The organism is Actinoplanes sp. NPDC049265 (assembly GCF_043197135.1).
Taxonomy (GTDB): domain Bacteria; phylum Actinomycetota; class Actinomycetes; order Mycobacteriales; family Micromonosporaceae; genus Actinoplanes.
Genome location: NZ_JBICSP010000009.1, coordinates 285342 through 343012, shown reverse-complemented (window position 1 = coordinate 343012; position 57671 = coordinate 285342). Strand labels below are relative to the sequence as shown.

Sequence of the window (57671 nt, the reverse complement as noted above, 5' to 3'; positions counted from 1 at the left end):
GGAGGGGTTGCGGCGGAGCGACAGCGAGCGTCGCAGCGCGCCCTCGGCCCGGGGGTACAGCGAGGGGTCGGCGGTGATCCGGGCCCGTTCCACGTACGCGACGCCGAGCGCCGCCCACGTCTGGTCGTCCCGGGGCAGTTCGCGCAGCCGGTCCTGGGCCCGGGCGATGGCCTGGGCCTGCCGGTCGGCGGGTGCCGCCGCGAGGGCCGCACCCGCCGTCCGGGTGACCGGCGGCGTCTCGCGCAGGCCGAGGATCGCACCGGCCGCGAGCACGGCCAGGGCGGTCGCCGACACGATCGAAACGGTCCGCAGGTGACGCATGGTCACTCCTCAGGCGATGGCCCGGCGGCGCAGCCAGGCGAGGACGACGAGGAACAGGACCACGGCGCCGGCACCGACCGACGACGCGACGACCAGCCAGGTGTCACGGGCGGTGTTCTGATCGGCGGCGGCGGGTTCGAGCGCCATCCGGGACGCCGGGGCGGACGGGGGATCGGTGGCCACGGCGGGGGAGCGGTTGCTGTTGACGGCGCCGGTGTTCGGCAGTGCTACGTACGGGAACGCGGTCTCGAACCGCTGGTCGTTGGCGTCCACCCGGTCTCCGGCGGCCAGCGCGTCGACCAGCTTGCCGGTCTGTGCCGCTCCTTCGACGGCCTGGAGCGAGATGTCCACCGCGTCGTCGGTGAGCCGCCGCCCGTTCGGGAAGCCCTGCAGGTCGCCGCCGAGCACGCCGAGCCGGCTCGGGGTGGCCGCCACCGGCACCCCGAGGTTGAGCCGGAGCATCTCGGACGGCCGGAACTTGCCGGCCCGCACGTCGGCGTTGTCGAGTTGCGAGTTCAGGTCGGCCTTGATCGGCCCGCCGGCCTTGGTCGTGATGCCGGTCAGGAAGATCTCGACCAGGTCGTTGCGCGGGGTCGCGGGGGCCGGCAGCTGGTAGATGCCCTGGATGAGCTTGGGCAACTCGGGGTCGGTGACGCGTTTGACGACCGCCGGGATGCCGGCGTCCTTGTCCGGCGGGAGCGAGTTGAAGGCGTCCTTCAGGCCGGCCGGTACGACGACCTCGTTGACCAGCGGGTTGCCCAGCCGGGAGACCTGCACCCGGTCGCCGGTCAGCTTCGGGCTGGGGTCGCCGGTGATGCGTACCCGGTTGCGTTCGGTGGTGGTCCACACGCCGATCACCGGGTTCCGCTTGGCGTTGCCGCCCAGCGCCACGTCCTTGAACGGCACCTGGATGGCCAGGGTGTTGACGTTGTAGCCGGCCAGCGTGTCCTGGCCGGTCTTGCTGAGGTCTCCGCCGTACAGCAGGTCGAAGACCCGCAGGTCGAGGAAGAACGGGTCGTCGGCCTGGCCGGCGTAGAGCTTCCAGCCGCCGGGGAGTCGCACGGTGGCCTGGTCGCGCAGGGTCCGGTAGTCGGGCATGGAGGCGGTGCCGGTGGACGACGGCGCGACCGGTGCGTCGGTGATGCGCTTCTTGAAGGGCTGCCCGTGGAACGACGACTCGAGCGTGTAGGTCTGCCGGAACAGCAGGTTCTCGTCGTCGAGCGAGGTGACCGGCCCGTTGTTGTAGAGGAAGGTGTTGTTCTTCCGCTTGTCGACGTTCTTGAAGGTCCAGCGGAAGACGGCGTCGGGCTTGGCGTCACCGTCGCTGTCGACATTGATCTTGTACGCCGCGTCGGTCGCGAACGGGTAGAAGTTCGGCCCGCCGTTCGGCTCCTCGAACGGGATCCAGTTGGCGATGAAGGTCACGTAGCCCGGCCGGTCCGGGCTGACGAACGCGTACAGGTCGGTGTTGTCCGCGGCCGGGTCGCCGGAGATCAGTGGCGCCTCGCGGTGACTGGACGCGCTGCCCGCCGACGGCCCGAGCGCCCCGATCGACGCGGTCAGCATCAGTCCGGTGGCGGCGAGCGCGGCGGCGGTGCGCTGTCGTCTCGTGGTCATTGATCGTCCTCCCCCAAGGTGGTTCCTGTGGCAGGACTTCGCCGTGGGACGGGGCGGGGACGGCTCTGAGTCGGCTTCCTGTCACCAACCCATCCGCGGATACGTGCGCTCCGAACAACTTGCTGGTGACTCTACGTAGTCTTCTCAGAACTGAACGTCACCTGCCGAAGGAAGGCGTGTGACCAAGCATCTGTGGCGCGTCGCCGCGCTGGTCGCGCTCGGCCTGATCGCCGGGTGCGCCACCAGCACCGGCAGTGCGCGCCCGGAGGCCGCCACCCGCGCCGCCCTCGGCACGCCGGTGGCGGCGCCCGAGATCATCGCCGGCCAGGACGTACCCGCACCGGCCGGTGCCACCGTGCTCACCGTCACCGGCCGGATCACCCGCCCCAACCACGACGGGACCCTCCGGCTCGACCTACCCACCCTGGAGAAGCTCGGTCTCACCCAGGTCCACCTGTACGAGCCCTGGGTCAAGCAGAATCTCGACTTCCGCGGCGTCTGGCTGGCCGACCTGCTCGACGTGGCCGGCGCCGGGCCGGGCGCTGCCTCCGTGCATCTGGTGGCCCAGGACGACTATGTCGTCGACCTGACCACGGCCGAGGTGACGGCCGGCGGCGTCCTGGTCGCCACCCGCGCCGGCGACGGCTCGGCGATCCCCCCGGACAGGGGCGGCCCGACCCGTCTGGTGTTCGCCGACGGCGTGGCCACCGGAACGAACCCGGACCGGTGGATCTGGAGCCTCAAATCCATCGACGTGCGATGACCGAGGCCGCCCCGGACCTGCCCGGCGAACGCCGCTGGCGTCGCCTCGGCCTGCTGCTGGCCGTGGTGATGATCGGTGCCACCGCCGGGATCCTGGCCATCGTGGTGCGCAACTCGGTGTTGCTGGGCCGGATGACCACCGACGTCGCGGTCGCGCAGCAGCGCGCCACCACCCTGCACGGCATGCAGACCGCGCTGCTGCACCTGCGGGTCGAGCTCGCCGACGTCGAGCACGGCGCACCGGTGGCCGACGCGGAGATCCAGCGTGGCCTGTTCAACCGGATGGCCGCGACCGGACAGGGACTCTTCCCGGCCGGGTCGGCCCAGGCGGGCGAGATCGCCGGCATCCGCGCCGCGGTCGACCGCTTCCCGTGGGCGCGGCTGGAGCGGGGCGCGACCCCCGAGGCGTCGCTGCTGGCCGCGGCCGAGACCATGGTCAGCCAGGTCGAGGTCCGGGTGCAGGGGCTCTACAACGAGCAGGAACAGGTCTACTACACGGCCATCGAACGGTCGCTGAAGGCCAAGCGGGACAGCCAGTACGCGCTGGGCGTGCTGGTGTCGCTGGTCGGGATCCTGTCGGTGTGCTGGCTGCTGGTGCTCCGGCGGCGGCAGGGGCGGCGGCTGGCCTCGGCCTACGCCGCGCTGCTGACCGAGGTGGACGAGCGGCGTGCCCTGCAGGACCAGCTCAGCCATCAGGCGTACCACGACGTGCTGACCGGGCTGCCCAACCGCGCGCTGTTCGTGCAGCGGCTGGAGGAGCAGATGGCCGATCCGGGCGAGCCGCCCGCGGTCCTGCTGGTCGACCTGGACGGCTTCAAGACCGTCAATGACACCCTCGGCCACCCGGCCGGCGACGAACTGCTCGAACTGGTCGCCGAGCGGCTGCGCGGCTGCGTCCGGGGCGGCGACACGGTGGCCCGTCTCGGCGGGGACGAGTTCGCGGTGGTCGTACGCTCCAGCGCCCCGGGGGTGGCCGAAGCGATCAGCCGCCGGCTCATCGCCGCCCTGCGCGAACCGTTCCTGATCGCCGGGCAGGAGGTCGGCATCGGCGCCAGCGTCGGCATCGCCCACCGCGCCGACCAGGCCGGCGCGAACGACCTGCTGGCCGACGCCGACATCGCGATGTACGTGGCCAAGGGATCGGGCAAGGCCCGCTTCGAGGTGTTCCGCCGCGACATGCGCGACCGCGCCCGGCGCCGGGCCCAGCTCGAGCAGCAGCTGGCCCGGGCCGTCGACCTGGGCGAGATCGAGGTGTACTACCAGCCGATCGTCCGGGTCACCACCGGCCGGGTCGTCGCCGTCGAGGCGCTCGCCCGCTGGCGGCACCCGGTGCAGGGGCTCATCTCGCCGGCCGAGTTCATCCCCATCGCCGAGGAGTCCGGGCTGATCCGCGAGGTCGGCCGGGAGGTCCTGCGCCAGGCCACCCGGCAGGTGCAGCAATGGCGGGAGACGCTGCCCGGGCTGGAGCGGCTGGAGGTCAGCGTCAACGTGTCGGTGCGGCAGCTCGCGGCCGGGATCTACGCCGAACACGTACGCGAGGCGCTGGCCGACAGCGGCATGCCGGCCGAGGCGACGTGCGTCGAGATCACCGAGACCATGGCGCTGGAAGGCAACGAGACGGTCGCGGCCGAACTCGACCGGATCCGCGAGCAGGGCGTCGCGCTGGCCATGGACGATTTCGGGTCCGGCTACTCCTCGGTCTCCTCGCTGGTCAGCCTGCAGGTGCAGGTGGTCAAGATCGACAAGAGCTACCTCGACATGGACAGCGCCAACAACGGCACGCTGATCCGCGCGACCACCGAACTGGGACACGCGCTCGGGCTCCGGGTCTGCGTCGAGGGCGTGGAGACCCCGGAGCAGCTGGAACTGCTACGCGAGGCCGGTTGCGACTCGGCTCAGGGCTTCCTGCTCGGCCGCCCGATGCCCGCCGACGCCGCCCGCGAGCACCTACTGCAGGAAGCGCGGCAGATGGTGGGCTAGCTGGGCCCGCCACGACGGCCAGTCGTGCGGCACGTCGTGTCCCCACAGGTCGAGCTCGTGCCGGATGCCCTTGGCGGCCAGCAGCCCGGCCATGTGCCGGGTGGCGTCGAGCGAGCCGGTGGTGTCCTCCCAGCGCCCCTGGCCACAGACCAGCAGGATCGACAGCCGGGAGCGCAGCCAGTCCAGATGGTCGCCGTGCAGGTTGGGGATGTAGTCGGCCGGATTGTTGAAGTACAGCGCGTCGCCCCGCTCGCCCCAGCCCCGCCACGTCCGCGGGTCGTAGTTGCCGGAGAGGCACAGCGCCAGCGGGAACAGGTCGGCCCGCTTGAAGGCGAAGTTCAGCGCGTGGAAGGCGCCCAGCGAGCAGCCCAGCGCGACCAGCTCGGCGGCGCCACCGGAGTCCTCCCGCACATGCGGCACCACCGCGTCCAGGATCCACGACTCGTAGAAGCCGTGCGCCCGCGCCCGATCCTCCAGCGACAGGTGCGCGGCCGACCAGGTGCCGGCGTCGAACGACCCGGCACAGTAGAGCTTGACCCGGCCCGCCTCGATCAGGTCCCCGACCGCGCCGACCATGCCCCGCTCGGCGAACTCGGTGGCCCACCCGCCCTCACTGGGGAAGACCAGCACCGGCCGCCCGTAGTGGCCATAGACGGCGACGGTTCCGCCGACCCCGGCGGCCGTGGTCAACTCGGTCGTGTAATGGCGCATGAACCGGGTCTACCACCGTGGGCGGGCAAGAGCGAGTACGGTCACGGCACAAGTCGATCGAGACCGGCACGGGGGACGGGTTGGACACGGTGATCATGGGGGCGGTGCGGGCGCGCGCCGCCCAGTCGCTCATGGTGCTGGTCCTCGCCGGCCTGTCCACGGCCGCGGCGGTGGCCGCGCCGTGGTACGGCCTCGCCGTCGCCTCCCGGGTCGCCGCGGCCGACGTGGCCGCCGCCCCGCCCGCCCAGCGCGTCCTGTCCTTCCAGAAACAGAGCACGATCAGCGGCGGGAACGCCCAGGCCGGCCTGACTGACTTCGGCCGCTCGGTCACCGGCGAGCTGGCCATCGCCGGGGCCACACCCCTGCTCGGCGCCACCCGCCCGATGGTCTACACCACCGAGACCGCCAACGCCGCCTCCTCGGCCATCCCGGTGGCCTACCGCGACGACTTCTGCCGGCACGTCCGGCTGACCGGCGCCTGCCCGGCGGCCGGCGGCGACGCGGCGATCAGCGGCGACGCGGCCCGGCGGTTGAAGCTCCGGACCGGCGACCCCATCCCGGTGCGGCAGTCACCGGGCAGCCCGCCGCTGCGGCTGCGAGTCACCGGGATCTACCAGATCGACGACCCGTCCGGCGGGTACTGGGCCAACCCGGCCTACCGGGCCCAGGCCAGCCTCGACCCGGTCTTCACCACCGTCGCCAGCTTCGACGCACCGCAACTGGCCACCCCGGTGTTCGTCAGCGACATCGAGGTGCCCGAGCCGTTGCTGCGCGGCGACAACGGCTACGACCTGCGGACGGCCGTCAACGCCGCCCGGCCCGGCCTGCTCGGCGCCGGCGTCAAGATCCTCGACCCGACCCGGGACCTGCAGCGGCAGGTCCGTGACGACCGCACGGCGGTGCTGATCGGCGTGCTGATCGCGCTCGGCCAGGTGCTGCTGCTCGGCTGGGTCGCGCTCGGCCTGGCCGGCCGGGCCACGCTGCCGGTCCGGCGCGACGACGTCGGCCTGCTCAAACTGCGCGGCAACACCCGCGGCGGAACCCTGCGGATGACCTCCGGCCAGCACCTGCCGCCGCTGGCCGCGGGCGTGCTGGCCGGCCTGCCGGTGGGTTTCCTGGCCGGGTGGCTGCTCGGCGGCGACCTGCCGGTCCGCTCCGAGCTGTGGCTGGCCCTGCTCGGCACGCTGGCCGCAGTGCTGGTCGTGCTGCTGGTGGCGATGCTCGTGCTGGTGATGGTCGACGCGGCCACGCTGCGGCTGCCGATCGTGGCCCTGCTGCGCCGGGCCTCCCCGAAACGCCGCGGCCGGGCCGCCGACATCCTCGACCTGATCCTGATCGCGCTGGCCGCGGCGGCCGTCTACCAGGCCCGCAGCGGCGACCGGCCGACCGGGCTGGGCGTGGTCGCGCCCGCGCTGACCGCGCTGGCCATCGCGCTGGTGCTGGCCCGGGTGCTGCGCTCGATCACCGCGTGGGCCGGCGGCCTGGCCGTGCGGCGCGGCCGGTTGCGGGCCGGCCTGGCCGCCGTGCAGGTGTCCCGGCAGCCCGCCGCCGACCGGGTCTTCGTGCTGGTCGCGACCGCGGTGGCGATGCTCGGGCTGGGCGCCGGCGGGCTGGCCGCGGCCGACCGGGACCGGGTCGCCCGGGCCGGGGTGGAACTGGGCGCCGAGCGGGTCCTCACGGTCGGCGCGGGCAGCACGACCGAGTTCCTCAACGCCGTCCGCGCGGCCGATCCGGGTGGGCGTACCGCGATGGCCGTTCTGGCCGACCTCAACAGCAACCCGCCCATCCTGGCCGTGGACAGCTCCCGCCTCGCGGCTGTGGCCCGCTGGCGCCCCGACTTCGGGCCGGTCGGCGCGCTGCCCGCCGCGATCGCCGCCGCCCGCGTGCCCGCACCGCTGCCGCTGATCACCGGCGACCGGCTGGAACTGCGGCTGCGCAACGGCCGCTCGCTGCCCGCGCTGATGACCGCCACCCTGCAGCAGGAGAAGGACGGCTCCACCGTGGAGGCCAAGTTCGACGACATCCCGCGCGGCGAGGCCACGGTCACCGCCGCCGTGCCGGAATGCGCCATCGCGCCGGGCTGCCGGTTCGTCCGCTTCCAGCTGGCCACCCCGATCACCGAGACCGGCAAGCCGACGCCCGGCCCGATCGTCGTCGAGGGGCTGCGCCAGCGCGGCCCGGACGCCGAGATCATCGGAGCGGCGCAGCTCGGCGACGTCAACCGTTGGTTCACCGACATCGCCGGCGTCGCGCTGCAACTGAGCACCACCGGCGGCGCGCTGTCGATGACGGCCGGGGACACCCACGGACAGACCGCGGGCGACCGGGTCTACGCGGCCGAGATGCCCCGCCCGATGCCGGTCGTGCTGGCCGGCCCGCAGCCCAAGGAATGGCGCTACGACGACCCGGCCACGCCCCGGTTCGGCGCCGGCGACAACCCGGTCGCGGTGGCCGCCGAGGTGCCCGTGCTGCCGGTCGTCGGCAACGCCGGGATGATGGTCGACCTGGACGCCGCCCGGCGTACCGCGGCCGACGCCAACCTGGTCGGCACCCTCCAGGTGTGGCTGGCCCCGGGCGCACCGGCCGGCATCGTGGACCGGCTGCGCGCGGCCGGGCTGACCGTCACCGCCGACCGGACCACCGCCGAGCGCGAGGAGCAGCTGGCCGCCCAGGGCGGCGTCGCCGCGGCCCGGTTCGCGCTGCTCGCCGTGGTCATCGCGCTGCTGCTGGCGGCGGGCACGGTGGCCGTCACGGCGGCGGCCGAACGCGACCCGTACGCCGCCCAGCTTCGCGCCCTGCGCGTGCAGGGCCTGTCCGAGCGCAGCGCGGTCCAGGCCGGCTACCTCGGCACCGCCGCGCTGGTCGTGTCCGGTCTGCTCGCCGGCGTGCTCGCGGCCCGGCTGGCCGTGCCGATCACCGGCCTGACCGCGCCACCGTTCGGCGACGGCTGGCGGGTGGTCCCGGCGCCCGGCCCGCTCAGCGCGGCCGCCCTCGGCCTGGCCGCGCTGGCCGCCGCCGTGACCCTGGCCGTCGTCGGGGTGCTGGCCGCGCGTCCGCTGGCCCGCCGGGTCCGCGGAGGTGTCCGATGATCGGGCTGGTCCTGGCCATGCTGTGGAGCCGCCGCGGCCAGGCGCTCACCGTCGCCCTGCTCACCCTGCTCGGGGTGGCCGCCGCGGTGGCCGGGCCGGCCTGGCTGCGGGCCACCGACCGGGCCGTCGCGGCCGGGCAGGTCGAGGTGGCGGCCGGCCCCGAGAAGACCTTCACGCTCAGCCAGGACGAAGACGACCAGCGGGCCCTGGTCGGCCAGTCCCGGCCGCAGAACCTGGAGGACACCCGCGGCGCGCTGTTCGGGCTGCCCGGGTTCTCGTACGTGTCCGCGGCCGAGTTCCCGGCGATGGGCGTCGACCCGGACATCACCCGGCGCACCCAGTTCGTCTACCGCCAGAACGTGTGCGGTCACCTCACCATGATCGAGGGCCGCTGCCTGTCCGGCGAGGGCGACGTGGTCGTCGGCGAACGTACCGCCCAGCGGTTGAAGATCAAGGTCGGCCAGTCCATCTCGATGGCCTTCGCGGTGCTGGTCCACGCGGACGGCGACACCTTCTGGAAGAAGAACGGCGCGGACAAGCCGCTGCTGGTCTCCGGCATCTACCGGGTGCCCGACCCGGGCGAGTCCTACTGGGGCAGCAACGGATACTTCGCCGCCTACGTCGGTGCCCCCGACGAGCCGATGTTCGTGCTGGACAGCACGCTCAAGGGAACGGACCACGGCACCACCCGGCTCACCGTGGACGGCGTCGCCGGTCCGGGCGCGCTGGCCGTCGACCGGCTTCCCGCCCTGCAGACCGGCATCGCCACGCTGCAGGGCCAGGTCCAGGGCCTCGGCGGCGGCATCAAGATGGAGAGCGGCATTCCCGGCCTGCTGGCCCGCATCGACCAGGGCCGCCGGGCCGCGCACCTGATCGTGCCGGTCCCCGCGGTGGCGCTGGTGCTGCTCAGCCTGCTGACCATCTTCCTGGCCGTCGGCTACGGCACCGAGGGGCGCCGGCCCGAACTGGCCGTGGTCGCGCTGCGCGGCGCCCGCTGGGGCCAGCGCTGGTGGCTGGCCACCGGGGAAAACCTGGTCGCCGTCCTGATCGGAGCGATCGCCGGCTGCGTCGCGGGGCAGCTGCTGGTCAACGCGGTCGCCGCGATCCGGTTCCCGGGCGTGGGCGCCGACCCCGGCCTCGACTCGCTGCGCTGGGCCCCCGTCGCCGCCCTGGCCGCCCTGATCACCGCCCTGCTGGCCGAATGGCGCCAGCTGCTCAGCCCGGTCAGCGAGCTGCTGCGGCGCGCGCCGGTGGTGCGCCGCGCCGTCGGCGCGATCGCGGTGCAGGCCGCGGTGGCGGTGCTCGCGGTGATCGCGACGGTCCAGCTCTTCGTCACCGGCGGCACCCTGACCGGCGTCGGTACGTTCGCCAGCGCGCTGGTCGCGGTGGCCCTGTCCCAGCTCGCCGCCCGGGCCGTCCTGCCCACTGTCACCCGCTACGCCGCCCGGGCACTCGGCCGCGGCCGCCCCGGCCTGGCGCTGGCCGGATTCCAGCTGTCCCGCCGGCCCGGCGCCGCGCGCATCTTCACGCTGGTGGTGGCCGCGGTCGCGGTCTCCGCGTTCGCCGCGTGCGCGGTCGACGCCGCCGCCCGGGCCCGCAACGTGCAGGCCGACCTCGGCACCGGAGCCGACCGGGTGGTGACGGTGCAGGCGACCGGGCGGCAGTCGCTGCTCGCCGCGGTACGTACGGCGGATCCGGCCGGGGCGTACGCGATGGCCGCGATTCGCCTGACCACCGAACCGGGCCAACCGGCCGGCCTGGCCGTCGACTCCACCCGCCTGGCCCAGGTGGCCAACTGGCCGGCCGGCGACGCGAAGGCGGCCGCGACCGCGCTGCGACCGGCCGCGCCCGAGCCGCTGACCGTGCGCGGGCCGACCGTCGCCGTCGACCTGACCGCCACCGGCACCAACCCGGCCAAGCTGGTCACCGTCGGCATCGTGGTCGGCTCGCCGCTGGGCGACGAGGTGCTGCCGCTCGGCGACCTCCAGGAGGGCCGGCACACGTACGCCCGCAACGTCGACGTCTGCCGGGAGGTGTGCCGCGTCCACGCCATCCGGATCAGCGAGGGCGACGGCAACCGGGACATCACCGGCACCGTCACGCTCAACTCGCCCCGGGCCGGCGCGTGGCGGGCCAACTCGCCGGCCGCCCTGCGCCCCGACGGCACCATCGACCTGACCTCGGTCAACAGCATCCAAGACGCCCTGCTGCTGCAGCCGGTGTCCACCCCCGCGGTGCTGCCCGCGGTGGTCGCCGGCGCCGGCAACGACGACCCGGTCCCCGGGCTGGACGGCAAACCGGTCCGGATCGACCCGATCGCCGAGGAGTCCGCGCTGCCCGGCGTCGGCACGCCGGCCACGCTGATCGACCTCGATTACGCCGACCGGATCGCGACTGACGGCGGCGCGAGCGCCGGCACCCAGGTGTGGCTGAACGCCGAGGCGCCCGACGACGCCCTGAACCGGCTGTCCGCCGCCGGCCTGGTGATCACCGGGGACGTGCGGGCGTCGGTCGTGCGGGCGTCGCTCGACCGGCAGGGCCCGGCCCTGGCTCTGGTCTTCGCGGTCATCATCGCGGTGCTGGCGGCCGGGCTGGCGGCCGGGGCGCTGGTGCTGGCGGCCACGGTCGACCGCGCCCGCCGGGCCGAGGATCTGACCGCGCTGCGGGCCCAGGGCCTGTCCCGGCCGGCGCTGCGGCAGGCGACGTTGTGGACGTACCCGGCCCTGGTCGCCGCCGCGGTGATCGCCGGCCTGGCCATCGGCCTGCTCACCTGGGGGCTGACCGGCTGGGCGCTGCCGCTCTCCGGCCTGTCCAGGCCGCCGCTGCCGCTGCCGGGGTGGCCACGCCCCTGGGTCCTGGCCGTGGTCACCGTCGTGGCCGGGGCGGTGCTGGCCGCCGTGGCCTGGCTGACCGGCCGCCGCACCCTGGCCGCGATCCGCTAGGGCCCGAACCGCCCGAGGGATTGGGTTGCGCGACCCTGACCGCGTGCGATAGGAATGGGTTACTCAACCCAGAAAATGGAGTGGCCCATGCCTTTGACCGGCGAGTACGCGCCCAGCACCTTCGAGTTCGCGCGCGAGCAGGCCGAACTGATCGAGGCCAGCGGCGGAACCCGCGGCGTGGAGTTGCACGGCCGGCCGGTGGTCGTGCTGACCAGCGTGGGAGCCAAGTCGGGGGCGCTGCGCAAGAGCGTGCTGATGCGCGTCGAGCACGACGGCGAGTACGCGGTGGTGGGCTCGGCCGGCGGCCGCCCCCAGCACCCGCTGTGGGTGCACAACGTACGCAAGAACCCGCACGTCGAGCTGCAGGACGGCCCGGCCCGGCACGACTACCGGGCCCGCGAGCTGACCGGCCCGGAACGGGACCTGTGGTGGACCCGCTGCGTCGAAGCCCTTCCGACCTACGCCGACTACCAGACCCGGACCACCCGGGTGATCCCGGTCTTCCTGCTGACCCGGCTCGACGGGGCGGCCGCGGACGGCCACCCCGCCTGACCTGGCGCCGCCTCAGCCCCGCAGCGGTGCGGTCGAACGGCGGACGACCAGCTCGGTCGCCAGCTCGATGTGGAACGAGTCGGGCGACTCGTCGGCGGCCAGGCGCAACGCGGTCCGGGCGGCGACCCGGCCCATCTCGCGCAGCGGCTGGCGGATCGTGGTCATCGGCGGCGACGAGAACCGGGCCACCTGGGTGTCGTCGAAGCCGACCACGCTGAGATCCTCCGGCACCCGGCGGCCCAGCCCGCGGGCCGCCTCGATCACCCCGGACGCCGACTCGTCGCTGGCCGCGAAGATCGCGGTCGGTGGCTCGGGCAGCGTGAGCAACGCCGACCCGGCCACCAGGCCGTGCTCGTGGGTGAACGTGCCGGGCTTGACGTAGGACGGCGGCGGGGGACAGCCCGCGGCCTCCAGCGCCGCGCGCAGCCCGTGCAGCCGGGCCTGGTTGTGGGCGGCGCGGGGCGGGCCGCCCACGTACGCGATCCGCCGATGCCCCAGCCCGAGCAGATGGTGCGCCGCCGCCATGCCCCCGGCGAAGTTGGTCGCCCCGACGCTGGCCACCTCCGGCCGCGGCACCGTGCCCGGGTCGGCCGCCACCAGTGGCAGTTCGGCCCGGACGAGGGCCTGGTAGTACTCGTCGGTCAGGTCGGCGACGACGGCGATGACCGCCTCCCGCCCGGCCGCGACCAGGTCGCGGGCCCACAGCCCGGGCGGGATCGAGGCGTCCGGGAAGACGCCGGCCACCACCGGCACCCCGATGTCCCGTACCCCGTTCAGGATCTCTATCGAGTACGCGGTCAGCGGGTCGGGCAGCAGCAGTTCCAGGCGTGCGGTGGCGGGACTGCGGCGGACCGGGGCTCGTTTCCGTCCCCGGTACTCGTGCTGCCGCAACAGCCGTTCGACCCGTTCGCGGGTGGCCGCGCCGACGTCGGCCCGGCCGTTGAGGACCCGGGAGACAGTGGCCACGGACACCCCGGCCGACTCGGCGACCATGGCCAGCGTGGTGCTCCTGCGTTGCTGAGTGGGTGCGGCCATGCCTACTCGCCCACCTCGACCGGCGTGTCCAGCCGCCGGTCGTGGCCGACCGTGCGGACGGCGCCGGTGAGCCGGACCGTGCCCCGGCAGGGCAGGTTCCCGGCCGAGGTGCCGGCCAGCACGTCGATGTCGCCGGGCTCGACGATCCGGCGCAGGTCGCGCCCGGTGAACGCGGTCCGGTCGGCGTGCACCCGGAACGTCACCTCCCGGCTCTGCCCGGGGGCCAGCGCCACCCGCGCGAAGCCGATCAGCTGGCGTACCGGCCGGGCCACCGAGGCCACCGGATCCCGCAGGTAGAGCTGGACCACCTCGTGCCCGGCCCGGTCGCCGGTGTTGGTCACGGTGACCGTCGCGGCGAACTCGCCGTCGGTCGGCACGTCCTTGTCCGAGAGGCGGAGGTCGTCGACCGCGAAGGTGGTGTACGAGAGGCCATGCCCGAACGGGAACAGCGGCACCGCGCTCAGACTGGTCGTACCGTGGTCCTCCACGCCCAGCGGCGGCTGCAGGTACGTGCCCGGCTGCCCGCCGGCGTGCCGGGGGATCTGCACGGGCAACTTGCCGCTCGGCTGCACCCGGCCGCTGAGCACGCCGGCCAGCGCCGCCCCGCCCTCCTCGCCGGGCATGAACGCCTGCACCAGCCCGGCCGCGCGCCCCTGCACGTGGCCCAGCGCGTACGGCCGCCCGGACACCACCACCACGATCACCGGTGTACCGGTCTCCAGCAGCGCGTCCAGCAGCTCCTCCTGCACGCCGGGCAGCCGCAGGTCGGGGGCGTCGCAGCCCTCGCCCGAGGTGCCGTGGCCGAACAGGCCGGCCAGGTCGCCGACGAACGCCACGCACACGTCGGCGTCGCGGGCGCTGGCCACGGCCTCGGCGAAGCCGCCGCGGTCGTCCCCGCTGACCGGGCAGCCGAGCGCGTAGCTGACCTCGGCCTGGGGCAGCTCCTTGCGTACGGCGTCGAGCGCGGTGGGCACGTCGACGCCGAGCCCGTGACCGGGGTGGCGGGGCAGGACGTGGTTGGGGAACGCGTAGCAGCCCATGAACGTACGCGGATCGGCCGCGGCCGGACCGACCACCGCGATCCGCCCGGTGTCCGCCAGCGGCAGGTGGGTGCCCTGCTCCAGCAGCACGACCGACTTCTCGGCGAGCTCGCGGGCCAGGTCCCGGTTGGCCGGCGCGTCCAGGTCGACCTCGGCCGCCCGGGCCACGGAACGTTCCGGGGTCCAGTCGGCGTCGAGCAGCCCGAGCTCGGCCTTCTGGGTGAGCAGGCGGTGCGCGGCCCGGTCGATCAGCGCCTCGGGCACCTCGCCCCGGCGGACCCGCTCGATCAGGTCGGTGCCGTAACCGAGCGTGTCCGGAAGTTCCACGTCGATGCCGGCCTCCAGGGCCAGCGCCCCGGCGTCGCCGAAGTCCTCGGCGACCTGGTGGGCCATCGCCAGGAAGGGCACCGACCAGTAGTCCGAGACGACCGTGCCGGTGAAGCCCCATTCGCCCCGCAGCAGGTCGGTGAGCAGCCACGGGTCGCCGCTGGTGGGTACGTTGTCGATGTCGTTGTACGCGGCCATGACCGACCGCGCGCCGGCCTTGATCGCCGCCTCGAAGGTGGGCAGGATGACGTCCATCAGCTCGCGCCGGCCCATCGAGACCGGGCCGTGGTTGCGAGCACCTCGCGACGCGGAGTAACCGGCGAAGTGTTTGAGTGTGGCGATCACCCCGGCGCTCTGCAGGCCGCGCACGTACGCCGACCCGACCGTCGCCACCAGGTGGGGGTCCTCGCCGATGGTCTCCTCGACCCGTCCCCAGCGATAGTCCCGCACAACGTCCAGCACCGGAGACAATCCCTGGTGTACGCCCACCGCGGCCATGTCGCGCCCGATCGCCGCGGCCATCCGCTCGACCAGTTCGGGGTCGAACGTGGCGCCCCACGCGATCGCCGCCGGGTAGACCGTGGCGCCGAATGTGGTGAAACCAGTCAGGCACTCCTCGTGGACCATGGCCGGTACGCCCAGCCGCGACCGCTCCAGCACGACGTGGTGCTGGCGGATGGTCTCGGCCGCGCCCTCGGCGGCGGTCAGCGGCTTGCTCCCGTACACCCGGGTGAGGTGACCGAGGCCGTGCCGGGCCGCGTCGCCCAGCGGGACTCGCCCGGAGGCCTCGAAGTCCTCCCGCATCGGCGCGACGTTCGGTGCGGCTTCCGGGTCGTCGTCTCCGCTCAGGCCGCCCATGTCGTTGCCGATCCAGCGGGAGCCGAGTTGTGCCACCTTCTCCTCGAGCGTCATCGCGGCCAGCAGGGCATCGGCTCGCGCCGGTGGGGACAGCGAAGCGTCCTGCCAACCTCGGGTGGGGTCGAGCACGGTGTTTCTCCTTCGTGTACGCGGCGTTGGGGGCGCGCCGGCGCACCGAAAGTTTCGGAAACGTTCCGGCAAGCGACGCCGTACGTGTCACTGTCGCGCGTTAATAACCACTCCAGCAAGACCCTTGACAGCGGGAATTCGAAATCCTACGTTAACGAAATCTCACGTTAACTTACGCTCGCCGATCGAAAGTTGCAGAGCAAAATCAGCGGGTGAACGACCTTCTCGATGACCGGCCCGTCGCGTCCCTCGCGCGGCAGTGGAGTACGGAGATCACAGTGGAACTCAGCAATTTGTCACGCCGGAGCTTCCTCAGCCTGACCGCGGGCACCTCGGCCGCCGCAGCCCTCGCGGCCTGCGGCAGTTCGGGTCCCGGCACGGGCGGTGGTGGCGGCACAAGCAAGGACGCCGCGACCTTCTGGTTCCTCACGGGGCAACCGCAGGAGGGCATCCGGGCAAACGCGGTGGCCGAGTTCAACAAGGCCAACCCCGACAATAAGATCGTCGAGCAGCGCTTCCAGAACGACGCGTTCAAGACGAAGATCAAGGCGGCCATCGGCGCCGGCCAGGGCCCGACGCTGATCTGGGGCTGGGGCGGCGGCGGCCTGAAGAGCTACGTCGAGGCCGGCCAGGTCGAGGACCTGACCGACTGGATGAGCCAGAACCAGGCGATCAAGGACAAGCTCTTCCCGTCCTCGTTCCCGGCGGCCACGGTCAACGGCAAGCTCTACGCGCTGCCGATCGAGACCGTCCAGCCGATCATCCTGTACTGGAACAAGAAGGTCTTCGACTCGGCCGGTGTGCAGCCCCCGAAGTCGTGGGGCGACATCATGAACCTGGTCGGCGTGTTCAACTCGAAGGGAATCGCGCCGTTCTCGCTCGGCGGGCAGTCCCGCTGGACGAACATGATGTGGCTGGAGTTCCTCTACGACCGGATCGGTGGCCCCGAGGTGTTCGAGGCGATCTACAACGGTGAGAAGGACGCCTGGAACCACCCGGCGTCGATCGAGGCGCTGACCAAGGTCCAGGACCTGGTCAAGGCCAAGGGCTTCATCAAGGGCTTCTCGTCGATCACCGCCGACTCGAACGCCGACCAGGCGCTGCTGTACAAGGGCCGGGCCGCGATGATGCTGCACGGCGGCTGGACCTACGGCGGCATGAAGAAGGACGGCGGCGACTTCGTCAAGAAGGGCGAACTCGGCTGGATGAACTTCCCGCCGGTGGAGAACGGTAAGGGCGACCCGAGCGACACCGTCGGCAACCCCGGCCAGTACCTCTCGATCTCCTCCAAGGCCTCCGCCGCGCAGAAGGAGACGGCCAAGAAGTTCCTGGCCAGCGGCAAGTTCACCGACGGCGAGATCAAGGGCTGGATCGACTCGGGCGCGGTGCCGATCGTCAAGGGCACCGAGAGCCTGATTTCCGCGTCGCCGGACAAGGAGTTCCTCAGCTTCGTCTACGACACCTCCAGCAAGGCCAAGTTCTTCGGCCAGTCCTGGGACCAGGCGCTCAGCCCCCAGGCGGCCGAGGTGCTGCTGACCAACATCTCCAAGCTGTTCCAGCTGTCCGTCACGCCGCAGCAGTTCGCCACCAACATGAACGCGGTGCTCGGCAAGTGACTGTCGCTCCGTCCACCATCCGGACGCCCGCCGCCGTCGGCGGCGGGCGTACCGGCGCTGTCTCCTGGATGGTCCTGCCCGCGCTGGTCACGTTCCTCACCTTCGGCGTGGTGCCGCTGGTCGGCGTGCTGGCTCTCAGCTTCACCACGTGGGACCAGCTCGGCGCGATCACCCCGTCCGGCCTGACCAGCTGGCGCGCGGTGCTCGGCGACCCCGGCCTGGTACACGCGCTGTGGGTCACCTTCGAGATCATGGCGCTGTCGTGGCTGTTCCAGACGCCGATGAGCATCCTGCTGGGCACGTTCCTGGCCGGCCGGCAGCGCTACCGCGGTGTGCTGGCCGTCCTGTTCTTCGTACCGCTGCTGCTCAGCTCGGCCGCGCTGGCCATCACCTTCAAGGCGCTGCTCGACCCGAACTTCGGTCTGGGCGCCGGTCTGGGCGTCGACTTCCTGGTCCAGGACTGGCTGGGCGAGGGCAACCTGGCCCTCGGCGTGGTCGTCTTCGTGGTGTCCTGGCAGTTCATCCCGTTCCACTCGCTGATCTACCAGGGCGGCGTCCGGCAGATCCCGGTCACCCTGTACGAGGCGGCGCAGATCGACGGGGCGGGCCGGATCCGGCAGTTCTTCAACATCACGCTGCCGCAGCTCAAGTACACGATCATCACGTCGTCGACGCTGATGGTGGTCGGCTCCCTGACCTTCTTCGACCTGATCTTCGTACTGACCGCGGGTGGTCCCGGTGACGCCACCCGGGTGCTGGCGGTGAACATGTACGCGACCGGCTTCCAGGCCAACCTGATGGGCCCGGCCAGTGCCATCGCGGTGATCCTGGTCCTCGTCGGCCTCGGCCTGGCGCTGCTGCTGCGCCGGCTCGGTGGCCGCGACGCCAGTGCCAGCCAGCTGGAAGGAGTCTGACGTGGCGACAGCGGTTTCCACCCCGCCCGGCCAGGTGCGATCCGGCGGCGCGAGCGAGACCCCACCGGCCCGCCGGCGCGGCCTGCGCGGCCTGCGGGGGATCAACTGGCTGGGCGGCTCGATGTCCTGGGTCTGGCTGCTGGTCGTGATGATCCCGATCTACTGGATCGTCATCACCAGCTTCAAGTCGTCGGACAACTACTTCGACGCCAACCCGTTCATGCCGCCGACCGCGCCGACGCTGGACAACTACAAGCTCGTCGTCGAGTCGGACTTCATCCGGTACTTCGGCAACAGCGTCGCGGTGGCGGTCGGCACGGTGCTGCCGGCGTTGCTGTTCTCGTTCATGGCCGCGTACGCGATCATCCGCGGCCAGGCCAACAGCCGATTCCTGCGTCTGTCCAACGGCATGTTCCTGATGGGCCTGGCCATCCCGCTGCAGGCGGTGATCATCCCGGTCTATCTGATCATCATCAAGCTGCAGATGTACGACACCCTGGGCGCGATCATCCTGCCCTCGATCGGCTTCGCGATCCCGCTGTCGGTGCTGGTCCTGGCCAACTTCATCCGCGACGTACCGAAGGAACTCTTCGAGTCGATGCGGATGGACGGCGCGACCGAGTGGGGCACGCTGTGGCACCTGGCGTTCCCGCTGACCCGCCCCGCGCTGGTCACGGTGGCGATCTACCAGGGCCTGCAGTCGTGGAACAACTTCCTGCTGCCGCTGGTCCTGACCACCGCCCCCGAGCAGCGCACACTGCCGCTGGCACTGTGGACCTTCCAGGGTCAGTACGGCGTCAACGTGCCCGCGGTGCTGGCGTCGGTCGTGCTGACCACGCTGCCGATCCTGATCCTGTACGCCGTGGGCCGTCGCCAGTTGCTCAGCGGCCTGACCGCCGGATTCGGCAAGTAGGACTCGACTGATACTCAGATAATCTTTATATTCGTCCCGTGGATCACGGGACGCGACGGTACCGCCGTTACCGCCGGCTGGTCCGGGCCTACCCGCCCGGGCCCCGGCGGGACGAGCTGCTCGAGACCATGGTCGAGGCGGCCGCGGCCGCCGACCGGCCCGGTCCCACCGCGGGTGAGTGGCTGAACGTCCTCGGGTACGCCCTGCGCACCCGCCTGCGCCGCCCGCGAACCGTCGGCGTGCTGATCTTCGCGGTGCTGGTGATGGCCGCCGGCGCCTACCTCGGTGCGGCCGTCGGCAACCGGATCGGCCTCGGCCGGACTGCCGCGCCACCGACCGGGGAAGCCGCCGGCGAACTGACCGCGACCGTGTTCCCCGGGCTCGACGTGTGGGGCGGCAAGCCCGCCGACGTGATCGCACGCCAGCCCGACGGCGAGGGCATCGAGTACGGGTGGACCGACTTCTGGGTCCGGCACACCGACGCCACCCGGGACGTCGCGACCTACACCGCCGGCGCCCGCGACCGGCTGGCCGCCGCCGGCTGGGACGTGCACGACGCGCAGGAGGACGGCGAGTTCTGGGCCGGCCGCGGCGGCCTGGTGCTGCGCTTCGAAGACTTCGTCTACACCGACGCCCCGTACTACGACTCGGACGGCGGGGCGCACTTCGCCGTACGCCGCGACCAGACCCCGCCGCCGATCTTCGACGTCGCCGGGGCAGTCCTCGGGGCGCTCGCCGCACTGCTGCTCACCGTCTACGTCAGCCGTCGCATCGGACGGTCCGGCGAGGCGAGCGCGCTGCTCGGCACGGTCACCGGGATCATCCTCATGCTGCTCGTGCCCGGCATGCTGTTCAGTCAGCCGACCGATCCACCGGGCCGCGAGCCGTGGTGGAACGGCTTCGAGTCCGAACTGGGCGCCGGGCCGACCTGGTTCGCGGGTTTCATGGCGTCGCTCGTACTCGTCGTCGCGTTCTTCCACAAAGGCGGACGGGCCCGGCGGGCGATCGCCTTCCTGCTGCGCAACCCGAAACCGACCGGGGTCGCGCTACTCGTGCTGGTCGCCGGCCTCGCCGCGTACGGGGCGCTGTGGATGTTGGACGCGACCGACCCGCCGTGCCACCCGGCGGCCGGTGTGCCCGTGGCGGCGCCCGAGAATGAGGTCCGCGACAGCGACCGGGTGCACGTCTACGTCGACCCGGCTGCCACCGCCGACCAGCGCAACCTGATCGTCGCGGCGATGCGGCGCAGCTGGGCGCTGGGGGAAGAGGGTGAACTGATCTGGCGGCCCGACTCCCGCGAGTTCCGCGACCAGTATTGCGGCGGCGGCAAGGTGCCGGCCGAGGCGGTGGCCGGCCTGCCGTACTTCTTCTCGGTCAAACTCGACTACGCCCGCGATTTCCCCGCGTTCCTTGAAGAGGTCCAGAACCAGGCTGGTGTCCTCTCCATCCAGCGGGTCCCATCCTGAACCCGCCTGCCCGCCTGCCCGCCTGCCCGCCTGCCCGCCTGCCCGCCTGCCCGCCTGCCCGCCTGCCCGCCTGCCCGCCTGCCCGCCTGCCCGCCGTGCCCGCCGTGCCCGCCGTGCCCGCCTGGCCGCCGTGCCTGCCTGCCTGCCTGCCGTGCCTGCCTGCCCGCTCCCGTTGCGCTCTGCTGTACGAAACTGTTTCGTTTCGCAGGCCGCCGGTGGTGTCGCTGACGCGGTCTTGCTGCGCTCTGCTGTACGAAACTGTTTCGTTTCACGCAGAGCCGCAGAGCCGCAGAGCCGCAGAGCCGCAGAGCCGCAGAGCCGCAGAGCCGCAGAGCCGCAGAGCCGCACGTGCCGTCTGCCCGCCCTCACTGCTCTCTGCTGAACGAAACAGTTTCGTTCAGCAGAGGGCTGCCCCTTCGCCACCAGCGGCGTGACGCGAGCGCGGCCAGTCCCGCACCGGCCGCGTTGAGCAGCACGTCGTCGATCGAGGACACCCGGTTCAGCCGCAGCACGAACTGCGCCACCTCGACCACGATCGAGCACCCGGCCGCCAGGAGCAAAATCCGCCCCACCGAGGCCAGCCCCGCGTACCGGATGGGTCCGAAGAACCCCAGCGCCGCAAATACCAGCAGGTTGCCGACGACCTGAACCACCACCCCCGTTGCCGGCCCGGCGGCGGCCACCTCCAGCAGGTCCCGCAGCGGCAGCAGGTTCACGCCGTCGCGCGACCCCGGCAGCATGATCATCCACACCCACGGCGCCGTCCCGTAGATCATGCCGACTTCGGCCACCGACATCCGCCAGGCCGGCCTGAGTGCCAGCCCGCCGGCCCGGCGCCGTCGCGCCGAGAGCCAGGCGGCCAGCCCGGCGACCGGCAGCCCGAGCGCCGCGATGGCCACGATGTCGCTGATCCCGAGCACGTCGAAATCTAACCAGGGCTGGCGCGGACGCCGCTGGACGGTTACTTTCCATTTACATCCATCGATGGATGTTCCCCGATTCATCCCTCTCCCCCCAGGAGGCTGATCGAAGATGACATCGATGTCACCGCACCGTCGATGGCTGGCCGCCGCCGCGACCGCCGCGACCGTCACCGCACTGGGCACCGCGTCCCCCGCCGCGGCCGCCCCTTCCGTCCCCGCCGGCTCGGCTACCGTCTCCACCGGTTCTGCCGCTGTCCCCGCCGGTTCCGCCGTCGTCACCGACGCCGCGGCGCTGCTGGCCCCGGCCGATCTGCGGCGCATGGAGCAGCAACGTCCCCTGGTCGCGGCCGCGTCGGTCGTGCGCTGGGAGCTGGAACGACACGCCTACCCGGGTTACGCCGGGATCGTTCTCGAGGAATCCTCCGTCGCCCTGTGGTGGAAGGGCGAGGTGCCGGCGTCGATGCGCCGGGTCGTGGCTCAGGCCTCCCGGACGGCGAAGGTCCAGGTCCGTCCGGCCGACTACTCCGTGACCGAGCTGCGCGCCGCCGCCGGCCGGTTGCGAGCGGCCTGGCCCGGCGGCGATGACGCGATCGAGGCGATCAAGTTTAGGCCGGACGGCAGTGGCCTGGTCGTGTCCGTGCCCACGTCGGCCCGGCCGCAGGCGGCGCCGGCTGTCGGCGTACCGGTCGACATCTCCGCCGAGGCGGCGCTCCGGCCGGTCAGCCGGGACGACGATTGGGCTCCCTGGAAGGGCGGCGCCACGATCGTCAACCCCGACCAGGGCACGGCCTGCACTTCCGGCTTCGGCGTACGCAACGGCTCGGCCAGCTACATCCTCACCGCGGCCCACTGCGGCCAGTCCGGGCAGCGTTTCACCGACGCCCGCGGCGAGTCCATCGGCACGATCGGCCCTCGCAACCAGGACCACGACGTCGAACTGGTGCCCACCTCCAGCGTCGATGGCTACGTCTACATCGGTACGCCCACCGACGGCGCCGCCGCGCTGGTCCAGGGCTGGGACTGGACCTTTGTCGGCGAGTACCTGTGCCAGTCCGGCGTGAGCAGTTCACGCGATCTCGGCCGCCCGGTCTGCAACCTGAAGGTTCTGTTCTTCTATTCTGACCGCGAGGACCTGGTCGAGGCCGAGCAGACCGAAGGCCAGCCGGCGGCCCGCCCCGGTGACAGCGGCGGCCCGATCTATTCGGTCGCCTCCAACGGCAAGATCGTCGCCAAGGGCACCACCACCCGCACGGCCGGCGCCCGCCTGGGCTTCCAGGACTACGGCACCGCCTGGCGCGACTTCGGCGTCGTCCCCGCCACCCGCTAGCGATCGATCACCCTCCGGCGGACCGGGCTTCTTCCCGGTCCGCCGGAGGCCATCGGTGGCCGGCCCTAGGGTGAAGGGATGCTCGAAGCAGGCAGCCGGCAGCAGGCAGCCGGCAGCGGAGTCAGCCGCCGCCACCGCACATCGTGTTCGCGGCTCTGGCCGGGCCCGACCGTCCGTGGCTGCGGCTCCTCGCCGACGAGCAACCGCCGGACGTGGCCGAGAGTGCGGCGCCCGGCCTGATCGTCTGGTCGTCGCCGTGGAGCCGGCGGCCCGACGCCCGGATCCGGTTCGACCTGCGCGCCGACGGGCCCGACACGCGGCTGCGATGGACGCTGCTGGTCGACGAGCCGATGCCCGGCCAGTCACTGCTCGGGCATCTGCGCAAGCGGCTCAACGAAATGATCAACGCCGACCTCAGGTACAGCTTCGGGCAATAACGGGGGAAACCATTGCCTAGGCTCCCATGGCCCTCCACTCTGTACAGATGTCGAAAGCTATGAATGTCTTGTCGGCGCTCGTGCTGGCGGCGGGCGGTCTGTTCGGGGTCAGTGCACCGGCGCAGGCCGCCGATCCGGTGCCGGCGCCGGAGGTCATCCCCATCGATCTGCTGCTCGCGGGGTCGTACACGGACTCGGCCCGGGAGGCGATCACGATCTGGAACGCCAGCGTTCCGTCGATTCAGTTCGTCGAGCAGGACACCGAGGCGGCGCTGCGGGTCAAGGCGTACAAGACGGCCAACGGCACCAGCTCGCACGTCTACATCAACGGCGCCGGGCGGGGCTGGGTCTATCTCGAGGTCGGTGACGCCGAGATCTACAAGCCGTCCCGGATCGTCGTGCACGAGCTGGGCCACATCCTGTCGCTGCCCGACCTCGGGCCGGACAGCCCCTGCTCCAAGGTGATGTCCGGGGCCTGGGGCGGCGCGGACTGCCTCAACGACCAGCCCGACGCCGAGGAGATCGCCGAGGTCACCGACTACTTCGCCGCCAACGACGTCGGCGACCCGGTCCCGTGGTGGGGCGGGTTCGCGCGGTAGGAGTCGAAGGCGCTCTCGAGCACACCCTCGCCGTGGGTCAGGCCAGGGAGCGCCTGCTCCAGCTCGCGTAGCCGCGCCGCGGGAATCCGGCCGCGGATCACGTACTCGTCGCCCTGAAGTGCTGTGGAATCCGGAGCCGCACCGAAACGCCCCAGCGCGCCCAGCATCGTGCCCAGAGCCGTGATCGGGCCGTCCAGCCGGAAGCGGTGGATCGGCTCGCAGACCACCGTGCCGGCCGACCGCAGCGCGTCCATCAGCACGAGCGGCACCAGCTTGCGGAAGTCGGCGGCGGTCGTGAGCGGCGCCAGGAAACCGGTGCGGGTGACGACCACCCGGATGTCGTGGACGGCCCAGCCGCGCGGGCCGGTGGCGAGCGTGGTGCGCACCGCGGCCTCCAGCGCCTCGCGGAAGAACGGCTCGGTCCTGAAGACGTGGATCGGCACCTGCTCGATCGGCACGTCCAGCGCGAACGCGAAGCCGTCGCCGGGGGAGATCTCGAGATCCACTGTCGCCCAGTACGGGTTTCCGTCCTGGCCCATCGTCGCCCCGGCCCGCCCGGTGCCGCACGGGCGTTCGATGTGGATGGTGCTCGTGTCGAGGAACCGCACCGCGATCCCGTACTGTTCGGCCAGGGTGGTCTCGATGACCTCCTTCTGCACCTCGCCGTAGAGCGACACGGACAGCTCGTCGCCGTCGCGCCGCAGGGCGATCAGCGGATCCTGGTCGGAGAGCTCGGCCAGCGCGGTGTGCAGCGCGTGCCGCTCGCCGGGGTCGCGGGGCACCACCACCGTCGACAGGGTCGGTGGCGCGAACAGCTGCCGGTCGGTGCCGGGCGGTGCCACGCCCACGGGGTCGCCGATGCGTACGTCTCGCAGCCCGTGCACCCGGCCGATCGCGCCCGCGGTCAGGGCCGGGCGGTCCAGGGCGGTCACGGTGCCGGTGGGCAGGCGGTCGCGGGCGCGCAGGGTGCCGGCGAACATCCGTACGTACGCCACCCGCGCGCCGGCCGGGTCGCGTTCCACCTTGAAGACCGTCCCGCTGACCGCGCCGCCGGGGTCGCCGGAGGCCGTCGGGAGCAGGTCGACGATGCCGTCGAGCAGGGCCTCCACCCCCGCGCCGGTGACCGCCGAACCGAAGAAGACCGGGTGCAGATCACCCGTGCGGGTGCGTTCGGCCAAAATCCTCCGGTACGGGAGGGAGCGCTCATCGCGTACGAAAGCGGCAAGCAGTTCGTCGTCGTCGGCGAGCTCGACCAGCCGGGCGTCGTCGAGGGCCGGCCGCGCCCCGGCGGACGGGGTCCCGAGGCGATCGGCCGTGCTCACCGCGATGATCCGGTCGCTCAGCTTGGCCGCGAGGTCGCGCAGCAGCCCGTCGGCCCGGGCGCCGGCGCGATCAATCTTGTTGACGAACACCAGCGTCGGCACGCGGGACCGGCGCAGCGTACGCATCAGAACCCGGGTCTGTGCCTGTACCCCCTCGACCGCCGACACCACCAGGACGGCGCCGTCGAGCACACGTACGGCCCGCTCCACCTCGGCGATGAAATCCGGGTGCCCGGGCGTGTCGATGAGGTTCACGGTCACGTCGCGTAACGGGAACGACGCCACCGCGGTCTTGATCGTGATGCCGCGCCGCCGCTCCAGCTCGAGCGAGTCGGTCTGCGTGCTGCCGGCATCAACGCTGCCCAGCGCGTCGATCACCCCGCCCGCGTAGAGCAGGCGCTCGGTCAGGCTGGTCTTACCCGCGTCGACGTGCGCGACGATGCCAAGGTTGAGAAAGCTCACGTGCGGTCAGGTCCTTCACAGCAGTGGTTTCCAGGGATCGGGGCGGGAAACCACGGCGCATGTCGTTCCTCCTCGGCTGGTCAGGACCTTTGACATGGGTACGCTAGCGCGTCCCGTCCGGCCCGGGCGACGCGTTTTCTCCAACTGTCGTACCGAGGCCCTAGGTTGACGGCATGACCGACGACGCCCTCACCGCATCCGAGTTCGCTGTCGCCGTCGAGCAGGCCCGGGCCGCCGCCAAGTCGTATTACGACAGCGGCGACGTGCTGATGACCGACGCCGACTACGACGCGCTGCTCGACCGCGTCGCCGCGGCCAAGCAGGCCCACCCGGAGTGGGACGACCAGGGCGTCACCACCCGGGTGGCGGCCGGCGCGTCCGCGGGCGGCGACGTGCGGCACCCGGTGCCGATGATGTCGCTGGGCAAGGTCACCGGCGCCGACGAGGTGCGCGCGTTCGTCGAGAGCCTCGACGGCGACCCGTGCCTGGTCGAGGTCAAACTCGACGGGCTGGCGATCCGGGTCGAATACCAGTCGGGCCGGCTCGTGCTGGCCGCGCTGCGGGGCGACGGCAGCACCGGCGAGAACGTCACCGCCCAGGTCCGCCGGGGCGTCACCGGGCTGCCCGCACGCCTCGGCACCGGCTGGACCGGCGAGGTGCGCGGCGAGATCTACATGACCGTCGGCGACTTCGAGGCGGCCAGTGCCAACCGGGTCGCCGCCGGCGGCAAGGCGTTCATCAACTCGCGCGGGGCGGTCGCAGGTTCGATCCGTAGCGCCGACCGCACCTACGAGACGCCGATGACCTTCGCGGCGTACGACATCTCCGGCGATTTCACCTCCCACCGCGACCGCATGGCCCGCGCCACCGAGCTGGGCTTCCCGGTGGCCGGGCGGCTCGCCACCGGCGAGGTCCAGGTCGCCACCGACGCGGCGGCCGCGCTCGCCGCCGTCGAGCGGATCGGCGAGCTGCGCCGCGGCCTCGATTTCCCGATCGACGGCGCGGTGCTCACCGCCGACCTGGAATCGACCCGGCGGCGGCTCGGCAGCGGCAGCCGCACCCCATACTGGGCGGCCGCGTTCAAATATCCCGCCGACACCGGCTCGACCGTGCTGCGCGACATCGAGGTGCGGGTCGGGCGGACCGGGCGGATCTCGCTGCGGGCCGTGCTCGACCCGGTCTTCGTCGACGGCACCACGATCACCTACGCGACCCTGCACAACCCCAAGTTCGTCGAGGAGCAGGGCCTGGCCATCGGTCAGACCGTCGCCGTCTGGCGGGCCGGCGACGTCATCCCGCGGGTGACCGCGCCCATCGGCGAGCAGCCGCACGGCCTCACCCCGTGGACGCCACCCGAGACGTGTCCGCAGTGCGGCGAGCCGTGGGACAAGTCCAGCCTCCTGTGGCGCTGCCACACCGCCTCGTGCAGCGCCACCAACGCACTCGAATACTGGTGCAGCCGCGACGCCATGGATGTCGAGGGTGCCGGCGAGGCACTCTGTGTCGCCCTGGTCAACGCCGGCCTCGCGACCGACGTCGCCGACCTGTATTCGCTCACCGCCGAGCAGTTGGCCGGCCTGCCCGTCGGCAACACCAAGGCCGGCGGGGTGGTGCTGCTCGGCCAGCTCAACGCGGCCAAGGTGATCGCGTCGCTCGAACACAGCAAGACCCAGCCGTTCAACCGGGTCATCACCGGCCTGGGCATCCGGATGACCGGCCGCAGCGTCGGCCGCTGGCTCGCCGCCCGCTTCAAGACCATGGCCGCCCTGCGCGCGGCCACGGTCGAGGAGATCGCCGAGATCGACAAGATGGGCCTGATCAAGGCACAGCACGTGATCGACGGCCTGGCCGCCATGTCCGGTGTCATCGACCGCCTGGCCGCCGCCGGCGTCACCATGAGCGTCCCCGAGACCGCGGGCGACAAGCCCCTCGACGGCAAGACGTATGTGGTCAGCGGCAGTGTCCCCGGCTACACCCGCACCACGGTGAGCGAGCGTATCGAACAACTGGGCGGCCGGGCCAGCGGCAGCGTCTCGGCCACGACCACAGCCCTGGTCACATCCGAGACGACCACGACCAAGGCGGTCAAGGCGGCCAAACTCGGCATCCCGATCATCGATCCGGCCGAGTTCGCCGGCATCCTCGCCGCGTCACCCAGCGACTGACGCTCGGCCCCGGGCCGTCCGCCGGGTACGCAAAATGGCTCGTCCACCACCAGAGGCTCGGACGACGCTCCACATCAGACGCGTCACGTGGACCGTTCAGCCGAGCGGGGTAACACTTCTACCTCCTTCACCACAGCAGATCAGGATACCTTGTTTCCAGATCGACCTCCGTCGATCGAGTTCGGCGGGAACGAGTGAAGGAGCGTGTGATGTCTCGACGTCTGTCTTCGGTTCGCTCGGCCGTTGTCGCGCTGGTCGCCGTGGTGATCGCCGCGAGCGGGGTGGCGGTCACGATGCGGCCGGCCTCGGCCGATGTGGTGCCGATGTCGGCCAACACCGACGCCGCCCTCACCGCGCTGAACAACGCCTTCCTCGTGTCCAACGGCAATCAGCGGTACTACAAGGAATCGCTGGGCAAGACCGACAAGGACTATTTCTGGCGGCAGGCCTTGGACATCCAGGCGGTCGAGGACGTGTACGAGAGCACCGGACGCGCCGAGACCCGCGACCTGATCGGCCGCCTCCTCGACACGTTCCTCCAGCAGAACCAGGGCAACGGCGGGCTGTACGACTGGAATTGGAACCAATTCAACGACGACCTGCTCTGGGCCGGCCTGGCCTTCGTCCGCGGCTACCGGATCACCGGCAACGCGACCTATCTCAGTCAGGCCCAGTACGCGTTCAACCGGGCCTACGACCGGGGCTGGGACACCGCCCTCGGCGGCGGCCTCTGGTGGAGCATCGAGAAGACGAAGAAGAGCGCCCTGAGTAACAGCCCGGCGGTCATTCTCGGCAGCCTCATCTACGAGGCCGGCGGCAACCGGGCCTACCTCGACAAGGCGCGGGCCATCTACGACTGGACCTGGTCGCGGCTGCTCGACCGGAACACCGGCGGCGTGCACGAGCAGATGAACGCCGACGGGTCGCTCGAGCCCGGTCAGACGGTGTACAGCGCCGGCGCCTTCGTCGGGGCCGCGCAGGCCATGTACCGCGACTACCGGGGGCAGTCGCTCTTCGACGACGCGAAACGCACGACCGACTTCGTCATCCGGGAACGCACCACCAACGGCATCATGACCAACGGGCAGCGGGAGGGAACCTGGCAGTCCGAATTCGCTCGCGGCATGGGCGAGTTCGTGCGCCAGAACAATCTCTGGGCGCAGTACTACACGTTCATGAAACGCAACGCGGACGCGGCGTGGAACGTACGGCGTACCGACCTGAATCTGACCTGGAACCGCTGGGACGCGCAGACCCCGCGCGACGACACCCGGGCGGTCGAAACCATCGGCGCGGTCATCATGCAGGCCGTCACCCCGGCCTCGATCCCGTCCACCAACACTATTTCCAGCACCTGGAACGGCCGGTGCGTCGACGTCCCGAACGTCAACTACAGCGACGGCCAGCCACTGGACGTCTGGTCCTGCAACGGCGGCGGCAACCAGAAATGGGAGTCGGTCAACGGCGCCTTCCGCACCCAGAACAACATGTGCCTGGACGTCGCCGGCGGCTCCACCGCGGACGGCGCGGTCATCCAGATCGCCACCTGCTCGGGCGGCGCGGCGCAGCAGTTCGTCCTCGACGCGGCCGGCCAGCTGGTCAATCCCCGCTCCAACAAGTGCGTGGACATCAAGGCCTGGACCGACCGCGACGGCGCGGGCCTGGACCTGTGGACCTGCAACGGCGGCGCCAACCAGAAGTGGCGCCGCGGCTGAGCGGGCGGCCCTGGGCGACCCGGCAACGCGCGGCGTCCGTTCACCTCGACCAACATTCGGACGATCTTGGGTACTGTCGGCCCGTGAAGCTGTATGAGGACACGGTGCGCGTCGGCGATCTGATCAACACAGTGGTGATCCGGCCGGTGGGTGCCGTGCCGCTGCCGGGGGTCGTGCTCTACACCGACATCTTCCAGCTGACCGAGTCCACTTTGCGCACGGCGCGGCGGCTGGCCGCGTACGGCTTCGTGGTGGCCGTCCCGGAGATCTACCCGCACACCGATCTGGCCGGCGTCGCGCTGGAGTTCGACGACGAGGGCAAGCGGCGGGGGCTGGCCGGCGCGGCCGCGACCACGGTGGACGAGTTCGACGCCGACCGGGTGGCCGTGCTCGACTACCTGGAAAGCCGCGACGACACGACCACGCTGTTCGCCACCGGCTTCTGCATCGGCGGTCACCTGGCCTTCCGCGCCGCCTTCGACCCGCGCGTCCGGGCCACGGTCTGTTTCTATCCGACCGGCCTGCAGAACGGCGCCCTGGGCCGGGACGCCGACGCCGGTTCGCTGGCCCGTGCGGCCGACATCCATGGCCGCCTGCTGGTCGTCTTCGGCTCGCGGGACCCGCACGTGCCCGCCGACGCCCGCCTCCAGATCGTCTCGGCCCTGTACGCGGCCGGCCTCGACGATCTGGAACTGCACGTCTACCAGGGTGGCGAGCACGCCTTCATGCGCGACATCGGCCCGCGCCACGACCCGGTCCTGACCGACCTCGCCCTGACCGAGGCGGTGTCGTTCTTCACCGGGCGATGACCGTCTGAAGCCGGGCGAGGCCGTCGCGCATGCCGGCGGCCAGGTCGGCCGGTGCCTCCGATTCGACCCAGCGGCGGAAGGCGACCTGGAGCACGACGATGCCGGCCTGGGCGGCGAGACCGGCGTCGGGTTCGGGTACGCCGCGTTCGCCCAGGGCGGCGGCCAGTGCCGTGGCCAGCGTCGCCATCTTGATCAGCTCGCGTTCGAGCAGTTCCGGGTTGGCCATGATGATCGCGTGCCGCCGCCGTGACATGGCGTGATCGCGGCCGAGGAACTTCGCCGCCACGTCCAGGGCCTCGCCCACCGCGGACACCGGGCTCGCCGACGCCGGCGCCTGGCGCACCGCGGTGACCATGCCGTCGCGCAGGTCGGACGAACCGGCGAACAGCACTTCGCGCTTGTCGGTGAAGTGGCGGAAGAACGTCCGTGCGGTGAGACCCGCCTTCTCCGCGATCTCGGCCACCGTCGTCTGCTCGTACCCGCGCTCGGCGTAGAGCTCCATCGCCGCCTCCCGGAACCGGCCCGCCGCCCCGGCCTCCCACCTCGCCATGATCACGATTCTAGAGGAGTGCCGTCCAGTCATGTCACTCGATGACGTCACTGGTGCTACGTTAGTGATGTCATCGAGTGACATCCAACGAAGCGAAGCAGGAGGCGCGACAATGCGCATCTTCGTCACCGGAGCATCCGGCTGGATCGGCACCGACACCGTGAAAGAGCTGCTCAGAGGCGGCCACAGCGTGCTCGGGCTGGCCCGCTCGGACGCGTCGGCCGAGCGGATCACCGCCCTCGGCGCCGACGTGCACCGCGGCGGCCTGGACGACCTGGACAGCCTGCGCACCGGCACCGAGTCGGCCGACGGCGTGGTCCACCTCGGCTACAACCACGACTTCACCCAGATGGAGGCCGCGGTCGCGCTGGACCGGGCCGCGATCGAGACCATGGGTGCGGCGGTCAAGCCGGGCGGACCGTTCGTCATCGCGTCCGGCGTCGCCGGTCTGGTCCCCGGGCGGCCCGCGGTCGAGACCGACATGGGCGACCCGGCCGGCTACTCACGGGCGGCCAACGCGACGATCGCGCTCGGGCTGGCCGACCGTGGGGTGCGATCGGCGGCGGTGCGGTTCGCGCCGACCGTGCACGGCCGCGGCGACCACGGATTCGTCGCCGAACTGGTCCGGATCGCTCGGGCCACCGGCGTGTCGGGCTATGTCGGTGACGGCGCCGGTCGCTGGGCCGCGGTACACCGGGACGACGCCGCGGTGCTCGTCCGGCTGGCCGTCGAGCAGGCCGAACCCGGCTCGATCCTGCACGCCGTGGCCGAGCCGGGGGTGCCGACCCGGGACATGGCCGCGGCGATCGGGCGCGGGCTCGGCGTACCCGTCGAATCTCGCCCGGCCGAGCACTTCGGCTGGCTGGGCCGCTTCTTCGGCGCCGACCTGGCCGCGTCGAGCGAGATCACCCGGAAGAGGTACGACTGGACCCCCGCCCAGGCCGGCCTGATCGCCGACCTGGACGAGGGGCACTACTTCACGAACCGCTGATGGTGAACTGAGTGCCGGGCTCCCGGACGATGTCGCCGTCCGCGGAGTTGGTGATGGTCACGTTCGACAACGTCGCCGACCCGCGGGCACCGGACATCGCCCGGATCCCGGCGCCGTTGTTGGACTTGTCGATCCGCACGTTCGAGATCGCCACCCCGGGCATGTTCCCGCCGCCGGTCTTGAATTGAATCCCGTCGTACGTGGAATCGGAGATCTCGGTGTCCCGGATCGTGACCCCGGTGATGTCCTTGCCCTGGGCGAACAGGGTGATCGCGCCGAACTCCTGCGCCTCGCCCCAGAACGCCCCGCCGGTCCGGAACAGCCCGTTGCCGCTGATCGTGGTCGTGCCCGAGAACGGCAGCGGGTTGTGGTCGGTGGCCAGCATGATGCCGGGGTAGTTGGCCGTGTCCGAGATCAGGTTGTTCTCGATCACGTTGCCGTACCCGCCGTAGATCGCCGCGCCGTTGGCCCGCCACGGCAACTGGATCGTGTTGTTGGTGAACCGGTTGTCGTGGCCGATGTCGACGCTCTGGTCCTTGACGAACGGGTTGGCCCAGACCGCCAGCGAATCGTCGCCGGTGGTGCGGAACGAGGAGTTGAAGACCCGCGAGTTGCGTGTGCCGTTGGAGAAGTTGATGCCGTCGGCGTACGTGTCACGGATCCGCATGCCGGTGAACTCCAGGCCGTCACCGGGGTTCCAGTAGGCGGGCGTGTCCGAGTAGTCGCGGCCGACCCAGGCGCCGACGTTGACGTGCTCGATCCACACGTTGCTGATCTTCGTGTTCTTCCCGAACCGCCCGTTCAGCCCGTGCCCGCGGTTGGCCCGGTTGGTCGTCATCCCGAAGATGGCGATGTCACTGATCTGGGTGTTGTCGTCGATGTCGAAGCCGACGTTGCCCTCGTGCGGGTGGTTGATGTTGCCCTGCACGTTCTGCGGCTCGGTGTTGGTGTAGAGCTGCGAGTACCACATGCCGGCGCCGCGGATCACGACGTTGCGGATGCCCTTCTGGTTGTACTGGCCGCGGCCCGGGTCGGGGGAGAGGATCTTCTGCTCCTGCCGCCACTGGCCGGACGGGATCCAGACGCAGGAGATCACGCCGTTCTCGTCGTCGGTGACCGCCCGCTGGATGGCCGAGGTGTCGTCGATGCCATCGTTGGGCACGGCACCGTACTGGGTGATCGACGTGCAGCCGGCCGGCTGCTGGATCTCGGGCGCGACCTGCTCGAGGTCGACCAGGTCGAGGTAGTAGAACGACGCGTTGTCGCCGCTGTCCCGCTGCAGCTTGAACTTCGTGCCCGGCGGGTACGACGTGCCGAGCAGCGCGTGCGACTCGTCGAAGAGCCGACGGGCGTCCCCGGACGGGCTGTTGGACAGGCCCTCGGTGTCGTCGGTGGTCCCGTAGAGCCACGAGTTGCGCGACGACAACGTCAGCTTCCGGTTGAACGTGCCGTTGACGTAGAGGCTGATCGTCGCCTCCTGCCCGCCGCCACCCGGCGCGTCCGGGATGGAGTTGCGGACCACTATCGAGTTGGCCTGGGCGGCCGAGGTGACCTCGACGTACTGCCCCTGGGATGTGAGCCGGACCGACGCCCGGCCCGACGACTCGGTGCCGAAGTTGGTGTGCCCGAACGTCCGCAGCGGGTCGGCGGTGATCAGGGTGCCCGAGTAGCTGCCGGCTTCGGCCTCGTACGAGGTGTACGGGACGGCGGCACCTCGCCCGACCACGATGGACCGGGTCGCGGTGTTGTTGTTCTCGTTCGTCTCGGCCACCGCCCCGGTCGCGTCCGCGGTCGCGGTGACCGTGACGCCGCCGGTGGTCGCGGTCCACGTGCCCGGGATCGCGACGGTGGCCGTGGCGCCGGCGGCGATCGCCGGGGTGCTGCCGTTGAGCGTCGTCGACCCGGCGGTGACCCGGGTGGTCGAGGCGCCGGCCTGGGTGGTGCCACGGTTGCGGACGGCCACGGTGAAGCTGACCGGCGCCCCGACCGCCGGGTTGGCCGGGTTCGGGGTGATCGACGCGATCTCCAGGTCGGGCCCCGGGGCCTGGGCCACCACGAGCGCGGTCGGCGAGGTGTACGTGTTGTTGTCGTTGTTCTGCTCGGGCACGGTGTCGGCCGGGTCCACGGTCGCCGCCACGGTGTAACTGCCCTGGGCCCGGCGGCCCGCCGCCACGGTCACGGTGGCCGAGGCTCCGGCCGCCAGCGCGCCGACCGGGGCGGTGCCGACGACGGTGCCGTTCAGCTTGACGTCCACCGTGGTCGCGGCCGAGGCGGCGGTTCCGGCGTTGCGCACGGTCGCCGACACGTTGATCGACGAGCTTTCGTCCGGGGTGGCCGGCGTCCAGCTCGTACCCGTCACCGTCAGGTCGGGGTTGGGTGCCCACGCGCCGATCACCTGGAACTCGGCGGCCTGCCCGCCCGGCGCTCCGCTGTTGGTGAAGAACTGCAGCCGCAGGTCGGCCGCCCGTGCGGTGACCGGGATGGTGACGCTGTTCTGGTTGGCCGACGGGGTGAAGGCGTAGTCGGCGCGGGCCTTGAGCGAGGTGAAGGCGGTCGCGCTCTGCGCGCGCCCCAGAACCTCGATCGCCTGGGTACGCGGCCCCCAGACCGGATCCGGGTTGAGCTTGACCACCACGGCGGTGACGTCGGCGTTGGCGCCGAGCTTGACGGTCAGCGTGGCCGGTTGCCCGGCGGCCTCCCAGTAGGTGCCGGTGTTGCCGTCGACCGCGTTACCGGCCACGAACGACTGGGTGAACGACGACGCCTCGATCGGCTTGTTCGCGGCCAGGTTGGCGCCGTCCGGCGGGGGCGGATCACCCGGGCCGGTGCCGCCGGGACCGTAGATCTCGAACTCGCCGATCTGCGCGGCCGGCCAGCCGGTGTTCGCGGTGACGGTCAGGCGGACGAACCGGATCGAGGCGGCGGCGAACCCGATGGTGACGGTGTTGCCGGTGGCCGGGTCGAAGAACCGCCCGGCCGAGGGTGACAGCGTGCTGAAGGCACTGCCGTCGGTGCTGCCCTGTACGGCGATCGTCTGGGTACGCGCGGCCCAGGCGGTCGCCGGCGGCAGTTTCAGCGTGACCTGATCGACCTGGGTGGTGGATCCCAGGTCGAGCTGGACCCACTGCGGGAACGAGCCGTTGGGGCTCTCCCAGTAGGTGTTCGGGTTCTGGTCGTTGACCAGGTTGGCGCCGAATCCGCCGTTCGAACCGCTGGCGGTGGCCGGCTTGCCGGGGGAGAGGTTGGGGCCGGCGGCTCGCGCGGGGGCGGCGAGCAGTCCGGCGGCGGCGGTGAGTACGAGGGTGAGGATGCCGCCGGCCAGCCGGCGGCGCAGCTTCCGTGTCATGGGGCCCTCAGTTCATCTTTTGCGTACACGTTGCCGAGTTTTTTCGGGACGGGGCATTCAAGATTTCAGATATGTGACTAGTTCGTCAACGGTCGACTCGGGCGCAGTGGTAGCCAAGGGCGGTATCCAGGCCCCGGATGCCGCGCTGGCCTACCACTCGGCAACATCGACAAAACCCGATAGGGTGACCGCGTGCGTACGCGTGGTGTGCTTCTCGCCGTCCTGAGTTCCGCCCTGCTGTTACCGGTCGCCGCACCGGCCTCGGCCGCGCCACCGAGCGGCACCGAGCCGCGCTACGACTACGCCACCGCCGTCCGCGAGCAGGTGTGGGTGCAGACCCCGGTGGACAGCGACGGCGACGGCGAACGCGACCGGGTGGCGGTGCGGATCATCCGGCCGTCCGGGGTGGACCACAAGATCCCGGTGATCTTCCAGGCCAGCCCGTATTACGCCGGCCTCAACGACGTGCCCAACCACGACGACGTGGACCGCGATGGGTCCGACTCGCGGCGTGCGGCAGCACCGGGAACGAACCGCGCCGAGACGATCACCTTCTCCGGCTACCTCGACAACTACTTCGTACCGCGGGGGTACGCCGTGGTGTTCGCGGACAGCCTGGGCACCGGCGGCTCGGACGGCTGCCCGACCTCCGGCGGCCGCAACGAGACGCTCGGCATGAAGGCGGTCGTCGACTGGCTCAACGGCCGGGCCAAGGCCTGGGACGCGGCCGGCGCACCGATCAGCGCCGGCTGGAGCAGCGGCAAGACCGGGATGATCGGCGTCTCCTACAACGGGACACTGCCCAACGCGGTCGCCTCCACCGGCGTCGAGGGCCTCGAGACGATCGTGCCGATCGCGGCCATCTCCTCCTGGTACGACTACTACCGCGCCAACGGCGGAGTCGTCGCCCCCGGCGGCTTCCAGGGCGAGGACCTCGACGTACTCGCCCGCGCCGTCCTCACCCGGGCGCACCCGGGAGTCTGCGCCGCCGCGATGGACGCGATCGAGGCCGCCCAGGACCGGGTCACCGGCGACTACTCGAAATACTGGGCCGAGCGCGACTACACCCGCGACGCGGACAAGGTCAAAGCCAGCGTGCTGCTCGTGCACGGCCTGCACGACATGAACGTGCGCACCGGCCAGGCCGGGCAGTGGTGGGACCGGCTGGCCCGCAACAACGTGCCCCGCAAGATCTGGCTGCACCAGGGCGCGCACGCCGATCCGTTCTCGATCCGCCGGGCCGAGTGGCTGGACACCCTGCACGCCTGGCTGGACCACTGGCTGTACGGCATCGACAACGACATCATGAGCAAGCCGATGGCCGACGTCGAGGTGGCACCGAACGTCTGGAAGACCGCGAAGAGCTGGCCCATCCCGAGCGCCCGCACCTCGGCCTGGTATGTCGCCCCGGCCGGCGAGCTGTCCCCGGTGGCCGGCCGGTCCCGCCGGGCCTCCTTCACGGACGACCCGGCGCGTACGGCCGAGAACCTGGCCGCGAACCCGGAAGCGGCCGACGCCGGACGCCTCGCCTTCCAGACCGCGCCCCTGACCGCCGAGACGCGACTCTCCGGCACCCCGGAGATCACCGTTCGTGCCGACCTGGACGGCAAGTCGCCGTACCTGACCGCGCTGCTGGTCGACTACGGCACCGCCGACCGGTACGCCGGCCGCCGCGCCGTGCCCGGGCAGGACTGCGTCGGCCCCGGCATCCCGGAGGACCCGGGCTGCTTCAACCGCAGCGAGTACGTCACCGCGCCGACGCCGTACGAGGTCGTCACCCGCGGCTGGGCCGACGTCCGCAACCGGCACGGCCGCAACGTCACCGAGGCGATCGCGCCGGGTCAGACGTACACGGTGAAGTGGGATCTGCAGACCACCGACCACGTCTTCGCCCTGGGCCACCGGATCGGCCTGGTGATCATCTCCACCGACCGGGACCACACGCTGCGCTACCCGGCCGGCACCGAGGTGGGCGTCCGCCTCGGCGTCTCCCGCATCGACCTCCCCCTGGCCCGTTCCTAGTCGTTGAAGTTGAACTCGGGCCGGGCGATGGCACCGAGTCCGGGGATGGCCGAGTCCTGGGCCTGAGTGATCAGGCTCCGGGCCGCGGTCACCCCGTTCTCGCCCGTCTTCGACATCCGCGCCGCGGTCAGGCCGGCGATCACCGGCGTGGCGAACGACGTGCCGCTCCACTTGGCCATGCCCTTGTAGTGCATCTTCACGCCCTTGTTGGGCGGCTCCTCACCGATGTAGGTGCCGACCGGGAAGGCGTTGACCAGGTCCTCGCCCGGCGCGTAGACGTCCACCCAGCCACCGAAGTTGCTGAACGTCGCCCGCTCGGTCATCGACGGGTTGAGCGCGCCCACCGACACCGCGTACGGCGACGCCGCCGGCCAGAACGGCTGCCGCACCCCGTCGTTGCCGGCCGCGGCGACCAGCAGCACACCCTTGTGCAGCCGCAGCCGGCGCCGGCCGAACAACTGGATCGAGAGCAGGTCCCGCGAACGGTGCGTCCAGGTGCCGGCCGAGAAGTTGATGATGTCCGGGCTGTCCGAGTCGAGGATGTCCATCAGCGCGTCCACCAGCTCGGTCTCGAACCGGGCGCCACCGGGCTCGAAGCTGGCCCGCACATGCACCTCGGCCGCCGGCGCCAGGCAGCGGATCACACCGGCGATGAAGGTGCCGTGGCCCGCGTACTCGGTCATCGGGTTCTCCAGGATGCCCCGGTCCAGATCACCGGTGACGCCCTCGAGCCACGGCGAGCGCTTGGTCGCCTCCGGGTCCAGGCCGGTGTCGGCCACCACCACCCGGATGCCCGCGCCGGCGGTCGGGTCCGAGTTGACCGCGGGCACCGGCTTGGTGTCCGGCGGCACCGGGACCGGCTCCGACGCCGGGCAGTTGCCCGCCTCACCGGCGATGTGTACCAGATGGTTGGCCGCGACCAGGCCCCGGCCCATCACCCGCTCCACCTCACCGATAGCGGTCATCGTGCCGCCCGGAACGTGCATCACCCGGTAACCGGGCGTGGCCGGGGTCCGCTCCCGCAGCTCACACGTGATGTTCAGGCTCCACAGGTGATCCTGCACGGCCTTGGCGTGCTGATCCTCGACCAGCATGGACTCCGGCTCGTAGTGGAACTCGACCCCGGTCTCCTCCCAGTTCTCCGGTCCGGGGGCGATGTCGATCCCGCGCTGGCGGAATCTCTCCCGGAGCAGACGGAGCTGGGCCTGCTGGCGGGTCTCCGGTCGGGAACCCGTTCGTTCGTCACTCATCGTCTCTCCTAGTATTGGCGCGTGTCGTCAGCTGGCCTGACGTCCGAGCGGCTGCTGTCCTTGGCACTGTCCCGCCCGGCCGAGGCGTTACGGGAGGCCGACCAGATCCTGGCCGGTCGCCCTGAGGCGCGCGTCGCGTCGATGGCCCGTCAGGCTCGGGCCATCGTGTTGCGCGACGGTGGCAACAGCGCGGCCGCGATCACCGAGCTGCGTCGTGCGTTGCGGGACGCTCGCGCGTCCGGTCAGGCCGAGCGGGTCGCCGACGTGCAGGCGACGCTCGGTCTCACGCTGGGGTTCGCCGGGCGTACGCGACCCGGCCTGGCGATGCTCGACGAGGCCGTGGCCGGTGTCCGCGGCGTGGCCGGCGGCCGCAACCTGATGCGCCGGGCCAGCCTGCTGCGCGTCCTCGGCCGTTACGACCAGGCCCTCGAAGACCTGCGCCGGGCGATCAGCCTGCTGCGCCGCGGCGGCGACCAGCTCTGGGAAGCCCGCTCCCGGATGCACCGTTTCCTGGTCTGGTGTGCGGTCGGCCAGACCGCGCGCGCCGACCGTGATCTGAGCGAGGCGGAACGGCTCTTCTCCGAGCTCGGCCAGGACATGGAACTGGCCAACGTGCTGCACAACCGTTCCGACCTGGCCTACTTCGCCGGTGACCTGGCCGGCGCGCTGAGCTTTCTGGACGCCGCAGCCGACCGGTACGCCCGGCTCGGCGTGCACTTCTACTCGTACGCCCTGGCCGCCGACCGCTGCTCCGTACTGCTCGCCGCCGGCCTGTTCACCGAGGCCGTGACCGTCGCCGAGGAGACCGTCCGGGACCACGCCGCGCGCGGCGGCGCCGCCACCAAGGCGGCCGAGTTCCTGTTCGCCGCCGGTCAGGCCGCCTACGCCGCCGGTCGCCCGGCCCTGGCCGCCGAACGCGCCGCCGCCGCCCGCGACCTGTTCCGCCGCCAGGGCCGCGACCGCTGGCACGCCCGCGCGTCGTTCGTGGTGCTGCAGTCCCGCTGGGCCGAGGGCCACCGCGACGGCCGGCTGGTCACCCGGGCCGGTGAGCTGGCCGACCGGCTCGACTCCCTGGACGCCCTCGAGGCGCCCGCCGCGCACCTGCTGGCCGGCCGGCTCGCCGCCGAACGGGGCCGGCACGCCGACGCCGACCGGCACCTGGCCCGGGCCGCGCACTTCCGCAACCGCGGTCCCAGCTTCGGTCACGCGGTCGGCTGGTTGGCCCACGCGCTGCGGGCCAAGGAGCGCGGTGACACCCGCGCGATGCTGGCCGCCTGCCGCTTCGGGCTGCGCGCGGCCGAGAACCACCGGCGCACCCTGGCCGCCCCCGAGCTGCTGGCGCACGCCACCGTGCACGGCATCGAGCTGGTCGAACTGGCCCAGCGCGAGGCGGTCGCCCGCGGTGACGCCCGGATGCTGCTGCGCTGGAGCGAGCGCTGGCGTGCCGGTGGGCTGGCCGTCGCCCCGGTGCGCCCGCCGGACGACCCCGAGCTGGCGGCCGAGATGGCGGCGCTGCGCTCGGTCGAGGGCCGGCTGGCCGACGCCCGCGCGGCCGGGGCGCCGGTGCGGCAGATCGAGCAGGAACGCCGGGCTCTGGAGGGTGCGATCCGGGCGCGCACCCGCCGGGTCTCCGGCACGCACGCCCAGACCGATCAGCCGGGTACGGACAAAGCCCCCGACCCGCTCACCGCGCTGGGCGAGCACACCCTGGTCACCCTGACGTTCCTGGACGGCATCCTCTACGCGACCACCGTGGCCGCCGGCCGCGCCCGTACCCATCTGGTCGGTCCTCTCGCGACCGCCGTCCGCGAGGTCGAGCTGGCCCGCTTCGCCCTGCGCCGGCTGGCCCGTGGCCGCCCGCCCGCCGGCGCCGGCCCTGCCCTCGACGCTGCCGGCGCCGCCCTGGAACGCGCCCTGCTCGGCCCGGCCGCCCAGGTCCTCGGCGACGGCCCGGTGCTGGTGGTGCCGCCGGCCATCCTGCACTCGGTGCCCTGGGGCATGCTGCCGGCGCTGCGCGAAAGCCCGTTCGTGGTGTCGCCGTCGCTGGCCACCTGGCTGCGGGCGGGCGACACCGGGCACACCGGTGGCCGCCGGGTCGTGCTGGTCCGCGGCCCCGAACTCGACGGCACCGGCCTCGAGATCAAGCACATCGCCCGCACCTACCCCCAGGCCACAGTCCTCGAGGACGGCAGCGCGACGGCCGACGCCGTGCTCTCGGCGCTGGACGGCGCGTGGACCGCCCACATCGCCGCGCACGGCGTCTTCCGCGGTGACAACCCGCTGTTCTCCAGCCTGTCCCTGGACGACGGGCCGCTGACCGTCTATGACCTCGGGCGCCTGCGCCGCGCGCCGGCCCACCTGGTCCTCTCCAGCTGCGAGAGTGGCGTGGCCGCGCCGGTCAGCACCGACGAACTGCTCGGCATGGTCAGCGCGCTCATCCCGCTGGGCACCCGCAGCCTGCTGGCCAGCGTGGTCCCGGTCAACGACGCGGTGACCAGTGCGCTGATGGCCGACTTCCACGAGCGGCTGCGGGCCGGCCGGGGCTTCGGTGCCGCGCTGCGCGACGTACGCCAGGCGGCCGCCGCCTCCACCGACGTCATCCTGCTGGCCACGGCCTGGTCCTTCGTCTCCCTCGGCCGCTGACCCGCCCCGCCCCGCCCCCTCCAGTGGTAGCCCACGACGGTGCTCGGGCGTGGTAGGCGGCGTTGGGCTACCACTGTGGGTTTGTGGTGGTAGACCTGGGCGGTGTCCGGGCGTGGAAGGCCGCGTTGGGCTACCACTGTGGGTCACAAGATCACCCAGGACGTGACCAGGGAGTCGCCGCCGGGCAGCTCGCAGCGCAGCCGGATCGGGCCGCTGGCCAGGTCGGTGATCAGGAACCGGCCCAGGTCGTCGAGCGCGAGCGGGGTGGTGGACCGCCCACCGTTCTCGACCGAGGCGGTGCCCGCGCCCGCCCCGAACACCTGGCCCATCATGGTCCAGCCGGCGCCTTCCGCGCGTACCGTCATCTCGACCTGGGTGCCTTCCGCCTGGAAGGACAACAACCGTTCGTCGGTGGCCTGCCGCACCGGCTCGAAATCGGCGTCCGCCGTCGAGTCGGCGATCAGCTCGGCCAGCTTCGCGTCCATGTCGCGGGTGAGGAAGGCGGCGCGGGCCGCGTCGCGTACGTGCTGGGGCACCGGGTCGACCAGCGCGGCCAATCGGCGCAGATCGTCCAGGAGTTCGTCATCCACAGAGCTCACGAGGCCACCGCCATGATCCGTCGCAGGGAGTTGAGACAGCGTTGCCGGGTCGGCCCGATCCCGCCGATCGGCATGTCCAGGGCGACCGCCGCCGTCGCGTAGCTCGGCGCCGGGTCGGACATCAGAACCCGGAGCAGCGAGCGGCACTGGGCCGAGATCTGACTGAACGCCCGCCAGAGCGCCCGGTCGCGCTCGTCGCGCAGGACACCGTCGTCCACGCCCGGGCCACCCTCGTCGGGCAGGTCGTCGAAGTCGTCGTGCGGCACTGACTTGGTGCGCTGCCGCAGGATCGCGAGGCACTCCCGCCGGATGGTCGTGGACAGCCAGCCCGCGATCCGCTCCGGTTCCCGGATGGTGTCCAGTTTTTCCACCAGCCGCAGCCAGGTGGCCTGCACCGCGTCGGCGGCGTCGGCCTCGTTGAGCCGCATCGCCCGCGCCACCGACCAGAGCAGAGGTGTGTACTGCTCGGTCAGCTCGTCCCAGGCGGTCCCGTCGCCCGCCGCGGCCCGCGCGATCAGATCCGCGCCACCGTTGTGGTCGGGTGCCTCCATCCATCCCTCACGTTCGCTCGGCGGGGAGAACCGGCTCCCCGCGTCGTTCCGCCGCGGTTCATCCCGCAGCGCCCCGATACTTCCCTGAGCGTCCGTGTCGTTGGCTGATACGTCCGGTGTGCGACACAAGGGCGGCTAGCTTTGGCCCTATGACGCAGCTCCTGACCGCGTACGCGGGCCATTGGACGGGCGCCGGCACCGGGGTGACGGTGATCCTGCCACCGCCCGGCACGGTCGGGTCGGGCGAGGTCCGCGGGGGTGCCCCGGCAACCCGCGAGTTTGCCCTGCTCGACCCGTCCCGCCTGGTCAACCGGGTGGACGCGGTGGTCCTGTCCGGCGGTTCGGCGTTCGGGTTGTCCGCCGCGACCGGCGTGGCCGATCTGCTGCGCGAGCGTGGCCAGGGCTTCGGGACGCCGGTCGGGCCGGTCCCGATCGTGGTCGGCCTGTCCCTGTTCGACGCGTCGGCGGGCGGCACGCCACCGGATGCCGCGTCCGGCCGGGCCGCCGCCGAGTCCGCGTACGCGGGTGAGCCGCTGGCCTCGGGACGGGTGGGCGCGGGCACCGGCGCGACCATCGGCAAGTGGCGCGGCCGCCGCGACCCCGGCGGTGTCGGCGTGGCCATCCGGGACGCCGGGCCGGTCCAGGTGGCCGCCCTGATCGCGGTCAACGCCTGGGGTGATGTCACCGATCGTCCCGGCGTCCCGCCGAGCGCACCCGCCCGCGGCTTCGAGATGCAGAACACGACCATCGGTGTCGTGCTGACCACGGCCGTCCTGTCCAAGACCGACTGCTTTTTGCTGGCCCAGAGCGGCCACAGCGGGTACGCCCGGGCCATCCACCCGGCGCACTCCCGCTACGACGGCGACGCCCTGGTCGCCCTGGCCACCGGGGAGGTCACCGCCGACGTCGACGTCGACCTGCTCCGCGCGGTCGCCACCGAGACCGTCGCCGAGGCCATCCACGCCGCTGTCCTGAGTGACGGGGGCTGACCGTGTCCACCCCCGGCCGGCCCCGGCCCCGGTGAGGACCGCCACCGGCCGGCCGAGCGGGCTGGTCTCGGCCATCGTCTGGAACTTCTCGGCCCCATGAACTCGACGACGTTCTCGCTCGACACGTTGCCCGGGGCGATGCCGTTGACCCGGACGTTGGCCGGGCCCCACTCGACCGACCAGGCTCCGGTGCAGGCCATAGGTCGACAGGTGGGGCATGTGACGCGTTCCGGCCATTGACCAGCTCGACGACAACGACGAGTCCCGGGCCGCCATCACCCGAGCCCTCGACTTCGTGGTGGACCAGCTCTGGTGACGTCGGCGGTCAGCGGGAGCGGGGGCCGTAGGCCGCGTACCGGCCGGAGCGGCGGGGCTTGTGCTGCCAGCGGCTCGGGGAGCGGACCACCACGCACGCCTTGGGTGGGGTCGGTGGGGGCTCGGGCGCGGTGGTATCGCGGGGTGGGTGGCAGCGGTCCGGACGGCAGAACATGAGGGTCACGGTAGGCCGGATCGGCGGGCTGAGGGTGGGCCTGTTGATCCCCCTGTCCGAAGGGGCAACCGCGAAGGGTGCAACGCGCCTGATCAGGGGCGAGGTACCTTTGCTTGACTATGCAACCAATGACGGTGGTGCGCGGGCAGGCGTGGCGGCGATGGGGCGTGGTTCTCCTCGTCGTCGGCGTGCTCTGCAGCGTACCCATCGTCTTGAATCGGCGGCCCGCACCGGCAGCGACAGTGAGCGATCCGCGGGGGCTGCGGCAGATGATGGCCGCGTCCGGAAAGAGGGCATTCACCGGGTACGCGCAGAGCAGCGGCCTCCTCCCGCTGCCGCCGCTGCCGAATCTCACCGAGATCAGCCGGCCGCTGTCGAGCCGCACCGAGATGCGGGTCTGGTATGCGAACCCGGACAGCTGGCGGGTCGACGTGATCGACGGCGCCACCGAGCGGGACACCTACCAATACCTGGGCAGCCAGTGGATCTGGGACTTCGGCGACGACCGGCTGACCCAGGTCGTCGGTGAGCAGCCGGTCCGCCTGCCCCGCCCGGCCGACCTGGTCCCGCCCGAGCTGGTGCGGAGGATGCTCGAGTTGTCCGCGGGCGACCGGGTGACGGCGATCGAGGGCAAGCGGGTGGCCGGCCGGGACGCGGCGGGGCTGCGCATCCGGCCGACGTCGCCGGACACCACGATCGACCACGTGGACGTGTGGGCCGACCCGGGCAGCGGGCTGCCGTTGCAGGCCGAGGTGACCGCGAAGGGCGGCGAGCGTCCGGTCTTCACCACCCGGTTCCTGCAGCTCGACCTGAAGGCGCCGGCGGCCGGCACGGTCACGCCTCCGCCGCGGGACGACCTGCAGGTGACCAACGCGCCCGACCTGCTCAGCCAGATCGCCCGGCGGGGACGCGGCGGCGAGCTGCCGGCGACGCTGGGTGGCGAGCAGCGGCGTACGGCGGTGCAGGGGCTCACCTCGGCCGCCACGTACGGTGACGGGCTCGCGCAGTTCGTGGTGATTCGCCTGCCGGGCCGCTTCGGCAACGACGCGTACGAGCGGGTCGGCACCTACGGAACCGACGTGCACCTCGACGGCGGCCACGGCGCGATCCTGGCCACCGGCCTGCTGACCATCCTCGCCGTACGTACCGAGCGCGTCTATCTGGTCGCCGGTTTCGTCCAGCCCGCCGTGCTGCGCCGCGTCGCCGCCGACCTCGCCCGGAGTACCCCATGATCACAACAAAGGGCCTGGTCAAGACGTACGGGCAGGTCACCGCCGTGTACGACGTCGACCTGGACGTGCGCGCGGGCGACCGGTACGGGCTGCTCGGCCCCAACGGCTCGGGCAAGACCACGCTGGTCCGGATGCTGCTCGGACTGGTCTTCGCCACCCGCGGCGAGATCGAGGTGCTGGGGGTGCCGGTTCCGGGACGGGTACGCGAGGCGCTGCCCCGGATCGGCGCCATGGTCGAGGGGCCGGGCCTGTATCCGCATCTGCACGGCCGGGCCAACCTGGCGCTGATGGACGCGGCCGGGCCGGGTGGCTCGCGCACCGACCGCCGGCGACGGGTCGGCGAGGCGCTGGAGCGGGTCGGTCTCGCCGGCATCGACAAACGCCCGGTCAAGGCGTACTCGCTGGGTATGCGTCAGCGCCTCGGCCTGGCCGCCGCGCTCCTGCGGCGACCCGATCTACTGGTCCTCGACGAGCCCACCAACGGCCTCGACCCGCGCGGCATCCGCGAGATCCGCGACCTGCTCGCCCAGCTCAACGCTGAGGGCACCACGGTCTTCCTCTCCAGCCACCTGCTCGGCGAGATCGACGCGCTGTGCACGCGGGTCGGTGTGATGGACCGCGGCCGCCTGGTGCTGCAGGACGAGCTGGCCGCGCTGCGCGCGGAGACAGGCCGGGTTCTGGTGGGTACGCCGGAGCCGGACCGCGTGGTGGCGCTGCTCGACGGCCGGGTCGAGCAGCGCGACGGCCCGCTGCTGACGGTGCGGCATCCGGACCCCGGCGACCTCAACGCCGAGCTTCTCCGGGCCGGCATCCGGGTCACCTCCATCGGCGCCGAGCGGCAGACCCTGGAGCAGGTGGTCCTCGCGGCCACCACGACGTCCTCGGACCGGGTCGCATGATCCGGGTCGAGATCGCGAAGCTGTTCCGGCGGCCCCGCACGTACGTGATCACCGGTCTGCTCTGTGCGCTGCCGTTCGTCGTCGCGGTGTTCCTGGCGACCACCCGGATCCCGCCGCCACCCGGGCAGGGCGGTGCGTTCCTGTCGGCCGTGCTGAGCAACGGCTCGCTCTATCCGGCGGCGGCGATGGCCCTGGTCATGCCCGTGTTCCTGCCGGTGTCGGTGGCGGTGCTGGCGGGTGACTCGGTGGCCGGCGAGGCGGCGCAGGGCACGCTGCGCTACCTGCTGATCCGGCCGGTCGGGCGGACCCGGCTGCTGGTGGCCAAGCTGGTCGCGCTGATCGTGTTCGTGCTGTTCGCGATCGGCGCCGTGCTGCTGACGTCGTTCCTGACCGGCATCACCATGTTCGGCGGCGAACCGGCCGCCGGTGTGGCGATCCCGGCCGACGTGACGTCGCTGTCCGGGGTCACGATCACGCCGTTCGGGCTGGTCCTGCGGTTGCTGGCGACCGTGGCGTACATCGTGGTGTCGATGCTTTCGGTGGCCGCGATCGCGCTGTTCCTCTCCACGATCACCGACTCCGGGCTGGGCGCGGCGATGGGCGCGCTGGCCGTGCTGGTGACTAGCCAGGTGCTGGTGACCCTAGACGCGGCGGCGGCGATCCGGCCGTACCTGCCGACCCGGTACTGGCTGGCCTGGATCGACTTCTTCCGCGACCCGGTCCTGTGGCGCGACATCGAGCGCGGCGCGGGCATCCAGCTGGTCTTTCTGCTCGTGCTGCTGGGCGCGGCGTGGGCCAACTTCATGACCCGGGACATCAGCAACTGAGTGGTGCCGACGTCCCGGGTCAACGCTGCTATCGGCAGCAGGTGCCGCTGGCCCAGACGGCCCGGCCGTCGCTGTCGCGGTAGAGGACGAGGTTGCCGTCGTTCTGCTGGACGAGGGTCGACGCACCGTTGCCGGCGGTGTTCGAGGCCCAGACCGGTGCGGCGTCGTAGGCGTACATCACCAGGTTGCCGTCGGGCTGGTTGACGATCCAGGTGGCCGCCTTCTGACCGCTGGCCCAGATCGCCGAGCCGCTCTGGTAGAGCACGAAGTTGCTGTCCGGCTGCATGACCGCCCGGAACCGGCCGTCGGGCGAGGTGATCGCCGTGTTGGTGTTCATCAGGCCCTGGCCGGCGGTGACCCGGTCGCCGCCCGACGGCTGCAGGAAGCAGCGGGTCTGCAGCAGGCGGTTGGGCGAACCGGCCGGGTCGGACACGACACCGGCGACGGCGCAGCGGGTGAGCGCGGCCTGCACGGTCGCCGGGCTCGAACCCGGGTAACGCTGCAGGAAGATCGCCGCCACGCCGGCCACGTGCGGGGAGGCCATCGAGGTGCCGGAGATGGTCTGCGTTGCCGAGTCCGAGGCGTTCCAGGCGGAGGTGATGCCGCTGCCCGGTGCGAACACGTCCACGCAACCGCCGAAGTTGGAATAGCTCGCCCGAGCGTCGTTGTCGACGGTGGCGGCGACGGTGATCGCTTCCGGGGTGCGGGCCGGTGTGCTGTTGCAGGCGTCGCCGTTGTCGTTGCCGGCCGACAACGAGTACGTCACGCCCGCGTTGATCGAGTTGCGGACCGCGTCCTCGAGCGGCTGGTACGCTCCCGACGCGCCGAGGCTCATGTTGGCGACCGACGAGTGCCCGGCGCCGTTCTGGGTCACCCAGTCGATGCCCGCGATCACGTCCGTCCAGCTGCCGCTCCCGGCGCAGTTGAGGACCTTGACCGCGACGATCTGGACCTCTTTGGCCACGCCGTAGGTCCGGCTGCCGATCGTCCCGGCGACGTGTGTGCCGTGCCCGTTGCAGTCGTTCGCGTCGTTGTTCTTGTCCACGAAGTTCCACCCGTAGCGGGCCCGGCCCTGGAAGTCCGTGTGGCTGATCCGGACGCCGGTGTCGATGACGTAGGCGGTGACGCCGGACCCGGTCTGGGTGTCCACGTACTTGTGGTCGATCGGCAGTTTGGGCTGGTCGATGCGGTCGATGCCCCACGACGGCGGGTTGGGCTGGGTCGAATCGGCGTGGACCACGCGGTCCTGGGCTACGTAGGCCACGGCCGGGTCGGCGGCCAGCGCCTTGGCCTCGGACTCGGCCAGGTGCGCGGAGTAGCCCCGCAACGCGTGCTCGTAGACGTGGCCGACCTTGCCGCCGTGCGCTGCGGTCAGCGACTTCGCCGAGGCGCTCGCGCCGGTCTTGCCCTTCAGCACCACGATGTAGCTGCCGGCGATGGCGTCCGGCTCACCGGCCCCGAGGATCCGGCCGTCACCCGGCGCCGCGTAGGCCGCGGTCCCTCCGGTCAGGACGGACACCACGAGTGCCAGACCCGCCGCTGCAATGCGCCTCATGCGCACCTCCTTCGTCTGGGCACGATGACGTGTAGCCCCCCGTACCGGTTCACAGCCGTTATTCGATTGATACATCTCCATACATCGACCGAACTGATCCGGGCGCGCCTCAACGCGGGAGGATGGGCGGGTGACGAACGAAGAGATCGACACCTCGATCCCGCAGACCGCGCGGATCTGGAACTATCTGCTCGGCGGCACAGACAACTTCGAGGTCGACCGGGCGGTCGGCGACCAGATCCTGGCCACCCAGCCTCAGCTGGCCGAGCACGCCCGGCTCAGCCGCGCCTTCCTGGTGCGGGCCGTGCGCTATCTGACCGCCGAGGCTGGAATGCGGCAGTTCCTCGACATCGGCAGCGGCCTGCCCGCGGTCAACAACACGCACGAGGTGGCCCAGGCCGTCGCGCCGGAGAGCCGGGTCGTCTACGTCGACAACGATCCGCTGGTCCTCGCCCACGCCCGTACGCTGCTCACCAGCAGCGCCGAGGGGGCGACCGACTACCTGGCCGCCGACCTCCACGACATCGAGAACGTGCTCGGGCAGGCGGCCCGGACGCTCGACCTCGACCGGCCGGTGGCGGTGTTCTTCATGGGCGTGCTCGGCCACGTCGAGGACGACGCCGTCGCGCGCGACCTGGTCCGCCGGGCGATGGCCGCGGTGCCGGTGGGTAGCCATCTCGCCCTGTACGACGGCACCGACATCACCCCGGAGGTGGTCGAGGTGGCCCGCATCTGGAACGAGTCGGCCGCGTTGCCCTACCACCTGCGCAGCCCGGAGCGGTTGGCCCGGTTCTTCGAGGGGCTCGAGTATGTCGAGCCCGGCCTTGTCTCGGTCACCCAGTGGCACCCGGAGGACGACGGCGACCGGGTGATCGATCAGTTCTGCGGGGTGGCCCGCAAGGTCGCCGCCTGAACGATCGGCTCGTCGCCGAGCAGGTCGAGCAGGCCGCCGGGGTCACTGGTGACCGTGGGCGTGCCGGGCGGCGGGTCGCCGGTCGTCACCACGAACGCGTCGCCGTCCGCGCTCACCAGGTAGCGCCGGTCGCCCAGGCGTACCTCGACGGTGCCGGGCCAGTCGGGGGCCGGGCGGTGGTAGGTCCGCAGCGTCAGCATGGCCGAGGTCGGGCTGACCGGGCCGGCGGGGGAGAGCCGCGACCGCAGTCCCCAGGAACCGAGGGCGATCAGGATCGGCTCGAGCTCGGCGCCGTGCCGGGTCAGCTCGTACAGCGACGCGGCCGCCGGTGGGGGCAGCCGGCGGCGGGCGACCACCCCGGAACGTTCCAGGTCGCGGAGCCGCTGGGCGAGCAGGGTGGGGCTCGCGCCGGGCAGGCCGGCCCGCAGTTCGCTGAAGCGCAAAGGGCCGAGGAACAGTTCGCGTACGACCAGCAGCGCCCACCGCTCACCGATCAGATCGAGTGCGTGGGCGATTCCGCATCCGTCGCCGTAGGTCCGTGCCGGGCTCACGAAGTACAGAGTCTGTACTAAGAAGTACAACCATGCAACCATGGCCGCATGTTGAAGGGTAAGGTCGCTGTGATCTATGGCGCCGGGGGAGCGGTCGGTTCCGCCGTGGCGCGAGTCTTCGCCGATGAGGGTGCCGTCGTCCACGCGCGTACCCATGATGATGTGGACGCCCTGGACGAGCCGGCCGTGACGGCGGACCTGGCGGCGATCGGCCGGGTGGACGTGAGCGTCAACCTGATCGGGGTCGACCACGTGCAGGGGCAGCCTCTGCTGGACATGTCGGCCGACGATTTCGTGCGGGGTGTGGAGGCGCGGTTGCGTACCCATTTCATCACCGCCCGGGCCGCCGGGAAGAGGATGGTTCGGCAGGGTTCCGGCGCCATTCTCATGCTTACGGCGGCGCCCGATCGGACGGCCATTCCGATGGCGGGCAGTTTCGGGGTGCAGTGCGCGGCGGTCGAGTCGTTCGCCCGGGCGCTGGCGGTCGAGGCCGGTCCATCCGGGGTCCGGGTCAACTGCATTCGCTCGGCCGGTTCGCCCGACGCGGCGGGGGTCGACGAGGTCTTCGCGATGCACGCCGGGAACGCGGGCCTCAGCCGGGCGGACTTCGACCGGGCCAAGGCGAGGGGTACGGTGCTCGGCCGCCTGCCCCGCCTCGAGGAGGTGGCGCGTACCGCCGCCTTCCTGGCCTCCGATCACGCGAGCGCCATCACCGGCGCGATCACCAACGTGACCTGCGGCGAACTCCTCGATTAAAGGAAGGGCGGGTTCAGGCCGGGCAGGTCGTCGGCGCGGCCAGGGGCGCGGTGCCCAGGGCGGTCAGCACGATCTTGGTCACGGCGGGGTCGGTGGGCAGGGCGCCGTGCGAGACCCGCGCGGCCGGGCAGATGCTCTGGATCCGCAGGTTGACCGCGCCGTCGAGGACGGCCGAGTCGGGTGGCTGGACCGTTTCGTCGTCAGACGTCCAGATGCTCAGCCAGGGCAGGCCGGCCGGGAGGTCCTCGTCGTCGATGCCGGAAAGCACGTCGCTGCCGGGGGCGAGCTGGCGGCAGGCGGCCGGGCACGCGCCGGGGGCCAGGGCCGCGCCGGCCCCGGCCAGGTTGGCGCCGTGCAACGGTGAGCCGAGTGTGACGATGCGCCGGGCCACGGTGGCGCCGTCGTGCCGGTCGACCCAGAGCCGGGTGACCACGCCGCCGGCCGAGTAGCCGATCACGTCGACCGAGGGCGCGCCGGCGTCGAGTGCGGCGTGCACCGCCGTGTCCAGCGTGTCGGCCTGGGCGAGCAGGTCACCGGTGCCGCCGTCGGGCAGCGTGAGCACCGTCGCGGTCCGGCCGGCGGCGGTCAGCACCCGCGCCAGCCGGCTCAGCGAGACCTGGCTGCCGCCGTACCCGGGCACCAGAATCACCGTGCCGAGCGCCCCCTGCTCCGGTCGTTCCCCGGAACCGCCGCGGGCGATGACCAGGCGCACACCGACGAAGATCAAGACCGCGGCGACGAGTACGCCCACAGCCATGACCAGGAAGCGCCGGCGCGGAGACACGCTCCCATGATGCCCCGAGCGCGGACCGGAAACCCGGCAACCGACCTGCACCCGGATGGCAACTCGGACGTATTGACGCTGCGTAACCATGGAGTCATCGTGGAAGACGGTCCGATTTACCCCGGCTTCTCCGCCCCCGCTCCCGAGGACGGCAATATCATGACTAACCGTGACATGCTGACATCACCCACCGTTAGCACGAACGGCGCCTACCGCGACCTCGCGCCGACGATCCATCGCCAGCGTCTGGTCGTGGAGGGTCACCCGAGCTTCCTGATCACGGACGAGCACATCACCGACTACCTGCGGCGGCTCTCCGAGGTCACCGACATGATCACGCTGATCGACCCGGTCACCCACGTCAGCGACCTGTACGGCTGGGCCGGCTGGATCCACTGGGAGACCTCCGGCGCGCACTTCTACTCGTGGGAGCGCCCGGTCTCGTTCTTCAGTGTCGACGTCTACACCTGCAAGGCGTTCGACCCACGGACCGTAGTCGCGTTCACCCGCGCGTACTTCGGCGCCACCGAGATCGTGGCCAGGGAGTTCTGATGGGTACGCCGTCCCGCTACGAGATGGAGCCGCTGGTCCAGTCCCGCATCGTGGCCCGCGCGCTGGCCGGGCACCCGGCCACCGGCCGCTACGAGTGCTTCGTCGTCGGCGCCGACGACCCACTGGCCGACGTCGCCCGGGTGGTCGAGCGCGAGGTGTTCGAGGCGAGCTTCGGCAACGACGCCGCGGTGATGACCGCCGAGTACGGCCCGTACGAGGACCGGAGCCTGTTCTTCGTCGTGCTGGACCGCAGGCACGGCGTACCGGCCGGGGTGGTACGGGTCATCGAGGATCACGGGGTACGCGTCAAGACGCTCGAGGACGCGCCGGCGTACCTCGGCGTACCCATCTCGGAGATCGTCGCCGCGCATGGCCTCGACCACGGCCTGGTCTGGGACTACGCGACGCTGGCGGTGCCTCGGAAATACCGCAATGTCGAGGTCAGCACCATCCTGCACCGCACCTTCGTGGCCGCGGGCCAGCGGGCCGGCGTCACCCATTCGCTGGCGATGATGGACCGTGGTTCGTGGCGCAACATCCGCCTGGTCGGCATCCCGGTGCGGCAGCTCGCCGGCTCGGAGCCGTTCGAGTACCTCGGCTCGAAGGAGAACCGCGCCATCTACATCGAGTTCAAGGAGATCCAGCCGGCCGCCGTGGCCCAGTACCGGTCGCTGCGCCGCACCGGTCGCCCGCTGGTCGGCGAGTTGCCCGGCCGCGGCTGGCGCCGGCTGATCGCGCGGTTCGTGGCCACCCGCGCCGCCCGCCGCGTCTCGACCGGGCGTGGCGTCGACGAACACGTCCACTATCGCCTCCAGTTCACCTGACGGCCGCCACAACCCCGTGGTAGCCCAGGGGCTCTATCCGGGGCCCGGGGCTACCACTGAAGGTCGGCCGATGCTGACGGGCCGGCACAGACCCCAGTGGTAGGCCGGGGCGGTTTCCGGGGCCCGGGCGCCGTCCGGTCCTACCACTGAACGTCAGCCGATGTGGCCGACGCCGCCGAAGAGGTAGACCTCGGGCTCGTCGGAGTCCGGGTCGGGACGCCAGCGCGAGCACGTCACGACGCCGGGCTCCAGCAGGTCGAGCCCGTCGAAGAAGCGTTCGAGCTCGACCTTGGTGCGGGCCCGGATCGGGGTGCCGCCGCGCTCGGTGGTCTCCCGCATCACCCGCAGCATCGGCTCGCCGTGGATCTCGGCGGTCGAGTGGGTGAGGACCAGAAAGCTGCCGGCCGGCATGGCCTCCACCAGCCGGGCGACCGAGCCGTAGGCCACATCGTCGTCCATGAGATGGTTGACCACCCCGAGCAGCATGAGCCCGATCGGCTGCGTGAAATCGAGCGTCTCCCGGGCGGCGGCCAGGATCGTGCCGGGTTCACGCAGGTCGGCCTCGACGTAGTCGCAGGTGCCCTCCGGGGTGCTCGACAGCAGCGCCCGCGCGTGGACCATGACCAGCGGGTCGTTGTCGACGTAGACCACCCGGCAACGGGGGTCGAGCTCCTGCGCGACCTCGTGCGTGTTGTCGGCCGACGGCAATCCGGTGCCGACGTCGAGGAACTGACGGATGCCCGCCTGCTCGACCAGGAACCCGACCACGCGTTTCAGGAACGCCCGCTCGGACTTCGCGCCGACCGGGATGTCGGGGATGTGGGCGATGACCTCGTCGCCCGCCGCCCGATCGGCCTCGAAGTTGTCCTTGCCGCCGAGCCAGTAGTTCCAGATCCGCGCCGAGTGCGGGATCCTGGTATCCATCGTGGAGTCGTCGGTCATGACCTCATTCTCGCGCGACGACCGAACGGAACGCCGTCAGGGTGTCGGCCAGGATGTCCGGGCCCGGACGCGACCACAGGGCCTCGTTGAAGACCTCGACCTCGATCGGGCCGGTGAAACCGGTGGCGTCGACCGCGGCCACGAAACGGCGCAGGTCGGCCGCGCCGGTGCCGGGCAGGCCGCGTCCGAGCAGCACGCCGGCCGGCAGCGGCGTGACCCAGTCGGCCAGTTGGAAGCAGGCGACGCGGTCCTCGCGGCCGGCCCGTTCGATCTGCGCCCACACGGTGTCGTCCCACCACAGGTGGTAGGTGTCGACCGCTACGCCGACCGCGGCCGGTGGGTGCGGTGCGGCCAGGTCGAGCGCCTGGGCCAGGGTCGACACCACGCAGCGGTCGGACGCGAACATCGGGTGCAGCGGCTCGATCGCCAGCTGGACGCCGGCCGCGAGGGCGTCGGGGACCAGCTCGCCGATCCGTTCGCCGACGCGGGCGCGGGCGCCGTCGAGGTCGCGGCGGCCGGGCGGGAGGCCGCCGGACACCAGCAGCAGCACCGGGGCGCCGATCATCGCGGCCTCCTCGATGGCTCTGCGATTGGCGTCGAGCCAGCCGTCGTCGTGGAAGAAGCCGCCACGGCACAGCGACGTCACGGTCAGCCCGTGGTCGTCCATGAGCCGCCGCGAGTCCTTCACTCCGTACCCCTGAATGTCCTCTCTCCAGAGCCCGACCTGACGCACCCCGGCCTCGACACATCCGGCCGCGAGGGCGGGCAGCGGCCAGTACTTCGTAGTGGCCTGGTTGAGCGAGAAACGTTCGATCACTGGGCCACCCCCGCGGTCGTGAAGAAGGCTCGCGCCCGGGCCGCGGCCAGCCCGGCGTCGGGCAGCAGCCCGGCCGCGTCGGCCAGCCGCAGCAGGCCGGCCAGATGGGCCGGCGAACGGCCGCTCTGCGCCCCGGCCACCATCGTGAAGTGGTCCTGCCGGCCGGCCAGCCAGGCCAGGAACACGATGCCGGTCTTGTAGAACCAGGTGGGACGGCCGAAAAGGTGGCGCGCGAGGGTCACGGTTGGTTCGAGGATCTGGTCGTACGCCACGAAGTCCGCGTTGTCCAAGGCCCGCAGGGCGGCGGCGGCCGGAGGCGCGATGGCGGCGAAGACGCCCAGCAGCGCGTCCGAGTGCCCGTGGTCATCGCCCCGGATCAGCGCGGGGTAGTTGAAATCGTCGCCGGTGTAGAGCCGCACCCCGGCCGGCAGGCGGCGGCGCAGCGCCACCTCGAAGTCGTGGTCCAGCAGCGAGAGCTTGATCCCGCCCACCTTGGACGGATGTGCGGCGATCAGCTCCACGACGGTGTCGGCGGCGCGGGCCGGATCGCCGGAACCCCAGTAGCCGGCCAGCGCCGGGTCGAACGCCGGCCCCAGCCAGTGCAGGATGACCGGCGCCGACGCGTCGTTCAGGAGGCGGCCGTAGAGGTCGAGGTAGTCGCCTGCGCCCCGCGCCGAGAGGGCCAGATTGCGGCTGCACATGAGCACCGGGCCGGCCCCGGCGGCCTGGACGTCCTCCAGCTGCTCGGCGTAGGCCGCCCGGATGGCGTCGAGCGGATGCGGGCCGGGCGGAAGCTGGTCGGTGGCCACGCCGGCGCAGATCGGGCCTCCGGCCTGCGCCGCCGAGCGATGGATCAACTCGCGGGCCTGCGGGTAGTCCAGGCCCATGCCGCGCTGGGCGGTGTCCATCGCCTCGGCCACCCCGAAACCGTACGACCACAGGTGCCGCCGCGCGGCCAGTGTCGCGTCCCAGTCGACGACGGGCGGGGCGCCGGGCACGTTCTCGGCCCTCGGATCGGCGACGACGTGCGCCGCGGCGTACCCCACCCTGCTCTTGAACTGGCCTTTGGGGTCGATGAACTCCGCTCCGGATCCGCTGAGCTCGAATCGCCCGTCCGGCAGACGAACCGTGTTCACAGCGCTGTGCCTCTCGACCGGAAACAGATGAGGACCGCCTCGCTACGCTCGGTCATGACACCTCCGGCACCTCGACGCGGCGACCCTCGCGGGCCGACCGGAGGCCGAGCTCGGCCAGCTGCACGCCGCGGGCCCCGGCCCACAGATCCCAGGTGTACGCGGAGTCCTCGGCCACGTGGCGCAGGAACATCTCCCACTGCGCCTTGAAGCCGTTGTCGAACTCCTCGTTGTCCGGCACCTCGGTCCACTGTGCGCGGAAGTCGTGGGTGGCGGGCAGATCCGGGTTCCAGACCGGCTTGGGCGTGGCCGAGCGGTGCTGCGCCCGGCACCGGCGCAACCCGGCGACGGCGCTGCCCTCGGTGCCGTCGACCTGGAACTCGACCAGTTCGTCGCGGAACACCCGGGTCGCCCAGGACGAGTTGATCTGGGCCACGACGCCGCCGTCGAGTTCGAAGATGCCGTACGCGGCGTCGTCGGCGGTCGCCTCGTACCGCCGGCCGGCCTCGTCCCACCGCTCGCCGATGTGCGTCGTCACGTGGGCCGTGACCGCGCGTACCGTCCCGAAGATCTGCTCGAGCACGTAGTGCCAGTGCGGGAACATGTCGACAGTGATGCCGCCGCCGTCCTGGGCCCGGTAGTTCCAGCTCGGGCGCTGCGCGGCCTGCCAGTCGCCCTCGAACACCCAGTACCCGAACTCGCCGCGCACCGACAGCACCCGCCCGAAAAAGCCGCCGTCGACCAGCCGCCTCAGCTTCAGCAGCCCCGGCAGGAACAGTTTGTCCTGCACGGCGCCGTGCTTCACGCCGGCCGCGTCGGCCGCGCGGGCCAGTTCGACCGCGCCGGACAGCGTGGTGGCGGTCGGCTTCTCGGTGTAGATGTGCTTGCCGGCGGTGATCGCGGCGGTGATCGCCTTCTCCCGCTCGCTGGTGACCTGCGCGTCGAAGTAGATCTGGAGGTCGTCGCGGGCCAGTGCCGCGTCCAGGTCGGTGGTCACCTCGGTGAGCCCGTGCCGGTCGGCGATGTCACGCAGCTTGGCCTCGTTGCGCCCGGCCAGGGTGATCTCCGGCCACAGCACGGTGCCGTTCGTCAGCGGTACGCCGCCCTGCTCGCGGATGGCCAGCAGCGACCGCACCAGATGTTGGCGGTAACCCATCCGCCCGGTCACGCCGTTCAGCAGGATCCCGATCGGTACGCGCGTCGCCATCGGCCGAACCTCCAGAGGTAAGCGCTTTCCTGGCACGTTACCGGCGCCCTGGGAAAGCCGCTAGGGTGCAGGCGTGGCAACTCTCGCGGATGTGGCGCGGCGGGCCGGGGTGTCGACTGCGACCGTCTCGCGCATCATCAACAACAGCCCCAAGCCGGTCGGGGAGGAGCTGCGCGAGCGGGTCCTGGCGGCGGTGGCCGAGCTTCAGTTCGTGCCCAACGCGAACGCGCAGCAGCTCGCCCGGGCCGACCGGACCGCGGTCGGCGTGATCGTGCACGACGTGTCCGACCCGTACTTCGCCGAGATCACCCGCGGCCTGCAACGGGTCGCCACCGAGCGCGGCCGCCTGGTGATCATCTGCAACAGCTACCGCGATCCCGAGCGCGAGCTGGCGTACGTCGACCTGCTGCACGCCCACCAGACCGCCGCCATCGTGCTGGCCGGTTCGGGCTACCACGACGCCCCGATCACCGCCCGGCTCGACCGCAAGCTGCGCCTGTACGAGGACACCGGCGGCCGGGTCGCGGTCATCGGCCGCCACCAGCACGCCGGCGACGCGATAGTGCCGCAGAACGAACACGGCGGCTGGCTGGCCGCCGACGCCCTCTACCGCCTCGGCCACAGCTCGATCGGGGTGATCGCCGGCCCCCGCCACCTGACCACCACCACCGACCGCCTGGCCGGCCTGCGCCGCGCCGCCCGCACCCACGGCCACCGGCTGACCACCAGGCACATCGAGTACGCCGACTTCGACCGCAACGGCGGCGCGGCCGCGGCGGCCACCCTGCTCGACCGCGTTCCCGGGCTGACCGCCATCGCCGCCCTGAACGACTCGATGGCCGTCGGCGCGCTGTCCTGCCTGCGTTCGCGGGGCGTCGCGGTGCCCCGCGAGGTGAGCCTGATCGGCTTCGACGACATGCCCATCTCGGTCGACGTCACGCCGCCGCTGAGCACGGTCCGCCTGCCCCTGGAAGACATCGGCGTCCGGGCGATGTCGCTGGCCCTGCGTACCCGCCCGGCCGACGACAGCTCCCGCGTCGAGCACGCCGAGGCAACCTTGGTCCTGCGCGCCAGCACCGCCCCGCCGCCGCCCGCCGATCGATAGCGGCGCGCACTACCACCGCGCTTCCGAGTGATAGCCCCGCGTGGCGAGACCGTCCTGGGTCACCGCGCAGGCCTACCACTCGGGTTCCGAGTGGTAACCCTGCGCGGTGGGC

The 57671-nt window shown here is 71.9% G+C and carries 47 protein-coding genes (1 of these 47 only partly in view); 27 read left to right on the top strand and 20 right to left on the bottom strand.

What is annotated here, in order from left to right; genetic code table 11:
- Both ACGFIO_RS23235 and ACGFIO_RS23230 read right to left on the bottom strand, forming a co-directional pair.
- A protein-coding gene (locus ACGFIO_RS23235; RefSeq protein WP_392828489.1) for a tetratricopeptide repeat protein crosses the window boundary here: on the bottom strand, positions 1–321 show its start. Its footprint begins 984 nt before the window's first position; only the first 321 of its 1305 coding nucleotides appear in the window; its start codon is at positions 319–321; its stop codon lies off the left edge, out of view.
- Positions 322–330: 9 nt separating this feature from the next.
- A complete protein-coding gene (locus tag ACGFIO_RS23230) occupies positions 331–1938 on the bottom strand; it encodes a DUF4331 domain-containing protein (RefSeq protein WP_392828488.1) in 1608 nt (535 codons plus the stop codon).
- A 178-nt stretch (positions 1939–2116) separates the two neighbouring features.
- Between ACGFIO_RS23230 and ACGFIO_RS23225 the strand changes: the two genes are divergently transcribed.
- Positions 2117–2701 (top strand): molybdopterin-dependent oxidoreductase, encoded by a 585-nt coding sequence (locus tag ACGFIO_RS23225; RefSeq protein ID WP_392828486.1) that lies wholly within the window; start codon positions 2117–2119, stop codon positions 2699–2701.
- A complete protein-coding gene (locus ACGFIO_RS23220; protein WP_392828484.1) occupies positions 2698–4680 on the top strand; it encodes a putative bifunctional diguanylate cyclase/phosphodiesterase in 1983 nt (660 codons plus the stop codon). The genes ACGFIO_RS23225 and ACGFIO_RS23220 overlap by 4 nt, the downstream gene beginning before the upstream one ends.
- Here the strand turns inward: ACGFIO_RS23220 and ACGFIO_RS23215 are convergent.
- A complete protein-coding gene (locus tag ACGFIO_RS23215) occupies positions 4648–5391 on the bottom strand; it encodes an esterase family protein (RefSeq protein WP_392828483.1) in 744 nt (247 codons plus the stop codon). The two genes, ACGFIO_RS23220 and ACGFIO_RS23215, sit on opposite strands and share 33 nt — an antisense overlap.
- A gap of 104 nt (positions 5392–5495) precedes the next feature.
- Here ACGFIO_RS23215 and ACGFIO_RS23210 point away from each other — a divergent pair, with 104 nt between their 5' ends.
- The 3 genes from ACGFIO_RS23210 to ACGFIO_RS23200 all read left to right on the top strand — a co-directional run bounded on the left by ACGFIO_RS23210 (position 5496) and on the right by ACGFIO_RS23200 (position 11974).
- Positions 5496–8480 carry an FtsX-like permease family protein gene (locus ACGFIO_RS23210; protein WP_392828481.1) on the top strand — a complete coding sequence of 995 codons (2985 nt, stop codon included), beginning with the start codon at positions 5496–5498 and terminating at the stop codon, positions 8478–8480.
- On the top strand, positions 8477–11422 hold the full coding sequence (locus ACGFIO_RS23205; RefSeq protein WP_392828479.1) for an FtsX-like permease family protein: 2946 nt from the start codon (positions 8477–8479) through the stop codon (positions 11420–11422). The genes ACGFIO_RS23210 and ACGFIO_RS23205 overlap by 4 nt, the downstream gene beginning before the upstream one ends.
- 87 nt (positions 11423–11509) lie before the next feature.
- Positions 11510–11974, top strand: a complete 465-nt coding sequence (locus tag ACGFIO_RS23200; RefSeq protein ID WP_392828477.1) for a nitroreductase family deazaflavin-dependent oxidoreductase — start codon at positions 11510–11512, stop codon at positions 11972–11974.
- Between the two features lie 12 nt (positions 11975–11986).
- Here ACGFIO_RS23200 and ACGFIO_RS23195 read toward each other — a convergent pair whose 3' ends face one another.
- Together ACGFIO_RS23195 and ACGFIO_RS23190 are read right to left on the bottom strand one after the other, a co-directional pair.
- Complete coding sequence (locus tag ACGFIO_RS23195) at positions 11987–13009, bottom strand: LacI family DNA-binding transcriptional regulator (RefSeq protein WP_392828476.1); 1023 nt, start codon at positions 13007–13009, stop codon at positions 11987–11989.
- A gap of 2 nt (positions 13010–13011) precedes the next feature.
- A complete protein-coding gene (locus tag ACGFIO_RS23190; RefSeq protein WP_392828474.1) occupies positions 13012–15363 on the bottom strand; it encodes a glycoside hydrolase family 3 N-terminal domain-containing protein in 2352 nt (783 codons plus the stop codon).
- 212 nt (positions 15364–15575) lie between these two features.
- Here ACGFIO_RS23190 and ACGFIO_RS23185 point away from each other — a divergent pair, with 212 nt between their 5' ends.
- From ACGFIO_RS23185 to ACGFIO_RS23170, 4 genes are read left to right on the top strand one after another with little or no spacing between them, the layout of a single operon-like run.
- The gene (locus tag ACGFIO_RS23185) at positions 15576–16979 is read left to right on the top strand and encodes an extracellular solute-binding protein (protein WP_392828472.1); all 1404 of its coding nucleotides are present in this window, start codon (positions 15576–15578) and stop codon (positions 16977–16979) included.
- On the top strand, positions 16976–17893 hold the full coding sequence (locus tag ACGFIO_RS23180) for a carbohydrate ABC transporter permease (RefSeq protein WP_392828470.1): 918 nt from the start codon (positions 16976–16978) through the stop codon (positions 17891–17893). The genes ACGFIO_RS23185 and ACGFIO_RS23180 overlap by 4 nt, the downstream gene beginning before the upstream one ends.
- A gap of 1 nt (position 17894) precedes the next feature.
- Positions 17895–18806, top strand: coding sequence for a carbohydrate ABC transporter permease (locus ACGFIO_RS23175; protein WP_392828468.1), 912 nt, complete (start codon positions 17895–17897; stop codon positions 18804–18806).
- A 38-nt stretch (positions 18807–18844) separates the two neighbouring features.
- The gene (locus ACGFIO_RS23170) at positions 18845–20272 is read left to right on the top strand and encodes a hypothetical protein (protein ID WP_392828467.1); all 1428 of its coding nucleotides are present in this window, start codon (positions 18845–18847) and stop codon (positions 20270–20272) included.
- A 365-nt stretch (positions 20273–20637) separates the two neighbouring features.
- Here the strand turns inward: ACGFIO_RS23170 and ACGFIO_RS23165 are convergent, their stop codons facing one another.
- The gene (locus ACGFIO_RS23165) at positions 20638–21276 is read right to left on the bottom strand and encodes a VanZ family protein (RefSeq protein WP_392828465.1); all 639 of its coding nucleotides are present in this window, start codon (positions 21274–21276) and stop codon (positions 20638–20640) included.
- Positions 21277–21313: 37 nt separating this feature from the next.
- Here ACGFIO_RS23165 and ACGFIO_RS23160 point away from each other — a divergent pair, with 37 nt between their 5' ends.
- From ACGFIO_RS23160 to ACGFIO_RS23150, 3 genes are all read left to right on the top strand, one after another.
- A complete protein-coding gene (locus ACGFIO_RS23160) occupies positions 21314–22522 on the top strand; it encodes a peptidase (RefSeq protein WP_392828463.1) in 1209 nt (402 codons plus the stop codon).
- A gap of 143 nt (positions 22523–22665) precedes the next feature.
- Entirely contained in the window at positions 22666–22959 is a 294-nt protein-coding gene (locus ACGFIO_RS23155; protein ID WP_392828462.1) for a hypothetical protein, read from the top strand.
- A gap of 59 nt (positions 22960–23018) precedes the next feature.
- Positions 23019–23558: a snapalysin family zinc-dependent metalloprotease gene (locus ACGFIO_RS23150; RefSeq protein WP_392828460.1), complete on the top strand. Its 540-nt coding sequence runs from the start codon at positions 23019–23021 to the stop codon at positions 23556–23558.
- Here ACGFIO_RS23150 and ACGFIO_RS23145 read toward each other — a convergent pair.
- Complete coding sequence (locus tag ACGFIO_RS23145; protein ID WP_392828458.1) at positions 23498–25342, bottom strand: GTP-binding protein; 1845 nt, start codon at positions 25340–25342, stop codon at positions 23498–23500. The two genes, ACGFIO_RS23150 and ACGFIO_RS23145, sit on opposite strands and share 61 nt — an antisense overlap.
- 173 nt (positions 25343–25515) lie before the next feature.
- On the opposite strand from ACGFIO_RS23145, the gene ligA reads away from it, so the two are divergent.
- The 3 genes from ligA (at position 25516) to ACGFIO_RS23130 (ending at position 30031) form a co-directional block, all read left to right on the top strand.
- On the top strand, positions 25516–27507 hold the full coding sequence (ligA, locus tag ACGFIO_RS23140) for an NAD-dependent DNA ligase LigA (RefSeq protein WP_392828457.1): 1992 nt from the start codon (positions 25516–25518) through the stop codon (positions 27505–27507).
- A gap of 209 nt (positions 27508–27716) precedes the next feature.
- Complete coding sequence (locus ACGFIO_RS23135) at positions 27717–29222, top strand: glycoside hydrolase family 76 protein (RefSeq protein ID WP_392828455.1); 1506 nt, start codon at positions 27717–27719, stop codon at positions 29220–29222.
- Between the two features lie 83 nt (positions 29223–29305).
- Positions 29306–30031, top strand: coding sequence for a dienelactone hydrolase family protein (locus ACGFIO_RS23130; RefSeq protein WP_392828453.1), 726 nt, complete (start codon positions 29306–29308; stop codon positions 30029–30031).
- Here ACGFIO_RS23130 and ACGFIO_RS23125 read toward each other — a convergent pair.
- The gene (locus ACGFIO_RS23125) at positions 30018–30581 is read right to left on the bottom strand and encodes a TetR/AcrR family transcriptional regulator (protein ID WP_392828451.1); all 564 of its coding nucleotides are present in this window, start codon (positions 30579–30581) and stop codon (positions 30018–30020) included. The genes ACGFIO_RS23130 and ACGFIO_RS23125 overlap by 14 nt on opposite strands.
- 112 nt (positions 30582–30693) lie before the next feature.
- Here ACGFIO_RS23125 and ACGFIO_RS23120 point away from each other — a divergent pair, with 112 nt between their 5' ends.
- Positions 30694–31572 (top strand): SDR family oxidoreductase, encoded by an 879-nt coding sequence (locus tag ACGFIO_RS23120; RefSeq protein ID WP_392828449.1) that lies wholly within the window; start codon positions 30694–30696, stop codon positions 31570–31572.
- On the opposite strand, the gene ACGFIO_RS23115 is transcribed toward ACGFIO_RS23120, so the two are convergent.
- Entirely contained in the window at positions 31559–34918 is a 3360-nt protein-coding gene (locus tag ACGFIO_RS23115) for a CARDB domain-containing protein (RefSeq protein ID WP_392828447.1), read from the bottom strand. The genes ACGFIO_RS23120 and ACGFIO_RS23115 overlap by 14 nt on opposite strands.
- A 192-nt stretch (positions 34919–35110) precedes the next feature.
- On the opposite strand from ACGFIO_RS23115, the gene ACGFIO_RS23110 reads away from it, so the two are divergent.
- Positions 35111–36940, top strand: a complete 1830-nt coding sequence (locus tag ACGFIO_RS23110; protein WP_392828445.1) for a Xaa-Pro dipeptidyl-peptidase — start codon at positions 35111–35113, stop codon at positions 36938–36940.
- On the opposite strand, the gene ACGFIO_RS23105 is transcribed toward ACGFIO_RS23110, so the two are convergent.
- Positions 36937–38190, bottom strand: a complete 1254-nt coding sequence (locus ACGFIO_RS23105; RefSeq protein WP_392828443.1) for a S8/S53 family peptidase — start codon at positions 38188–38190, stop codon at positions 36937–36939. The genes ACGFIO_RS23110 and ACGFIO_RS23105 overlap by 4 nt on opposite strands.
- Before the next feature lie 21 nt (positions 38191–38211).
- Between ACGFIO_RS23105 and ACGFIO_RS23100 the strand changes: the two genes are divergently transcribed.
- Positions 38212–40833, top strand: coding sequence for a CHAT domain-containing protein (locus tag ACGFIO_RS23100; RefSeq protein WP_392828441.1), 2622 nt, complete (start codon positions 38212–38214; stop codon positions 40831–40833).
- Positions 40834–40976: 143 nt separating this feature from the next.
- On the opposite strand, the gene ACGFIO_RS23095 is transcribed toward ACGFIO_RS23100, so the two are convergent.
- Complete coding sequence (locus tag ACGFIO_RS23095) at positions 40977–41432, bottom strand: hypothetical protein (protein ID WP_392828440.1); 456 nt, start codon at positions 41430–41432, stop codon at positions 40977–40979.
- On the bottom strand, positions 41429–41983 hold the full coding sequence (locus tag ACGFIO_RS23090; RefSeq protein WP_392828437.1) for an RNA polymerase sigma factor: 555 nt from the start codon (positions 41981–41983) through the stop codon (positions 41429–41431). Before ACGFIO_RS23090 ends, ACGFIO_RS23095 begins: the two co-directional genes overlap by 4 nt.
- A gap of 149 nt (positions 41984–42132) precedes the next feature.
- On the opposite strand from ACGFIO_RS23090, the gene ACGFIO_RS23085 reads away from it, so the two are divergent.
- Positions 42133–42972 (top strand): P1 family peptidase, encoded by an 840-nt coding sequence (locus ACGFIO_RS23085; protein ID WP_392828435.1) that lies wholly within the window; start codon positions 42133–42135, stop codon positions 42970–42972.
- A gap of 325 nt (positions 42973–43297) precedes the next feature.
- Here the strand turns inward: ACGFIO_RS23085 and ACGFIO_RS23080 are convergent, their stop codons facing one another.
- Positions 43298–43462, bottom strand: coding sequence for a hypothetical protein (locus tag ACGFIO_RS23080; RefSeq protein ID WP_392828434.1), 165 nt, complete (start codon positions 43460–43462; stop codon positions 43298–43300).
- Positions 43463–43590: 128 nt separating this feature from the next.
- Between ACGFIO_RS23080 and ACGFIO_RS23075 the strand changes: the two genes are divergently transcribed.
- The 3 genes from ACGFIO_RS23075 to ACGFIO_RS23065 are packed head-to-tail and all read left to right on the top strand — an operon-like array spanning position 43591 to position 46420.
- A complete protein-coding gene (locus ACGFIO_RS23075; protein WP_392828432.1) occupies positions 43591–44694 on the top strand; it encodes a hypothetical protein in 1104 nt (367 codons plus the stop codon).
- On the top strand, positions 44691–45593 hold the full coding sequence (locus ACGFIO_RS23070) for an ABC transporter ATP-binding protein (RefSeq protein WP_392828430.1): 903 nt from the start codon (positions 44691–44693) through the stop codon (positions 45591–45593). The genes ACGFIO_RS23075 and ACGFIO_RS23070 overlap by 4 nt, the downstream gene beginning before the upstream one ends.
- Complete coding sequence (locus ACGFIO_RS23065) at positions 45590–46420, top strand: ABC transporter permease (RefSeq protein ID WP_392828428.1); 831 nt, start codon at positions 45590–45592, stop codon at positions 46418–46420. The genes ACGFIO_RS23070 and ACGFIO_RS23065 overlap by 4 nt, the downstream gene beginning before the upstream one ends.
- Before the next feature lie 28 nt (positions 46421–46448).
- On the opposite strand, the gene ACGFIO_RS23060 is transcribed toward ACGFIO_RS23065, so the two are convergent.
- Positions 46449–47975 (bottom strand): S8 family serine peptidase, encoded by a 1527-nt coding sequence (locus tag ACGFIO_RS23060; RefSeq protein WP_392828426.1) that lies wholly within the window; start codon positions 47973–47975, stop codon positions 46449–46451.
- A gap of 130 nt (positions 47976–48105) precedes the next feature.
- Between ACGFIO_RS23060 and ACGFIO_RS23055 the strand changes: the two genes are divergently transcribed.
- Positions 48106–48888, top strand: a complete 783-nt coding sequence (locus ACGFIO_RS23055; protein WP_392828424.1) for an SAM-dependent methyltransferase — start codon at positions 48106–48108, stop codon at positions 48886–48888.
- Here ACGFIO_RS23055 and ACGFIO_RS23050 read toward each other — a convergent pair.
- Positions 48852–49439, bottom strand: a complete 588-nt coding sequence (locus ACGFIO_RS23050) for a winged helix-turn-helix transcriptional regulator (protein ID WP_392828422.1) — start codon at positions 49437–49439, stop codon at positions 48852–48854. The two genes, ACGFIO_RS23055 and ACGFIO_RS23050, sit on opposite strands and share 37 nt — an antisense overlap.
- 48 nt (positions 49440–49487) lie before the next feature.
- Between ACGFIO_RS23050 and ACGFIO_RS23045 the strand changes: the two genes are divergently transcribed.
- The gene (locus ACGFIO_RS23045; RefSeq protein ID WP_392828421.1) at positions 49488–50195 is read left to right on the top strand and encodes an SDR family NAD(P)-dependent oxidoreductase; all 708 of its coding nucleotides are present in this window, start codon (positions 49488–49490) and stop codon (positions 50193–50195) included.
- A gap of 13 nt (positions 50196–50208) precedes the next feature.
- Here ACGFIO_RS23045 and ACGFIO_RS23040 read toward each other — a convergent pair whose 3' ends face one another.
- Positions 50209–50979 (bottom strand): esterase/lipase family protein, encoded by a 771-nt coding sequence (locus tag ACGFIO_RS23040; RefSeq protein ID WP_392828419.1) that lies wholly within the window; start codon positions 50977–50979, stop codon positions 50209–50211.
- Between the two features lie 159 nt (positions 50980–51138).
- Between ACGFIO_RS23040 and ACGFIO_RS23035 the strand changes: the two genes are divergently transcribed.
- Both ACGFIO_RS23035 and ACGFIO_RS23030 read left to right on the top strand, forming a co-directional pair.
- Positions 51139–51531: an S-adenosylmethionine decarboxylase gene (locus ACGFIO_RS23035; RefSeq protein WP_392828417.1), complete on the top strand. Its 393-nt coding sequence runs from the start codon at positions 51139–51141 to the stop codon at positions 51529–51531.
- The gene (locus ACGFIO_RS23030; RefSeq protein ID WP_392828415.1) at positions 51531–52355 is read left to right on the top strand and encodes a hypothetical protein; all 825 of its coding nucleotides are present in this window, start codon (positions 51531–51533) and stop codon (positions 52353–52355) included. Before ACGFIO_RS23035 ends, ACGFIO_RS23030 begins: the two co-directional genes overlap by 1 nt.
- Positions 52356–52508: 153 nt before the next feature.
- On the opposite strand, the gene ACGFIO_RS23025 is transcribed toward ACGFIO_RS23030, so the two are convergent.
- Genes ACGFIO_RS23025 through ACGFIO_RS23010 form a run of 4 tightly spaced genes read right to left on the bottom strand, consistent with a single transcriptional unit; the run spans position 52509 to position 56454 of the window.
- Positions 52509–53297: an SAM-dependent methyltransferase gene (locus ACGFIO_RS23025; protein WP_392828413.1), complete on the bottom strand. Its 789-nt coding sequence runs from the start codon at positions 53295–53297 to the stop codon at positions 52509–52511.
- 4 nt (positions 53298–53301) lie between these two features.
- Positions 53302–54111 carry a sugar phosphate isomerase/epimerase family protein gene (locus tag ACGFIO_RS23020; protein WP_392828522.1) on the bottom strand — a complete coding sequence of 270 codons (810 nt, stop codon included), beginning with the start codon at positions 54109–54111 and terminating at the stop codon, positions 53302–53304.
- Complete coding sequence (locus tag ACGFIO_RS23015; protein ID WP_392828411.1) at positions 54111–55250, bottom strand: DUF993 family protein; 1140 nt, start codon at positions 55248–55250, stop codon at positions 54111–54113. The genes ACGFIO_RS23020 and ACGFIO_RS23015 overlap by 1 nt, the downstream gene beginning before the upstream one ends.
- A 52-nt stretch (positions 55251–55302) precedes the next feature.
- Positions 55303–56454 carry a Gfo/Idh/MocA family protein gene (locus ACGFIO_RS23010; RefSeq protein WP_392828409.1) on the bottom strand — a complete coding sequence of 384 codons (1152 nt, stop codon included), beginning with the start codon at positions 56452–56454 and terminating at the stop codon, positions 55303–55305.
- A gap of 73 nt (positions 56455–56527) precedes the next feature.
- Here ACGFIO_RS23010 and ACGFIO_RS23005 point away from each other — a divergent pair, with 73 nt between their 5' ends.
- Positions 56528–57559 carry a LacI family DNA-binding transcriptional regulator gene (locus ACGFIO_RS23005; protein ID WP_392828407.1) on the top strand — a complete coding sequence of 344 codons (1032 nt, stop codon included), beginning with the start codon at positions 56528–56530 and terminating at the stop codon, positions 57557–57559.
- Positions 57560–57671: the final 112 nt, after the last annotated feature.

Excerpts from the sequence above, each read along its gene's own strand:
- ACGFIO_RS23200 (WP_392828477.1), top strand. The coding sequence starts at position 11,510 with ATGCCTTTGACCGGCGAGTACGCGCCCAGCACCTTCGAGTTCGCGCGC.
- ACGFIO_RS23025 (WP_392828413.1), bottom strand. The coding sequence starts at position 53,297 with ATGACCGACGACTCCACGATGGATACCAGGATCCCGCACTCGGCGCGG.
- ACGFIO_RS23150 (WP_392828460.1), top strand. The coding sequence starts at position 23,019 with ATGAATGTCTTGTCGGCGCTCGTGCTGGCGGCGGGCGGTCTGTTCGGG.
- ACGFIO_RS23070 (WP_392828430.1), top strand. The coding sequence starts at position 44,691 with ATGATCACAACAAAGGGCCTGGTCAAGACGTACGGGCAGGTCACCGCC.
- ACGFIO_RS23060 (WP_392828426.1), bottom strand. The coding sequence starts at position 47,975 with ATGAGGCGCATTGCAGCGGCGGGTCTGGCACTCGTGGTGTCCGTCCTG.
- ACGFIO_RS23165 (WP_392828465.1), bottom strand. The coding sequence starts at position 21,276 with ATGAATCGGGGAACATCCATCGATGGATGTAAATGGAAAGTAACCGTC.
- ACGFIO_RS23105 (WP_392828443.1), bottom strand. The coding sequence starts at position 38,190 with ATGAGTGACGAACGAACGGGTTCCCGACCGGAGACCCGCCAGCAGGCC.
- ACGFIO_RS23090 (WP_392828437.1), bottom strand. The coding sequence starts at position 41,983 with ATGGAGGCACCCGACCACAACGGTGGCGCGGATCTGATCGCGCGGGCC.
- ACGFIO_RS23035 (WP_392828417.1), top strand. The coding sequence starts at position 51,139 with ATGACTAACCGTGACATGCTGACATCACCCACCGTTAGCACGAACGGC.
- ACGFIO_RS23010 (WP_392828409.1), bottom strand. The coding sequence starts at position 56,454 with ATGGCGACGCGCGTACCGATCGGGATCCTGCTGAACGGCGTGACCGGG.
- ACGFIO_RS23030 (WP_392828415.1), top strand. The coding sequence starts at position 51,531 with ATGGGTACGCCGTCCCGCTACGAGATGGAGCCGCTGGTCCAGTCCCGC.
- ACGFIO_RS23115 (WP_392828447.1), bottom strand. The coding sequence starts at position 34,918 with ATGACACGGAAGCTGCGCCGCCGGCTGGCCGGCGGCATCCTCACCCTC.
- ACGFIO_RS23205 (WP_392828479.1), top strand. The coding sequence starts at position 8,477 with ATGATCGGGCTGGTCCTGGCCATGCTGTGGAGCCGCCGCGGCCAGGCG.
- ligA (WP_392828457.1), top strand. The coding sequence starts at position 25,516 with ATGACCGACGACGCCCTCACCGCATCCGAGTTCGCTGTCGCCGTCGAG.
- ACGFIO_RS23085 (WP_392828435.1), top strand. The coding sequence starts at position 42,133 with ATGACGCAGCTCCTGACCGCGTACGCGGGCCATTGGACGGGCGCCGGC.
- ACGFIO_RS23160 (WP_392828463.1), top strand. The coding sequence starts at position 21,314 with ATGTCACCGCACCGTCGATGGCTGGCCGCCGCCGCGACCGCCGCGACC.
- ACGFIO_RS23080 (WP_392828434.1), bottom strand. The coding sequence starts at position 43,462 with ATGTTCTGCCGTCCGGACCGCTGCCACCCACCCCGCGATACCACCGCG.
- ACGFIO_RS23215 (WP_392828483.1), bottom strand. The coding sequence starts at position 5,391 with ATGCGCCATTACACGACCGAGTTGACCACGGCCGCCGGGGTCGGCGGA.
- ACGFIO_RS23075 (WP_392828432.1), top strand. The coding sequence starts at position 43,591 with ATGACGGTGGTGCGCGGGCAGGCGTGGCGGCGATGGGGCGTGGTTCTC.
- ACGFIO_RS23220 (WP_392828484.1), top strand. The coding sequence starts at position 2,698 with ATGACCGAGGCCGCCCCGGACCTGCCCGGCGAACGCCGCTGGCGTCGC.
- ACGFIO_RS23120 (WP_392828449.1), top strand. The coding sequence starts at position 30,694 with ATGCGCATCTTCGTCACCGGAGCATCCGGCTGGATCGGCACCGACACC.
- ACGFIO_RS23135 (WP_392828455.1), top strand. The coding sequence starts at position 27,717 with ATGTCTCGACGTCTGTCTTCGGTTCGCTCGGCCGTTGTCGCGCTGGTC.
- ACGFIO_RS23230 (WP_392828488.1), bottom strand. The coding sequence starts at position 1,938 with ATGACCACGAGACGACAGCGCACCGCCGCCGCGCTCGCCGCCACCGGA.
- ACGFIO_RS23065 (WP_392828428.1), top strand. The coding sequence starts at position 45,590 with ATGATCCGGGTCGAGATCGCGAAGCTGTTCCGGCGGCCCCGCACGTAC.
- ACGFIO_RS23195 (WP_392828476.1), bottom strand. The coding sequence starts at position 13,009 with ATGGCCGCACCCACTCAGCAACGCAGGAGCACCACGCTGGCCATGGTC.
- ACGFIO_RS23045 (WP_392828421.1), top strand. The coding sequence starts at position 49,488 with ATGTTGAAGGGTAAGGTCGCTGTGATCTATGGCGCCGGGGGAGCGGTC.
- ACGFIO_RS23125 (WP_392828451.1), bottom strand. The coding sequence starts at position 30,581 with ATGGCGAGGTGGGAGGCCGGGGCGGCGGGCCGGTTCCGGGAGGCGGCG.